General features: G+C 37.1%; 54 protein-coding genes, 1 tRNA gene and 5 pseudogenes (1 of these 60 running past the window's edge). 41 read left to right on the forward strand and 19 right to left on the reverse strand.

Annotation, left to right across the window (positions count from 1 at the left end):
* Positions 1-105: 105 nt before the first annotated feature.
* Positions 106-1645, reverse strand: a pseudogene (locus IPO27_18535) (IS1182 family transposase).
* Positions 1646-1851: 206 nt separating this feature from the next.
* On the opposite strand from IPO27_18535, the gene IPO27_18540 reads away from it, so the two are divergent.
* The 12 genes from IPO27_18540 (at position 1852) to IPO27_18595 (ending at position 13900) form a co-directional block, all read left to right on the forward strand.
* Positions 1852-2106, forward strand: coding sequence for a hypothetical protein (locus IPO27_18540; protein MBK8848425.1), 255 nt, complete (start codon positions 1852-1854; stop codon positions 2104-2106).
* Positions 2064-2528 (forward strand): hypothetical protein, encoded by a 465-nt coding sequence (locus IPO27_18545; protein ID MBK8848426.1) that lies wholly within the window; start codon positions 2064-2066, stop codon positions 2526-2528. The genes IPO27_18540 and IPO27_18545 overlap by 43 nt, the downstream gene beginning before the upstream one ends.
* 495 nt (positions 2529-3023) lie before the next feature.
* Positions 3024-4379: an IS110 family transposase gene (locus IPO27_18550; GenBank protein ID MBK8848427.1), complete on the forward strand. Its 1356-nt coding sequence runs from the start codon at positions 3024-3026 to the stop codon at positions 4377-4379.
* 75 nt (positions 4380-4454) lie between these two features.
* Positions 4455-5123 (forward strand): hypothetical protein, encoded by a 669-nt coding sequence (locus IPO27_18555; protein ID MBK8848428.1) that lies wholly within the window; start codon positions 4455-4457, stop codon positions 5121-5123.
* 619 nt (positions 5124-5742) lie between these two features.
* Positions 5743-6615, forward strand: coding sequence for a DUF808 domain-containing protein (locus tag IPO27_18560; GenBank protein ID MBK8848429.1), 873 nt, complete (start codon positions 5743-5745; stop codon positions 6613-6615).
* A gap of 267 nt (positions 6616-6882) precedes the next feature.
* Positions 6883-8244, forward strand: coding sequence for a cation:proton antiporter (locus IPO27_18565; protein MBK8848430.1), 1362 nt, complete (start codon positions 6883-6885; stop codon positions 8242-8244).
* Between the two features lie 795 nt (positions 8245-9039).
* A complete protein-coding gene (locus tag IPO27_18570; GenBank protein MBK8848431.1) occupies positions 9040-10644 on the forward strand; it encodes a tetratricopeptide repeat protein in 1605 nt (534 codons plus the stop codon).
* 171 nt (positions 10645-10815) lie between these two features.
* On the forward strand, positions 10816-11199 hold the full coding sequence (locus IPO27_18575) for a VOC family protein (protein ID MBK8848432.1): 384 nt from the start codon (positions 10816-10818) through the stop codon (positions 11197-11199).
* Entirely contained in the window at positions 11196-11636 is a 441-nt protein-coding gene (locus IPO27_18580; protein ID MBK8848433.1) for a DUF1801 domain-containing protein, read from the forward strand. The genes IPO27_18575 and IPO27_18580 overlap by 4 nt, the downstream gene beginning before the upstream one ends.
* A gap of 839 nt (positions 11637-12475) precedes the next feature.
* Positions 12476-12967 (forward strand): hypothetical protein, encoded by a 492-nt coding sequence (locus IPO27_18585; protein MBK8848434.1) that lies wholly within the window; start codon positions 12476-12478, stop codon positions 12965-12967.
* 24 nt (positions 12968-12991) lie between these two features.
* Positions 12992-13525 (forward strand): hypothetical protein, encoded by a 534-nt coding sequence (locus IPO27_18590; protein ID MBK8848435.1) that lies wholly within the window; start codon positions 12992-12994, stop codon positions 13523-13525.
* A gap of 15 nt (positions 13526-13540) precedes the next feature.
* Positions 13541-13900 (forward strand): T9SS type A sorting domain-containing protein, encoded by a 360-nt coding sequence (locus tag IPO27_18595; protein MBK8848436.1) that lies wholly within the window; start codon positions 13541-13543, stop codon positions 13898-13900.
* Positions 13901-14272: 372 nt separating this feature from the next.
* On the opposite strand, the gene IPO27_18600 is transcribed toward IPO27_18595, so the two are convergent.
* A complete protein-coding gene (locus IPO27_18600; protein MBK8848437.1) occupies positions 14273-15412 on the reverse strand; it encodes an acyl-CoA dehydrogenase in 1140 nt (379 codons plus the stop codon).
* A gap of 353 nt (positions 15413-15765) precedes the next feature.
* On the opposite strand from IPO27_18600, the gene IPO27_18605 reads away from it, so the two are divergent.
* The 3 genes from IPO27_18605 (at position 15766) to raiA (ending at position 18458) form a co-directional block, all read left to right on the forward strand.
* Positions 15766-16248, forward strand: a complete 483-nt coding sequence (locus tag IPO27_18605) for a DUF2061 domain-containing protein (GenBank protein ID MBK8848438.1) — start codon at positions 15766-15768, stop codon at positions 16246-16248.
* A 911-nt stretch (positions 16249-17159) separates the two neighbouring features.
* On the forward strand, positions 17160-18047 hold the full coding sequence (locus IPO27_18610; protein ID MBK8848439.1) for a tyrosine-type recombinase/integrase: 888 nt from the start codon (positions 17160-17162) through the stop codon (positions 18045-18047).
* 114 nt (positions 18048-18161) lie between these two features.
* Positions 18162-18458 carry a ribosome-associated translation inhibitor RaiA gene (gene raiA / locus IPO27_18615; protein ID MBK8848440.1) on the forward strand — a complete coding sequence of 99 codons (297 nt, stop codon included), beginning with the start codon at positions 18162-18164 and terminating at the stop codon, positions 18456-18458.
* Positions 18459-18517: 59 nt separating this feature from the next.
* On the opposite strand, the pseudogene IPO27_18620 reads toward raiA, so the two are convergent.
* A pseudogene (locus IPO27_18620) lies at positions 18518-19836 on the reverse strand (adenosylhomocysteinase).
* Positions 19837-20047: 211 nt separating this feature from the next.
* Here IPO27_18620 and IPO27_18625 point away from each other — a divergent pair.
* Positions 20048-20740: a phosphodiester glycosidase family protein gene (locus IPO27_18625; GenBank protein ID MBK8848441.1), complete on the forward strand. Its 693-nt coding sequence runs from the start codon at positions 20048-20050 to the stop codon at positions 20738-20740.
* Positions 20741-20994: 254 nt separating this feature from the next.
* Positions 20995-22665 carry a T9SS type A sorting domain-containing protein gene (locus IPO27_18630; GenBank protein MBK8848442.1) on the forward strand — a complete coding sequence of 557 codons (1671 nt, stop codon included), beginning with the start codon at positions 20995-20997 and terminating at the stop codon, positions 22663-22665.
* Positions 22666-22704: 39 nt separating this feature from the next.
* Here the strand turns inward: IPO27_18630 and IPO27_18635 are convergent, their stop codons facing one another.
* From IPO27_18635 to IPO27_18685, 11 genes are all read right to left on the reverse strand, one after another.
* Entirely contained in the window at positions 22705-23481 is a 777-nt protein-coding gene (locus tag IPO27_18635; GenBank protein ID MBK8848443.1) for a sulfite exporter TauE/SafE family protein, read from the reverse strand.
* Positions 23482-23530: 49 nt separating this feature from the next.
* Positions 23531-24637: a T9SS type A sorting domain-containing protein gene (locus IPO27_18640; GenBank protein MBK8848444.1), complete on the reverse strand. Its 1107-nt coding sequence runs from the start codon at positions 24635-24637 to the stop codon at positions 23531-23533.
* A complete protein-coding gene (locus tag IPO27_18645; GenBank protein MBK8848445.1) occupies positions 24598-25824 on the reverse strand; it encodes a CotH kinase family protein in 1227 nt (408 codons plus the stop codon). Before IPO27_18645 ends, IPO27_18640 begins: the two co-directional genes overlap by 40 nt.
* Positions 25825-25940: 116 nt before the next feature.
* On the reverse strand, positions 25941-29324 hold the full coding sequence (locus IPO27_18650) for a PAS domain S-box protein (GenBank protein ID MBK8848446.1): 3384 nt from the start codon (positions 29322-29324) through the stop codon (positions 25941-25943).
* A 173-nt stretch (positions 29325-29497) separates the two neighbouring features.
* A complete protein-coding gene (locus tag IPO27_18655) occupies positions 29498-30361 on the reverse strand; it encodes an EamA family transporter (protein ID MBK8848447.1) in 864 nt (287 codons plus the stop codon).
* 23 nt (positions 30362-30384) lie between these two features.
* Positions 30385-30972: a septum formation protein Maf gene (gene maf / locus IPO27_18660; protein MBK8848448.1), complete on the reverse strand. Its 588-nt coding sequence runs from the start codon at positions 30970-30972 to the stop codon at positions 30385-30387.
* Positions 30973-30978: 6 nt separating this feature from the next.
* A complete protein-coding gene (locus tag IPO27_18665; protein ID MBK8848449.1) occupies positions 30979-31899 on the reverse strand; it encodes a UbiA family prenyltransferase in 921 nt (306 codons plus the stop codon).
* Entirely contained in the window at positions 31899-32405 is a 507-nt protein-coding gene (locus IPO27_18670) for an HAD hydrolase family protein (protein MBK8848450.1), read from the reverse strand. Before IPO27_18670 ends, IPO27_18665 begins: the two co-directional genes overlap by 1 nt.
* Before the next feature lie 85 nt (positions 32406-32490).
* Complete coding sequence (gene fabD, locus IPO27_18675) at positions 32491-33336, reverse strand: ACP S-malonyltransferase (GenBank protein ID MBK8848451.1); 846 nt, start codon at positions 33334-33336, stop codon at positions 32491-32493.
* Positions 33337-33443: 107 nt separating this feature from the next.
* On the reverse strand, positions 33444-33767 hold the full coding sequence (locus IPO27_18680) for a hypothetical protein (GenBank protein ID MBK8848452.1): 324 nt from the start codon (positions 33765-33767) through the stop codon (positions 33444-33446).
* The gene (locus IPO27_18685; protein ID MBK8848453.1) at positions 33755-34138 is read right to left on the reverse strand and encodes a hypothetical protein; all 384 of its coding nucleotides are present in this window, start codon (positions 34136-34138) and stop codon (positions 33755-33757) included. Before IPO27_18685 ends, IPO27_18680 begins: the two co-directional genes overlap by 13 nt.
* A gap of 1030 nt (positions 34139-35168) precedes the next feature.
* On the opposite strand from IPO27_18685, the gene IPO27_18690 reads away from it, so the two are divergent.
* Positions 35169-35411, forward strand: a complete 243-nt coding sequence (locus IPO27_18690) for a transposase (GenBank protein MBK8848454.1) — start codon at positions 35169-35171, stop codon at positions 35409-35411.
* 697 nt (positions 35412-36108) lie between these two features.
* Positions 36109-36887, forward strand: a pseudogene (locus IPO27_18695) (DUF3494 domain-containing protein).
* Between the two features lie 148 nt (positions 36888-37035).
* On the opposite strand, the gene IPO27_18700 reads toward IPO27_18695, so the two are convergent.
* The gene (locus IPO27_18700; protein ID MBK8848455.1) at positions 37036-37314 is read right to left on the reverse strand and encodes a DUF559 domain-containing protein; all 279 of its coding nucleotides are present in this window, start codon (positions 37312-37314) and stop codon (positions 37036-37038) included.
* A 96-nt stretch (positions 37315-37410) separates the two neighbouring features.
* Positions 37411-37608, reverse strand: coding sequence for a hypothetical protein (locus tag IPO27_18705; GenBank protein MBK8848456.1), 198 nt, complete (start codon positions 37606-37608; stop codon positions 37411-37413).
* 343 nt (positions 37609-37951) lie between these two features.
* Here IPO27_18705 and IPO27_18710 point away from each other — a divergent pair, with 343 nt between their 5' ends.
* From IPO27_18710 to IPO27_18765, 12 genes are all read left to right on the forward strand, one after another.
* The gene (locus tag IPO27_18710) at positions 37952-38341 is read left to right on the forward strand and encodes a ChaN family lipoprotein (GenBank protein MBK8848457.1); all 390 of its coding nucleotides are present in this window, start codon (positions 37952-37954) and stop codon (positions 38339-38341) included.
* Between the two features lie 33 nt (positions 38342-38374).
* Complete coding sequence (locus IPO27_18715; GenBank protein ID MBK8848458.1) at positions 38375-38791, forward strand: ChaN family lipoprotein; 417 nt, start codon at positions 38375-38377, stop codon at positions 38789-38791.
* Between the two features lie 429 nt (positions 38792-39220).
* Positions 39221-39667, forward strand: coding sequence for a MarR family transcriptional regulator (locus IPO27_18720; GenBank protein ID MBK8848459.1), 447 nt, complete (start codon positions 39221-39223; stop codon positions 39665-39667).
* Positions 39668-39679: 12 nt separating this feature from the next.
* A complete protein-coding gene (locus IPO27_18725; GenBank protein MBK8848460.1) occupies positions 39680-40093 on the forward strand; it encodes a hypothetical protein in 414 nt (137 codons plus the stop codon).
* On the forward strand, positions 40086-40451 hold the full coding sequence (locus IPO27_18730) for an OsmC family protein (GenBank protein ID MBK8848461.1): 366 nt from the start codon (positions 40086-40088) through the stop codon (positions 40449-40451). The genes IPO27_18725 and IPO27_18730 overlap by 8 nt, the downstream gene beginning before the upstream one ends.
* A 32-nt stretch (positions 40452-40483) precedes the next feature.
* Complete coding sequence (locus tag IPO27_18735; GenBank protein MBK8848462.1) at positions 40484-40918, forward strand: (4Fe-4S)-binding protein; 435 nt, start codon at positions 40484-40486, stop codon at positions 40916-40918.
* 1 nt (position 40919) lies between these two features.
* The gene (locus IPO27_18740; protein ID MBK8848463.1) at positions 40920-41459 is read left to right on the forward strand and encodes a pirin family protein; all 540 of its coding nucleotides are present in this window, start codon (positions 40920-40922) and stop codon (positions 41457-41459) included.
* A gap of 31 nt (positions 41460-41490) precedes the next feature.
* Positions 41491-41628 (forward strand): hypothetical protein, encoded by a 138-nt coding sequence (locus tag IPO27_18745; GenBank protein ID MBK8848464.1) that lies wholly within the window; start codon positions 41491-41493, stop codon positions 41626-41628.
* A gap of 3 nt (positions 41629-41631) precedes the next feature.
* Positions 41632-42051 carry a hypothetical protein gene (locus tag IPO27_18750; GenBank protein MBK8848465.1) on the forward strand — a complete coding sequence of 140 codons (420 nt, stop codon included), beginning with the start codon at positions 41632-41634 and terminating at the stop codon, positions 42049-42051.
* Positions 42052-42135: 84 nt separating this feature from the next.
* Positions 42136-42960 (forward strand): pirin family protein, encoded by an 825-nt coding sequence (locus tag IPO27_18755; GenBank protein ID MBK8848466.1) that lies wholly within the window; start codon positions 42136-42138, stop codon positions 42958-42960.
* A gap of 128 nt (positions 42961-43088) precedes the next feature.
* Positions 43089-43853, forward strand: a complete 765-nt coding sequence (locus tag IPO27_18760; protein MBK8848467.1) for an SDR family oxidoreductase — start codon at positions 43089-43091, stop codon at positions 43851-43853.
* 340 nt (positions 43854-44193) lie between these two features.
* On the forward strand, positions 44194-45057 hold the full coding sequence (locus IPO27_18765) for a hypothetical protein (protein ID MBK8848468.1): 864 nt from the start codon (positions 44194-44196) through the stop codon (positions 45055-45057).
* A 118-nt stretch (positions 45058-45175) separates the two neighbouring features.
* Here IPO27_18765 and rsmH read toward each other — a convergent pair.
* From rsmH to IPO27_18780, 3 genes and pseudogenes are all read right to left on the reverse strand, one after another.
* Positions 45176-46226: pseudogene (rsmH, locus tag IPO27_18770) on the reverse strand (16S rRNA (cytosine(1402)-N(4))-methyltransferase RsmH).
* Between the two features lie 242 nt (positions 46227-46468).
* A complete protein-coding gene (locus IPO27_18775; protein ID MBK8848469.1) occupies positions 46469-46675 on the reverse strand; it encodes a hypothetical protein in 207 nt (68 codons plus the stop codon).
* Positions 46676-47004: 329 nt separating this feature from the next.
* Entirely contained in the window at positions 47005-47919 is a 915-nt protein-coding gene (locus IPO27_18780; GenBank protein MBK8848470.1) for a hypothetical protein, read from the reverse strand.
* Positions 47920-48281: 362 nt separating this feature from the next.
* Between IPO27_18780 and IPO27_18785 the strand changes: the two genes are divergently transcribed.
* From IPO27_18785 to pckA, 10 genes and pseudogenes are all read left to right on the forward strand, one after another.
* Complete coding sequence (locus tag IPO27_18785; protein MBK8848471.1) at positions 48282-48770, forward strand: hypothetical protein; 489 nt, start codon at positions 48282-48284, stop codon at positions 48768-48770.
* Positions 48771-49074: 304 nt separating this feature from the next.
* Positions 49075-50121: a pyruvate dehydrogenase (acetyl-transferring) E1 component subunit alpha gene (pdhA, locus tag IPO27_18790; protein ID MBK8848472.1), complete on the forward strand. Its 1047-nt coding sequence runs from the start codon at positions 49075-49077 to the stop codon at positions 50119-50121.
* A gap of 176 nt (positions 50122-50297) precedes the next feature.
* Positions 50298-51563: a pyruvate dehydrogenase complex dihydrolipoamide acetyltransferase gene (locus IPO27_18795; protein MBK8848473.1), complete on the forward strand. Its 1266-nt coding sequence runs from the start codon at positions 50298-50300 to the stop codon at positions 51561-51563.
* 22 nt (positions 51564-51585) lie between these two features.
* Positions 51586-52149: a gamma-glutamyl-gamma-aminobutyrate hydrolase family protein gene (locus IPO27_18800; GenBank protein MBK8848474.1), complete on the forward strand. Its 564-nt coding sequence runs from the start codon at positions 51586-51588 to the stop codon at positions 52147-52149.
* A gap of 166 nt (positions 52150-52315) precedes the next feature.
* Positions 52316-52389: transfer RNA gene (locus tag IPO27_18805), tRNA-Pro, on the forward strand.
* Between the two features lie 237 nt (positions 52390-52626).
* Positions 52627-53780: pseudogene (locus tag IPO27_18810) on the forward strand (citrate transporter).
* A gap of 221 nt (positions 53781-54001) precedes the next feature.
* Entirely contained in the window at positions 54002-54865 is an 864-nt protein-coding gene (locus tag IPO27_18815; protein MBK8848475.1) for an RNA polymerase sigma factor RpoD/SigA, read from the forward strand.
* 197 nt (positions 54866-55062) lie between these two features.
* The gene (locus IPO27_18820) at positions 55063-56523 is read left to right on the forward strand and encodes a glyceraldehyde-3-phosphate dehydrogenase (protein ID MBK8848476.1); all 1461 of its coding nucleotides are present in this window, start codon (positions 55063-55065) and stop codon (positions 56521-56523) included.
* Positions 56524-56672: 149 nt separating this feature from the next.
* A complete protein-coding gene (locus IPO27_18825; protein ID MBK8848477.1) occupies positions 56673-57134 on the forward strand; it encodes a hypothetical protein in 462 nt (153 codons plus the stop codon).
* A 132-nt stretch (positions 57135-57266) separates the two neighbouring features.
* Positions 57267-57671: the beginning of a phosphoenolpyruvate carboxykinase (ATP) gene (gene pckA / locus IPO27_18830; protein ID MBK8848478.1), read on the forward strand. Its footprint extends 1212 nt past the window's final position; only the first 405 of its 1617 coding nucleotides appear in the window; its start codon is at positions 57267-57269; its stop codon lies off the right edge, out of view.

The following is a 57671-nucleotide window of genomic DNA, read 5'->3' on the forward strand; positions in this document are numbered from 1 at the left end:
AACGTCAGGATGTGAAAAAACACCATTTCAAAAATTATACGAGCCAAAATTCTGCTTTAACCATGACTATATACGATTTAGGGTGATTTTAACCAAGGCAGTTTTTTAGGCCGCTACACTATACTCGTAAAATTGGATGCGTAGAAATTGATGTAATGCAGTCGTTTTTGATTGAAGCCGTGGAATCCTTTTGTAATCTGGTTTCCAATTTTTTAATTTTTGTAACAGTGGCTGTATACCTAGTATGTTGATTGTGCGCTTGAGGTTGTAAACTGTCATGATGAGGCTCCATTCTCCGTTCACTTTTATTAATCCTTTCAGATTTGTGTAGTAATATCCCCATACTCTTTTGATGGTTCCAAATATGTGTTCATTTATTTCTTGTCGCTTTCGGTACAATTCTTTGTTGTTGTGGTAGCGGGCATTGTTGGCTTCTACTTCGGCTGCAAATTCGCTGCGTTCTATTTCGCGGCCTCCTTTGGCGCGCCCTGTGCACAGGTGTTTTGCAGGGCAGGTTTTACATTTTGGTGTACGGTATTTTTAAATTGGTAAGTATCGCGCTCGCGCGATTTGCGATGCCATTGCCTGTGGTTGTTAGTGTTGCGCCTTGTGGACATGTATATGTATCGGTGCTTTCATCGTATACAAACTTAGTTACTACGTAATCGGGGTGGTGCCATGCTCGTTGCTGTTTACTATTTCGGGTGGTGCTACAATGGTGGTTATGCCTGCTTGTGTGGTCTGCTGTATCTGCCTACCGTTGTGATACCCTTTATCTACTATTACTGTATACGTTTCTACCTCCATGTTTTGTTTTTGCTTCTTTGGCAATATCAGTAAGCGCATTTCTATCATTGCGATTTATGGTATGTGTGGCTACTACTAATTTATGTTTTTCATCTACTGCTGCTTGTGTATTGTAACTCACTTCCACAACCTGGCCTTGTATGAGCAAGGCACGTGCATCGGCATCGGTGGTGCTTATTTGTGGCTGACCACTCTGGGCTAACTCTTTTTGCAAGGCTTCGTAGTTAATTTTGCTGGCTTTTAATTTTTCAATTTTATGTGCTATATCATCTATTTTCAATTCCTGTTCGTTGGCATCGCAAGCGTCTAATTGAGCAATATACTCGTTGGTTTTGTTTTCTATATAAGCTAAGTGGCGTTCTATTTTTTTGGGATTGTAATTATTCTTCTTGCTATTGTGTGCTCGAGACTTGGTACCATCAATGGCTATTAATTCTTTACCAAGCAAATCGCAATCTGAAAGAAACTGCACAAACAACTTAAAGGTGTTGCGCAAGGCTTGGGAGTTGTCTTTACGGAAGTCTGCTATACTATGGTAATTGGGAACAAGGTTGCCGCACAACCATTGCATTTCAACATTACGCATGCACTCGCGCTCAAGCTTACGCGATGAGCGTATGCCGTTGATGTAACCGTATATGTATACTTTGAGAAACAACTTTCTATCGAACGATGGACGCCCCTCAGTGTTGATGTTAGTTACCTCAAACTGTAACTGAGGTAAATCGAGCTTATCAACAAATGCATCGATAAAACGAACTGGGTTGTTTGCCGAAATACGACAGTCAAGCGAACTAAAATCTACCTGATGTCTATTGGCTTGCGCTATGTGCTGCATGCAAAAAATATTTTTTCAAAAATAGTAAACACCTGTGATTATGTTTTTTATTTTTACCACATGTTATTAACGTGTGGCTGTTGAGGAAATGGTTTTTTCACAGGCTGACGTTATCTGCAACCCTAACGCGACATTGCTAATATTGAACAGACAAAATGAGACCATTAATTTTTGATATGCTATTTAATGACGACAGAAAGTTCGTTATGGAAATCTCAAGAGTAACTGTAAATTCAGAACCAAAGTGGGCTGTGATTACAAGACGAAATGTTCCAGACTATCCTGTGTTTCGGGTTGACAATTTTGACACAAGAGAAGATGCGTTGAAATATTATTGTGAAATTGTTCCTCAAACCCCATTGGTAAGTTTAGGTGAAAAATCACCTGACCCACCAATCAGTTTAGACCAATATAAAGAGTGGCTCAAATCAAAATCCTTGAAGGACGATTACCTTGGATAATGAAAAAACTGTACTTAGATATTGACGGAGTTTTATTGACTTCAAAACAAACGAAACCAGCAGGAAATGTTGTTCAGTTCATAAATTTCGTGACAAGTAATTTTGATTGTTATTGGTTGACAACACACTGCAAGGGAAGTAAAAAAACGGCACTTAATTATTTGGAAAAACATTTTGACGATAAGACTCTATATAAAATGGAAACAATCAAACCGACAAATTGGACTGCATTGAAAACAGAAGGAATTGATTTTACATCTGACTTTTTTTGGCTTGAAGATTTTCCTTTCCAATCAGAAATAAATATTTTAGAAAATAAGAAACTGAAAGAAAGACTAATAACGGTTGACCTTAATAGACCAGATGAGTTATTAAGAATTATCGCATTTTTGGAAAAATCAATTTCATCTTCAGCAGAATGACAAAAATAGAAGCATATCAAAAGCTTTTTTGCAAATTCCAAACGATTGTGCTTAGGCCAGACAGAAGGGCAGCAGATAACAGCACCTACAAGAAATTGGCGGTTCAGTGGTTACATGAAGCTTCGTGCTTCGCATCAAATTCAGTGGTGGCAGACAGTTTTCGTCTCCGAAATCGCCAACTTCTTGTAGCTGCCAAACGTTAGCGGTCATTCCCCATTTTTCGAAACGAAAATAATTTCTCGTGCTAACGTGTTTACCATACGGAAGCAATATTCACTTTACATTTGACCTGACTCATTGTAAAACCCTTTTAGCAATTGGTGCCTCATAAGCCCGTGCGTCATTCTGGTTGGAATGTAAAAAGTCCCGATGCATAGTCGGGACTTAGTGATAATTTCAGTGGTGGAGCTTTCGCTACCCCGTTCAGAATAATTTCAAGTCAAAAGTACATTCTCTTTGAGTCATTTTAAAATAATTCATTTAAAAAATTTTAAGATGAAAAAACAAAAAATGGAAATGGACATTATCAATCAGCATTGTGCAGGTATTGATATTGGCAGCAAGTCGCACTTTGTTGCCATCGGGCAGGAACTCACCGATGTAAAAGAGTTTGGAGTGTATGCTGATGATTTAACTGCTATCTGTATGCATTTAAAGCAGCATGGAATTACTTCGGTAGCTATGGAATCAACAGGCAACTATTGGCAGAATTTGTTTGTTGAACTTATCAAGCACGGCATGGATGTTACGCTGTGTAATGGAAAATTCACAAAAAATATTAAAGGAAAAAAGACGGATGTCAAAGATGCACGATGGATTCAGAAGCTGCATTCGATCGGACTGCTTACAGGAAGTTTTTTGCCCGATGATGTTACCCAAACTCTTCGCACCTACTGCCGTCAAAGAGCCAATTGGATTGAGTTGAGTGCCCAAGCATCACACAAAATGCAGAAGTATTTAAAGTTGCTCAACTTTCGTTTAGATGTGGTAGTACGTGATATTTGCGGACTCACCGGCCTTGCCATCATAGCCGACATTTGCAAAGGAAATCTCGACCCCGAAAAACTATCAGAACTCCGACATGGCAATTGCAAAAAATCTAAAGAGGAAATTGCAAAGGCTTTAAAAGGAAACAATCGTACTGATTATCTTTTTGGACTGAAGCAAGAATATGAAAGCTATTTGTTCTTTCAGAAAAAAACCGATGCCTGTGATGTGGAGATAACTAAATTTTTAAAAGTACAAATCAACACGCACCCTGAAATGAAGAAATTAAAAACAGATAACAAGCCTCATAAACGCATCAACAAAAATTCAATAAAGGGAATTGATTTAAACCAGGCATCGTATCAATATTTTGGCGGTGTTGACCTGATGAAAATTGAAGGTATTAATCATTCAACCATTATGAGCATCATGAGTGAAGTTGGCCCGGGCGGGTTTGAAATGTTTCCTACGGCAAAACATTTTACTTCATGGCTGCGCCTTGCTCCAAACAACAAAATAAGTGGTGGCAAATTATTAAGTTCAAAAACTCCTAAAGGAAGTAACAGGTTGAAAATTGCTTTTCGTAATGCAGCCAATGCAATTGGCAATTTGAAAGACACCCACCTGTCTGATTTTTTCAAAAGAGTAGCATACAAAAAAGGACGGACAGTTGCTGTAAGCGCCACTGCAAGAAAACTTGCAGTAATTATCTGGACCATAATTACAAAAAAGGTAAGCTATAAACCACCAACGGAATACTTATTCTTAGATCAGAAAAGAAAACTAAAACTTGTAGAACGTATAAAGAAACAAATCACTAAGTTTGACCTCAAACCTGATGACGTTGGCTTTGTAATTGACTAATTTTCAGAGTAAAATAAAACGTTAGTCAGAATTTTGCACTGTCAAAATAAATCTAGCTCAGTAATAAATTTTAAAATGAAAAAAATAATCCGATTAACAGTTCTGACAATCTTTACATGTGCATCTTTGTTTTTAACAAACAACAAAGCGTTTGGGCAAACAGACTCAACTCAATTCAAACCATTCAATGTAGCCGTTTCAAAATTTATAGTAAATGACTATAGTGACTGGAGACGCATTTACAATGAAGATTCAACAATCAGGAAAAGTAATGGAATGAATGCTATTGCAGTTGCAAATTCTATTTTCAATTCAAATACTGTTATCACAGCTTACGTGATTAATGATGTAGAAAAAGTAAAAGCATATGTTGGTAGTAACGAATTTCAAGAAAAGGCAAAAAAAGCAGGCGTTACAAACCATCAAACATTTGACTTTATTCAGGTAATTCGTTTTAACCCACCAAAATCTCATTTAGACTTTTTAGAATATGCCATCAAAGTTAAAGACTTTGACCAATGGCTAAAGGCTTATGATACTGAAGTTGCCTCACAAAGATTAGAATATGGACTTATAGATGAAGTTATAGCCCGTGGAATTGACGATATAAATTTTGTACATCTTGTCTTCTTAATTTCAGACATAGAAAAAGCTAAAAAAATGATGAATTCTAAAAAAATAAAAAAGCGTATGCTTGAACAAGGGGTAACAGTAATGCCAACTTTTGAATATTACACAAGGTGAAATAACTTTTATGGACATATCAAGTTTAAATAAAATTAATATTACCATTTGACAAAAAAGAAAAACGACCGCATAACATTTAGCCGTATAGACGAAAGCCCCCGGGCGAGTCGAATACGAGGGGCTTTTGTCTATTAGGCCTGCCCCGTATTCTCTAACGGGGTGTTCAGCGACACCGGCATGGGGTGTCGTCATAATTGAGTGGCTTTGCTGGGGGGGTGTGCTAAATTGCTTAGGTGTAATAGTAAAGCAATTTTACTTTTTTGGGTGTTTAACTATGTGTGTATACGATTCACTGAGATTTTAATACAATCTTTTTAGACCCCTACTCTACTCTAGAAAACGAGCGGAAAAAAATCTACCAGATGTCTATTGGCTTGTGCTATGTGATGCATGCAAAATATTTTTTTTACAAAAATACTACACGCGCGTTGTTTTGTTTTTTAGTTTTACCACATGTTATTAACCTGCAGCAGTTGAAGGAGGTGGTTTTTTCACAGTCTGACGTTATAGGCAATTGTAAACGACACTACATCGACAAAACATTTATTTTAAACACCATACCCGAATATTTAACAAAAATGTTTTAATTTATAATCAAAACAAATTTAATACCAACATGGCCTCAGGTTTTTTTGCAATTTTAGACGACATCGCTGCATTGATGGATGACGTTGCCATTAACGCCAAGCTTGCTACAAAAAAAACAGCCGGAATACTTGGTGATGATTTGGCTGTTAATGCCGAAAAATCAACAGGCTTTGTATCATCCAGAGAAATTCCTGTTCTATGGGCTATTACAAAAGGTTCATTTATTAACAAGTTAATTATTGTGCCTGTAACTTTATTATTAAATATATTTTTACCGGCTGCCATCATAGTAATACTTATAATAGGAGGTTTTTACCTCGCATTTGAAGGTGTAGAAAAAATTGCAGAATACTTCTTTCATAAAAATCAACCTGCAAAGCAAACTGAAGCAGGAGAAATTAAACAAGATGCTGAATTGGAAAAAGTAAAAATAAAATCAGCTATAACCACCGATTTTATACTCTCTGTTGAAATAGTAATTATTGCTTTAAGTACAGTTTTAAATAAAGACCTAACTGTACAAATCTTAACCATATCAGTTGTTTCCATAATAGCTACTGTAGGTGTTTATGGCATTGTAATGCTGGTTGTTCGTATGGACGATTTTGGATTTATGCTGATTGCGAAATCTGATAAAAAAGGAATTTTAAACGAACTTGGTCAGTTATTGGTTAATGCCTTACCAATTGTTATCAGAATATTTTCGGTGGTAGGAACGATAGCATTATTACTTGTGTCTGGTGGTATATTTACGCACAACATTGAGTATTTGCACCATATTTTACCTAAGTGGCCAACCATTATAAAAGAATTTATTTTTGGCATACTAGGCGGAATAATTGCGTTAGTTTTGATAGCTATTTTCAAAATTTTCTTTCGATATTTTAAAAAACTTATTTAAAAAACTGGCTATAACAGCACCTACCCAAAATTGGCGGTACACTGCTCCGCATCAACATTTGTTTAATCAAACATTAGTTTTCAAATTAGCCAATATTTAATATTGACAATTAAGTGTTATTAAAATAAAGTTGGTTTAGCGATTTATTAAAACACGATTAATTTTAAAAGTTTATCATTACAATATATAGCTTCTATTATTCTACTATCTTTATAGAATAATGATTAATTATTATATTTGCCGCACTTAAACAAAAATAATGATAATATGATTTTACAAATAGCAAGCAATTCGATTGACACTTTGCAAAAAATTCAAGCAACGGTTGAAGATTCGCTTCAAAAAAGTAAAGTTGTTGAAACCGTTTCTAAACTTAAGGGCGAAGAAGTTTTACATTTCTTAGTCATTGTTAGTATCATCTTAATTGCGTCCAGATTTTTAGGAGAAGTGTTCCGTAAACTTAAGCAACCAGTTGTTGTGGGTGAGATTTTAGCAGGCATAATAATTGGCCCTTCCTTGTTAGGCACTTTTTATCCTGACTTTTTTTCTGATACTTTTATTGCTGATAAACGAGCCTTTGGCGCTTTTGATGGTTTAGCAAATATTGGTGTAATACTTTTAATGTTTGTAGCCGGTATGGAGGTCGATTTAAAACAAATCAGGGAACAAGGTAAGCAGGCATCTATTATTAGTCTGGCTGGCATCGCCTTTCCGTTTGCTTTAGGATTTGCCGTTATCTGGTTTTTTCATGATTACATCCTATCCACACCCAGCGAAAATAAATTAGTGGCGGCAATGTTTTTTGGGACAGCACTCTCCATTACAGCACTTGCTGTAATAGTGAAAGTATTGTTTGACTTAAAAATGATTCGCACCAAAGTTGGTGGTTTGGTTTTGACGGCAGCAATGGTTGATGATTTTCTAGGCTGGATTTTATTCTCAATTATTTTACAAATGATGAACTCATCCAGAAGTGAAGGTTCTCCGGGGGCAATTTTTGTTGTGCTTTTGTTTGCGATTTTTATGGTAACTATCGGACGCTGGGTAGTGGATAAAATTTTGGCATTTACTTCAAGATTCTTATCCCCTCCCGGAGGTATCATTACCGTTGGAATTTGCCTGTGCTTGCTAGGTGCGGTTTTTACAGAATATTTAGGTATTCGAGGTGTTTTTGGGGCATTTTTAATTGGTGTGGCTGTTGGTGATTCCAAACATTTTTCAGAAACTACTCAACATGTATTACAACAGTTTATTATCAATATCATCGCTCCATTGTTCTTTGCTTCGGTTGGCTTACGTGTGAACTTTGTAACCAATTTTGATTTGCAAGTTGTACTTATAATTCTAACTATTGCTTGTATTGCAAAAATTGTTGGCGCTGGTGTTGGAAGCCGTTTAAGCGGTCTTGGTAAAAACGAAAGTATGGCCATTGCATTTGGAATGAATGCACGTGGCTCACAAGAAATTGTTTTGGGTTTAATTGCATTACAAGCAGGAATTATTGATGAAAAAGTTTTTGTTGCATTAGTAGTAATGACCATGGTAACAATTTTAATTGCTGGTCCATTAATGAAACATTATATGGAAAAACACTTAAAAGAGGGTAATTTGATACCGCTTGAAAAGTAAGAATTTGAACATTCAAGATAATTCCAATTTTAGTAGAAATCAAATTTTGAATCAACTTACCACAATGTGGAATCAAATTGAGAAATAATAATCTTAATGAGCCTCAACTTTGATGATGGTGTGGTTGGAGCATATATTCTAGCTATTGCGCTTGACAAGGCATACTCATACTCACAGACGAGCCTGGTCGCATTGCGTTAGCATCACAGTATAATCGTTTGCCAGCAATTGATATTGAAAAACAACAAATGAATGGACAAACAAACGAACAGATATGCTTTCAGGCAGCGGGGCGTTTTGAAATATTAAATAGTGAAGCTATTATAAAGTTACCCCGCAGAGGGTATTTTATCAAGTAGATTATATATGCACCTCGCTCAGTTTATTTTTAAAACAACCTTTACCTAAACTATTATTTTGGGCAAGGGAACTTATATTCAAGAATTAAAATAAATGTATTAAAAATCTTATTTCGTTATAGAGAATTGAAGCAAGATGCATCAACTACAATTATAAATTACAATTAATAAACAATAGCAACCATGGAACAAACAAACGACAAAATTTTCAGTATCGATGTTGAAATCTAAACTTGATATTTCTATTTGATGACGGCAGTCCTCAGCTATGTGCTGCATATTTATTATTTTTGCTATGGTAAGGCAATGGTGTCGATGTAATTTTTATTTTTACCACATGTTGTTAACGTGCAGATGTTTAAGGAGCAATTTTTTCGCAGGCTGACTTTATGCGTCATGCTTTGGCGACATCGGAACTTCAAACTGATTGCAAGAAATGAACAGTAATAAATGCGATATTTGCAACATGACCAAAATAAAATTCTGCTTTACTTTTCTTTTTTTCTTTTGTGTGGCACTTACAAATGCACAGCAATCGCATATTGACAGTTTGAAACAGCAACTGATAGTAGCAACAACAGAAAGTGCAAAAATTGAGTTAGCGATTCAAATTAGCAATGCATATTCTAACACCAATGTTGATTCAATGGTGTTGTACTCTAAGAAATCAATCGATTTATTGCGTAATATTTTAGCAACAGAAAATGCAGATAGTGTTAAAGTGCAAATCTTATGGTACATAAGTGACGTGTATCAATATGTGAGCAATGATTCGATGGTATTTTATTCGCAGCAAGCGTTGCTGCTTTGTATTAAAAACAGAAACAGTTTTCCTGCCGGCACTGAAGCACAGGCATTGTCACATCTTGCGGGTTCATTGTGGTGGGCAGGTAATTATCCTGATGCTAAGGAAACCTATTTTAAAGCATTGCAAATAGCCGAACCGCTTGCCGACACCATGCTTATAGGGAATATTTACAACGGTATAGCAATGGTAAACAGAAATGCAGGAAATTACCGCGAGGCCATAAACTATTATACAAAAGCAGAAAATTTAACGAATTCTATTCCCGACAATCAGGTATTAAATGCGCTTTTAGTTGATAAGGGGAAATCCTACGAACAACTTGGAATCCTGGATTCTGCATACACCTATGTTCAGGAAGCTCTTGCTATGAATTTCAGAAAATTTCAAGGCAAAAATGTTTATGGAGGAGGATTACATTCAACAATGGGAATTATATATTCCAAGATGGGTAAAGAACAACTTGCCGTTGAATTTTTCAGGCAATCATTTCAATTAAATTCTGAAGTAAATAACATACGGCTACTTGCCCGTGGTTATTGCGAATTTGCCGAACACTTTGACCGTTTCAATCAACGGGACTCGGCCATTTACTACGCCACAAAAGGTTTAGTGATTGACAGGCAATTCAATCTTTTGGTTCAGCAACTGCAAGCCAGCACTTTATTGACAAAACTTTACAAACAGGAAAATAAAATTGACAGTGCGTTCAAGTATCAACAACTAATGATTGAAACGAGAGATAGTGTTTTCAGTCGTGAAAAAATTAATCGTTTGCAAACACTTGAGTTTAATGAACAATTACGACAACAAGAGTTAACATCAGAAAAAACAAAGTCCGAAGAAGAACGCAAACAAAATATTCAATACGCATTAATCGCAATCGGACTTGTTACCCTTATAATCCTATTCCTTTTTCTTAGCCGAAGTTTTATTTCCAACACTAAACTGATTTCTTTTTTTGGCGTGATTGCTTTGTTACTTGTTTTTGAATTTCTCAATCTATTACTGCATCCATTCTTAGAAAGAATTACTCATCACTCACCCATTTTAATGTTGATTGCGTTAGTTTGTATAGCGGCTTTGCTTGTGCCCCTGCACCACAAATTAGAAAAGTGGACAACAGTGAAGCTGGTGGAGAATAATAAGGCAACAAGATTGGCAAATGCAAAAAAGACTATTGAGAAATTAGAAGATAAGGCAAATAATACGAATGAAACCAGCACGAACGCATAACAGCACCTACAAGAAATTGGCGGTTCTGTGGTTAAATGAAGCTTTGTGCTTCGTATCAAGTTCAGTATTGTCAGACCAGTTTACGTCTCCGAAATCGCCAACTTCTTGTAGTTTCCGCCACGTTTTGCGGCAGCTTAAAGGACGACACATTAACAATTTAAACAAAGAAATATGAGCAACAAACTGACTCATTTTGCCATTCACATTGACGACATGGAACGGGCAAAGAGTTTTTATGACGGAGTTTTTGATTGGGATTTCCAATCTTACGGACAAGAAGATTTTTTACAAATCAAAGCCGACAAGTCCGAAAACAGTGAACTAATCGGAGCATTGCAATCAAGGAAGTATTCCCCAGTTCCTGACAAAATTATTGGTTTGGAATGCTCGATTAGCGTTGAGAATATTGATGATATTATTGAAAAAGTCAATGCTAATGGCGGACAAGTTCTCATGCCAAGAACGGCTATTCCTTATGTTGGTTGGATTGCAAAGTTTTTAGACACAGAAGGCAATTTAATATGTGCAATGCAATATGACAATACAGCGAGATGACAAAGCCGAGACCAATACATCCAGACTTTCAATTCTTGTTAAATTATAAGGACCAGAAAGTCATTGAACTTTTTAGCGATTTACGACTATACATTTTAGACCTGTATCCTGACAGTAATGAGCTAATTTATCATACACACGCCTTGACAGCAGTTTTTTCAATATCAGAAAAGCTATCAGACGCATTTTGCATGCTACCAATCTATACAAATCATCTAAACTTGGGCTTTAATAAAGGAGCGCTATTGAAAGACCCGAATAAACTGTTGACAGGAACAGGAAATTTAATTAGGCACATTGACGTAGAAAAGTCAACTGATTATAGAAACCCAAAAGTAAAAGCTTTGATAAGAGACGCGATTGACTTTGCAATAAAAGATATGGACAAGCCGACAAAATCAGTTGGAGCGACAATTTCAAAAATTAAGAGGAAATAAAAGCCGACCGCGTCACATTTGGCCATCTATACGAAACCCCAATCGAGTAGAGCAAACGAGGGGGTTTTCGTATAGATGTTCCCGACCGCATGCTAACGGGATAAATCCCGACCGCAAGCTAACGGGATAAATGTTCAGCGACACGTGCCGCGATGCGCTTAGTAGGAGCTACAGCCTGTCGGGTGTATAGGTGTATTTGTATCGGAGTTCTGTGGGGAATTTGATGGCTGTAACAGTTGGTGTATACGTTGTTTGGCAGTTATTTTTAAGAAAGGCATATAAGAGCCCTTACCCGCAATGCAGATGTTTTTTTGGAGTGTGTATGTTGTTTGTTTTTTACTTTTTGTTTTCATAGTGGAGGGATTTTGATTGGTTTGGTGAGCCGCGGTTGCTCAATTCTTCTGAATTTATTAATCGCCCATTAAAATATTTGAAAGATGCTAAAAGAACCAATTTGCCTGTTAGGCACTTGGGGCATTGTCGTATATCGCAGCCGGTAAGCGACATGATGGCAATATAAATAGGCACCGTTATATCGGTTTGACAAAATGCGAACTGACGTGCTTCTATGAAACATTTGTGCAAGGTTCAACAGCAGTAATTCTATTGAACTTTTGTGTTAAAAATCCGCCACATCGCCAAGACGAAAACCGATGTTTTATGAAACATTACTAAAGTGTATCTACTTTACTCATCATTTTTAATCAAATGCAGTGTTGCATTAAGGCAACACTTTTTTCGCATAACATGTTTTTATCGAGTGTGTTTTTAGAATTTATTGGGCTTGCATATTTTGAAAAGTCTATTTACCTTGTCGATAACTTTAAAAACACATAAACATGAAAATCATTTTAGTTACCTTATTTACATTAATTGGCACCGCATTAATGGCCTTGCCAAATGAAAAAGAGAAAATTGTTGAAGCAAAGATTTCTCATCAGGCAAATCTAAAGACACACAATGGATGTTGGGATGTCAATCATTTCGTTTTTTGCAAAGGTGATTCGGCTGCAAATGAAAAGCCAAATTTTGGTTATTTGTTTGAGAGTGGCTTGCAATGGGTGTATGTTCCTATTGATACGTTACCTAATTTGGGTTTGCAAGATGTTGCTATAGAATGGCGTGGACAGTACATAGGTGTATATGGCGATAATCGCCATTTTGCAATTGTAAATGGGCCTATGATTTATTCATACACGACAATTCCACTTGCAAACCTGCTTCCCAATTGTCAATTGAAGGATAGCATGCCAACTCCAGTAGACTATGTAAAATCTTTTCTTGTTTACGATTCTCTATATTGCATTGTAACTTTAGCTCAAGGTGGTTAGCAGTATGATTAAAAATTTTATCAATTGCCAAATTTCACTCTATCATCTTCGGTATCTCTGAAATTGAAATATGAAACCTTTTGCAGAACCGATAATTTTAATTTTAAGGAGATTATATTGGTAGGTGATTCGGTTGGAACGCAACGCATGTTGAAATTTAATATTACCGTTGGAATTGTAGTGAATGATATTGTTTTAGCCGATGATTTTAAGAATTCAAAATTTGCAACATATGGTGCAAATAATGCATTCTTGTTTGCAAGCCCCGGAGATACGATTACAAATTTATTGCGGTATAATTTTATTTCATCCGTAGCCACTACCACCAACCTGTTTCCGAATTTGGGAATTGCTTTTGCCAATACCAATGAGTCGATGCCTGTTTATTATCAAGCTATGTTTGATGGTTCGCCAAAGGCAATGCATAAAAAAATTATTTCCTATAGTCGTTTGTCAAACACATTTGACACCATTATTAATAATGTATATTGTAATGCAGCGCATTCGAATACTTACGGATTTAGCTCACCTCCATATATGATGATTATGGCTCCATAGAGCAATAAGAATGAAGTGATTTTTGCAAATGGTGCTTATAACCTTACCGATACTGTTGCTGTGCCATCGTATCCACTTTGGTTTATGGAAGATATGCGATGTTATGTTGGTATGAATGAAATAAATTCGCGGTTGGCCATACATGCCAAGCCAAATCCTGCTACAGAAGAAATTTCGATATCGATAACGGGTTTGCAAAATGAGGTGGCTTACACGTTTGAAATAATAAGTATGTCGGGCGAATTGCTATTTGAATTGCCTGTTTATCCAAAAAAGGAATATCGCATACCATTGGATGAAATGCCTACCGGCACGCTCTTGATGCGAATTAGTGGTAATGGTGTTAGTGTGACCAAGAGGATTATTAAGCTTTGATTATATTGAAGCCTGCTTGTTGCACTAGACACATTTCATGCACAAACACTATGGAACAAAATGCTTCGGTATTTTATACCGATTATGCTTTCAATATAGGCCAATCTTCATTTCATTTGGTTGTACTATTTTCAAGCTATATCGGCATTAACCATTCTGAAATTATAAAATAGTTTGGACTATTTTATAATTAGAATTGGTATTAATTGGAATAAATAATAAATCGAAGGAATAATTAATTATCACTAACCCCGATGGAAGCGTATACCCCGCAGCAAGGTTGGCAGGTGGGTAGAGCGAGGAGTATGAGCGTACAGCGGGACCTTATTGTTACTAAGCAAGTATACGTTCGCTGTTTCGAAAAAAAATTACTTAACGAAGTATCTCGCGGGCGATGACAAGCTTTTGGATTTCGCTGGTGCCTTCGCCTATGGTGCATAGTTTGCTGTCGCGATAAAATTTTTCGACCGGAAAATCTTTGGTATAACCATAGCCGCCAAATATTTGTACGGCTTCGGTAGATGCCTTAACTGCTACCTCGCTGGTGTAGTATTTTGCCATGGCGCTTACCTTGGTAACTTTTTCGCCTCTGTTTTTGAGATCGGCAGCCATAAAGGTGAGTAATTCTGCTGCTTCAATTTCTGTGGCCATATCTGCTAGCTTGAAAGAAATACCTTGAAATTCGGAAATAGGTTTGCCAAACTGTTGGCGCTCTTTGGAATATTTTACCGATGCATCGAGGGCGCCTTTGGCAATGCCAAGGCCAAGGGCTGCAATGGATATGCGGCCACCATCGAGCACTTTCATAGATTGTATAAAGCCTTCGCCTACCTTGCCAAGCAGGTTGTCTCTTGTTACACGACAATTGTCAAAGATGAGTTCGGTGGTTTCGGAGGCACGCATGCCGAGTTTGTTTTCTTTGCGGCCTGCGCTAAAGCCAGGTGTTCCTTTTTCGATGGCAAAGGCGGTCATACCATGACTGTCGCCACGCTCACCGGTTCGCACAATAACAACGGCAATGTTGCTGCTTTTGCCATGCGTTATCCAGCATTTGGTGCCGTTAATTATCCAGCCATCGCCATCAGTTGTGGCTACGCAACTCATGTTGCCGGCATCGCTGCCTGTGCCAGGTTCGGTAAGGCCCCAGGCTCCAATCCACTCTGCAGTAGCAAGTTTAGGAAGCCAGCGCTTTTTTTGATCTTCGGTACCGAATTGCATAATGTGGCCGGTACATAATGAATTGTGCGCTGCAAGACTTAAGCCGATAGAGCCGCAAACGCGTGAAACTTCTACTATGGCTGTAACGTACTCTGTATATGTTAGTCCTGCGCCACCATATTCTGTAGGTACCAAGATGCCCATCAGGCCAAGTTCTCCCATTTTTTTAAATACATGAATTGGGAATTCCTGACTTTCGTCCCATTCCATTACATAGGGTCGTATATTTTTTTCGGTAAAGTCGCGCACGGTTTGCGCTATCATGTTTTGATTATCAGTAGTAGAAAAATTCATACAGTATTTTAAATAGCTTGTTTTTGATTTTTTTTTCGAGCCGCAAATGTAGTATTAAATTGGAATGTTCAATTGGTTATAGCCAAGCAAATTGGGGTATTAACAGGTGTTAATATTTTATCGGAAAAAGGCGGCTTCGGTTTTGGTTAACTTTTACACTCTTTGAAAGATGATTAGTACTTTCGGTTTTGCTTAACCAATAAGGAGAGTAAATTTTTTGAAAAAAAACTTATTAAAAAGTTGAACAAATGAATCTTGATAACTTTTTAGGCGAATTATATTAAATCTACCTTATAGGTAGAATAAAAACGTATAACATTGCAGTCTTAATTTAAATTTTTAAAGCTTATCGTATGAATGAGAAACATACCAGAAGTATTGTAAAGGGAACCACCTGGAGGATTATTGGTACATTGGATACCTTATTCTTATCGTGGTTATTTACAGGCAGTATAGGCGATGCCAGTAAAATTGCCGGAACCGAAGTTATTACAAAAGTAGGTTTGTATTACTTGCATGAACGCGCATGGATGAGGGCACATTGGATGCGCAAATTGAAATTGCTGCCTGATGGTACCCAGAAATGGGTGGACCACCACTCGCGCAGTTTGATAAAAGGAGTAAGCTGGCGAATATTTGGTACAATGGATACCATAATGATTGCCTTGTTTTGGACTGGGGAGATTGATAAGGCACTAAAGATTGGTTTTGCCGAAGTGTTTACCAAAATATTATTGTACTACTTACACGAGCGTTTGTGGTTACGACTTAAGTGGGGAATTACACCATTAGCAGTAACAGAAGTGCCTGCTGATGCACAATTGGAATTAAAATAATAACTGATTTAGTAAATACGCTATCCCCCTTTGGGTTCCCGAAAGGGGGATTTTTTTTTGTTTGTGTGGGTAATGTTGGACTAAGAAAAAGCAAAAAGACAATAAGCGAAATCGTATTCCTGCGTGCCCCTCCGTGTCTCCGTGCGAAAAAAAAATCTAGAGCAAGCAAAAAGGCAATTTGCGAAATCATATTCCTACGTGCCCCTCCGTGTCTCCGTGCGATAAAAGACTACAGCAAGCAATTTGATAAATCTTTATTAGGCTTGTAAAGTATAAAGTTGTTCTATGCTCAAACTTTATTGTTAAGAAATTTACGAGTAGCTGCCTATTCAATAGGTTCGATAGTCATGTAATTGCTGTGGATTGATTTTAATTGGTGGGTTTGCCAATTAACTGGTTGTTGTAACTGAGAGAATACAATTTATGATAGAATCTGTTTTGGTTTTCAAATGACTACTGTTTTTAGTTTTGTGGCAAAAGCAAGTTGCCTAATTGTTAGTTATTCAGTCATTTCGAACTTAATGTGTTTTAATCGCGCCTTTCTTTTATAACCTGAATATTGATATGCCCACAGCATCATTTCGCATAACGATAATAGATTTTTAATCTTCAGTTTCATTTAAAAAAAACAGAGGTTTTCTAAAAAGTTAAAAATATTCGTTTCATTTTTTGGCAGCTATCGGATTCCAATTTCATTTATGCGATTCAAGAAACTGCATATTACTATTGAATAAGCCGCTTTCTGAGAACTTTTATTTGTATTTCAATCCCTATTGACTTGTGATTTCTAGCTGCTTTTATTTATAAACATCCGGTGTGTATATTTAACTTTCAATTATTAGTTACTTAAACTTGCGTAGAGAATATTTTATCATACTTTTACGTTGGCTTTATTTGAAAAAAGAGGTATAATGGATATAAGCGGCTTTTTGAATTACATTACCCATCACAAGAGATATTCTTCGCATACTATTACCGCGTATCATAACGATATAGAGCAGTTTTATATTTATTTACAAGCACAATTTGAAACAACATCGATAGCCGATGTAAACTATCATTATATACGTTCATGGATAGTTAGCTTAATGGATAACGAAATATCGGCACGTACCATAAACCGAAAGATAACGACCTTACGCACGTATTATAAGTACTTGATTAAGCAGGGCGAGTTGAGCGAGAATCCTATGAAGAAAATTCAAGCTCCCAAAATGGCAAAAAAATTGCCTGTGTTTATTGAGAAGAGCAAAATGCAATTATTATTGGATGAGCCTAAAGAAGAAGGTGAAGGAATTTATGACCAACGTGACCAAATAATAATGGAGTTGTTTTACAATTGCGGAATTCGATTAGCAGAACTTGTTGGTTTAAAGCTGGGAGATGTAAATCTGAATAAACAGCAACTTAAAGTGTTAGGTAAAAGAAATAAGGAGCGTGTAGTACCGGTAACTGCCGGATTTTGTGCAAAGGCAAGCGAGTACTTTGATTGGAGAAGCCAGCAGCCAATAGAGACGTCAGAGTTTTTTATCGCCAAAAATGGGCTACCGATAAATAGAAAATATGTGTATCGCCTAGTAAAGCGCAAGTTAGCGCCACACAGCACCAGAGAAAAGAAGAGCCCCCATGTACTGCGTCATACTTTTGCCACACATATGCTTGATAATGGTGCTGATATTAATGCGATTAAAGAAATATTGGGACATGCTTCGTTGGCAGCTACTCAGGTTTATACACATAATACTATTGAAAAATTAAAGAATATTCACCTACTAGCACATCCAAGGGGTGGTGGATAATTTATTAATTTACGCTATATATAAGTTGAATATGAAAGACACTCTATATTTCTTTATAAAGATTTTATACGTGTTAGATTTTATAAGTTAAACGATTTTAAAAAATGATGAATTATGAAATTAAAAGTGCAAAGCATTCATTTTGATGCAGACCAAAAATTAATTGCTTTTATTGAAGAGCGTGTTGACAAACTGATTCGGTTTTACGAAGATATTATTGATGGAGAAGTTTTTATGAAATTAGACAAGTCTCAAAGTCAGGAGAATAAAATTACAGAAATTAAGCTGAATACCAAGGGTAAGTTGCTTTTTGCCAAGGAGCAGAGCAAGAGCTTTGAAGAAAGCACCGATACAGCGGTAGAAGCATTGCGTAAACAGATTATTAAGCATAAGGAAAAAACAAGAGGATAAGCCATAAAATAAAAAGGCGGAAAATTTTTTCCGCCTTTTTATTTTACCATTAAAAAATCTTAATATCGGTAGAAATCAGATTTGTAAGGGCCATTTACATTAACACCAATATAATCTGCCTGAGCTTGTGAAAGAACATCTATCTCAACGCCAATTTTCTTAAGGTGCAAACGTGCTACTTTTTCATCTAGATGCTTTGGCAACGTGTAAACTTTATTCTCATATTTATCATGGTTGGCCCACAATTCAATTTGAGCTATTGTTTGATTACTGAATGAGTTACTCATTACAAATGATGGGTGACCCATGGCGCAACCTAGATTTACAAGACGGCCTTCGGCAAGTACAATAATGTCTTTTCCATCAATTGAATATTTATCAACTTGCGGCTTTATCTCTTCTTTGGTATGGCCATAATTCTTATTCAACCATGCCATATCAATTTCAGTATCAAAGTGACCTATGTTGCAAACGATTGCATTATGTTTCATTGCTCTGAAATGACGCTCAGTAATAATGTTGAAATTGCCGGTAGTGGTTACCACAATATCAGCTTCTTTTATAGCATCATCCATCTTTTTAACTTCATAGCCTTCCATAGCTGCTTGTAATGCGCATATTGGATCTATTTCGGTTACAAGCGTGCGTACTTTAGCATCTCTAAGCGATTCGGCACTGCCTTTTCCTACATCGCCAAATCCTGCAACCACAGCCACTTTGCCAGCCATCATTAGGTCGGTAGCTCTACGTATAGCATCTACCAATGATTCGCGACATCCGTATTTATTATCAAATTTCGATTTGGTAACGCTGTCATTCACATTAATAGCCGGCATGTGTAAGGTGCCATTTTGCATCCGCTCATTTAATCGTAAAACTCCTGTTGTTGTTTCTTCGCTAAGGCCTTTAATACCTGGAATCAACTCTGGATATTTATCAAAAACATATTGGTTAAATCGCCACCATCGTCCAATATCATGTTCAAAGGCTTACGATCTTCGCCAAAAAACAGGGTTTGCTCAATACACCAGTCAAACTCTTCAGCATTCATCCCTTTCCAGGCATATACCGGGATTCCTGCGGCTGCTATAGCAGCCGCGGCATGATCCTGCGTGCTGAAAATATTACATGATGACCAGGTAACTTCTGCACCCAAAGCCTGCAATGTTTCTATTAACACCGCTGTTTGGATGGTCATATGTAAGCATCCTGCAATACGTGCTCCTTTTAATGGATGCGATTGTCCATACTCTTCGCGTAGGGCCATCAAGCCGGGCATTTCTGACTCTGCAAGCTTAATTTCTTTGCGTCCCCATGCAGCCAACGAAATGTCTTTCACTTTGTGAGCTACATACTTTTGTTCTTGTGTTTTTATCATTTTATTTTTTAAAAAATTATTGGTTTTTTATTTAGTGGTGCAAAGGTAATTAATTGAAAATTCAATTCAAAAGACTACCGCTGCCCTATTTATTTTTTATGCTATCTATAACAAATACATGTGCCTAATGTTTGCTAAAAGTTATCATTTTGCACATTCTTTAAGTCAGGGCGTGTCCAATATCAAAAATATTTTCTTTTTTAAGATTGCTATGAGCATTGCATGCGTAATAGCTGTTTGCATGGCGTGCGTATTGCCCGAAACTCCTATTTATTATTATGTGGTTAATCAATCGAAGGAGCGGATAAGCATGCACTGGCAGGATAGTGTAGGGAATTCCATCAATTCATTGGCTTCGCTTTCAGAAATTATCGAACAGAATAGGCAAATCATGGTTTTTGCTATGAATGGGGGTATGTACAAACCCGATACAAGCCCGGTTGGATTATATATAGAAAATGGGAAGGTGTTGCACCCCATAAACAGTGATAGTGGAGCAGGCAATTTTTATATGCATCCAAATGGTGTATTCTATTTAGATAAAAAAGAAAAGGCATTTATATGCACTACTGCTGATTTTATTTTGAATGATGATGTTGAATTTGCCACCCAAAGTGGTCCCATACTTTTGTTGGATAGTCGCATCAATCCAATATTCAATACAACATCTGTCAATAAGCAGGTACGCAATGGAGTTGGAATTGATAGTAAGGGGAATGTCTTCATGGCCATATCCAAAGAAAAAATTACGTTTCATGATTTTGCATCATTTTTTAAAGATAAAGGATGTACCCATGCCTTGTATCTCGATGGTTTTGTTTCCCGATATTTTGTGCAAGGCAATGATAACAATCAGCACAATGCAGAAGCATTTGCAGTTATGATTGCTGTAAGTAAAAAGTAACCATAACTATATACGTTTTACATTTAAGTTTATAAATATTATGCATATCCGATTTATGTTGGCATAAAAATTGACTTGTTATAGTTAGCGAGTACAAGCACCCAAGGCAATACTACAAAGGATTTACAGATTTCACAGTTTACATTTCATGAATAAGAAAAAGATGCAAATTTTATTGCCTGGAGTTCTTATGTCAAATAATAAAACAACAATTATAGTGTACCTAATGTCAAACCAATTAAAACTATTTCGTTATGGATGCTTTAAAATACTCCTATCCTGCACTGCTTGTTATGCATGCTGTTTGTCGCACTTTATATTTCAGTTACGACAAAATTAAATGGATTGCTTTGCTAGCGCTATCTCTGCATTTTTGCTTTCCTGCTTTGCCACAGGCAAATTGCTCCAGCCCTTTTGTAATTGATATTTGTCCCGATTCCATCTACACACAACAAACTAATTTTGGTTTTTTAGACGATGCACCAGTAGCATGTAACAAACCGGGAGAGGATGTATGTTACCGCATTCATGCTCCCAATGGAGCATTAAAGCTTTATATTTCGGTTTATAATGCCACGCAACCTTATAGTGTTTTAGTAGAAACAGCAAACTGTGGAACCGGCCCATGTTTGGGCGGAAGCTTTCTTAGCGGAACAAGTCATATGATGTATATCGTAGCCAATGCTTTTGATTATTATATCTGGATAGATTCGCAAGGGCCAATGGGTTTTGATTTTTCGGTAGGTGCTGACACATCAACAACAATTATTAATGTTCCAAATACAAAAGGTAATTTGGGTTTTGATGCAAGTCTTTGTGCCTTGCCAATCTTTACGGCTGCAAACCCTTTTTTTCAAGTACAGTATAATGGAGTTTTTCAAACCGATCCTATGACGTTAGCACCTTTGTATATGCAAGGCTTTATGTGCGTTACTACTTTTTTTAAGAACACCACAGGTGATGAAGGCATCAAACAATTTATCTTTAAGTTTGCAAAAGGATTTACCAATGTACAATGTGCTCCCGTAACTCTGGGGTTTTATAATAAAGGTCATTGGGCAGGCACCCAAGCTGGTGACTCTTGCACATTTGATTTTGTAGATTCGGCCGGAGTAGGTCGTGGCGATTTTGATGGCAGCCCCAATTCTTGCCTTGCTTATACTTTCTGCTTTTCGCTTACACCTATCACAAACAACAAAGATTCTAGTTCGGTCAATGTATCGATGCAGTCTGATAAGTGGGGCACTCCCTATTCAGCAACGATAATGAATGGATGTTGTCCCTTGAAAAACACATTTTGTGCAGGGCAGAATTTATTAAATGGAGGTGGTGGTGGAGGTGGCTTTGCCGGTAATGCTACTTCTTTTGGGTTTGGATTTAATGATCCCGGAAGTACGTTGCCAATTACGCTTTTAAATTTTAATGTGACATTAGGAAACGAAGAAGCCCTTGTAACCTGGACCACCGCAATGGAAGATCAGAATAATTATTTTTCGATTGAGCGTTCGCGAAATTTAAAAGATTGGCAGCTTTTATCTAACGTAAAAAGCAAAGGAAGTTCATTTCAGGTGCAAACTTATTCTTTTACAGATAAGAAGCCGCTGGTTGGGACATCCTATTACCGATTGAGGCAAACCGATTTTAATGGTCACTTTACACTTAGCGAAGTGGTTAAGCTATCCAATATTAAAAACGACTTTTTTATTTACAACAATGCAACAGGGTATATAAGCATAGTTACTGGCAGCCAAAAAATTTCTTCACTAGTTTTATTCGATATGAGTGGAATGGAAGTCAAAATAGATGTAAAAGCCCTTGCAGCTTCATACGAGTTAAATATATCATCCGTGCCCTCAGGAATTTATACGTTACGCTTAGTACTTGAAGATGGAAGCGTAGAATTTGCCAAACTTATTAATTTGTAATACGATTACTTCTTATATGAACTAATGCATGTTTTATTTCTAAAAGTATGATTTAAAAACATCGTACCCGAAGCGGGCAATAACTAATACGATTACCAAAAAAAGTATTTGCCTGATAAATTTATTTCCACGTAGCACACTCATCTTGCTTCCCCAGTAGGCACCTGCAATATTGCAGGCTGTCATAGGAATTGCTATTTTCCATGTTATTTGATTATGAAATACGAACAGGAGGATGCTTGCAAAATTTGATGATAAGTTTAACGTTTTAGCTGTAGCAGAAGCCTGAAGTAAATCATGGCCACAGCAATAAACGCAAATTAGAATTAGAAAAATTCCTGTTCCCGGACCTATTAAACCATCGTAAAAGCCTACTGCAAAGGTCAATGGCAGATAGATTTTTTGCATTAACGGAGTGACTGATATTTTTTTTAATCCAAATTCTTTTTTAAAGTAAATGGTAATTGCAATTATTATCAGTACCACAAACAGCACGGGTTTAAAGATAGCTGCATTTGCTTTTTGAAGAAAATAAGTACCCAACAAAGCGCCTGTAAAGCAAAGGAGTAAAGCCGCAAGCAAATTCTTCTTATAAATGGTGGTAAGCTTATTATATTGTATTGCAGCAATGATGGTTCCCAAAAAATTTGGAAATTTATTAGTGCCAATAGTAGTTTGTAAGGGCATTTGTGGAAACGTAAAAAACAAGGCTGGTAGTTGTATGAGCCCTCCACCTCCGGCAATGGAATCAACAAAGCCCGCAACAAATGCAGCAATTAGCGGAATAATGAGTATAGCGATATCTGCGTATTCCATGTTAGCTTAATCATATTTTTCAATAATTTTTATTTACAAAAAAGTAGAATTACCTTTTCATCAAAAGCAATTTTTGCTTATATGTGCTTGATTCGATAATAATTCTTACGAAATAAATACCGTTTTCATAGTTGCTTAAATTGATGGAGAGTGAATTATTGAATTGTGTGTTAATCAAATTCTGACCGAGCGAATTTTGAATAATACAAGTAGCAGGTTTTGATGTATTAGTTAGTATGCTAAGTTGTCCCTGCGTGGGGTTCGGAAAAATTACAACCTTTAGCATTGCATTGTTTTTTATAGCTTGGGCTGATAAATTTGAGTAACCCGGAGTATTTATAGGTTGCACCACAACAGGCAACGTGCCATCGGGATAATAGCCAAGACTTTGATTTGCGGGCATGTTGCCAAACGAAACAGAATCAAGTAGGTTATAGGTCTTGCCATTAAATTCGCTTAATATTATTTGTTCGCCTGCAGCATTTAATTTGAATGAAGCATGATTTACTCCTTCTTTTTTTTCATCATCGGCCCAGCATAATAAAAATTTGTTCGATTCAATCAAAGTGTCACCAAGATTCCATTTGTTCAGATTTGAAAAGTCATCGCTCGCATAAATGGTGTGTGTATGTTGCAAAGAACCATTATTAAAAATTTCAAAATAGTCATCATAATCACCGGTGTTGTCTTGAACAACGTTTGTGTTTTCTGCACACCATTCATTTAGATACAAGGCGGGAAGATTGGTAACGATTATCTTATTATAACCGCTACGTGGCTCCCTGCCAGTAGCCATAAGCACGTCAGTGCTTTCTATATAATAGTATATAGTGTCAGTTACATTTTGGGGCGGTAATACCAATCCATAGATGCCATCGCCTGCATTTTCATCCCCATGCTGTCCATCATCGTACATGGGTGCTGGCACAAATAGACCATTCCAGTTTACTTTAAAAAACAAATTTACCTGAAGAGCATTGTCTTCATCCTCTACCCAAGTTCTTATTTCGATGGAGTCGCTGCCATGTGGCGAAAGCGGTAAAATCCGGGTATCACTAAACATGGGTGATATATTATTTAGTTGCAATTGTTGCAACGCAGCGTTGTTTCGGGTATTTATAAAATCATAAATGCCATAGGGTACATGGCCGCCCAAACCTTGTGTATACGAGTTTGTAAAATCGGTAGGTGTAAAACCATAGTCGAGCGGGTAGTAGGGTCATTAGTTACATAAGGTGCAATTCTGTTTTTAGTGCTATCAATAAATGGTTGCAAAATCGTTTGCGCTGTTTGTTGTTGAATGAGCTTGTTCATCAGAAACGAAAACCGATCGCGGTAATCCTGATATGCAAGTAGCTTAGTTACCAATGGGCGATTGTTTGCATCGGTGTGCCAGTTGTAAATATCTCGTACACCCCAATCAATGCCAAACCAATCAATGCCATAAGTATTGTCGGTATCATAAGGCATAAAATCTATTTTACCTGTATGTGGATTTTCATATAGATAGTAGTTGTTGTTATTGCCACCATAGTTGTCCCAGTTGCTGGTCAGAATATCCAGCGCATAACAGCGGAGAAATCCGTTTACATTAAATAATTCTTCGAGCGAATCGCGATGATAAGGCAACAGGTTTGAATTGAGTGTGCTAATAAATTTTGCAAGCCCCTCATAATTGTCCTTTGCAAGATTGTTTTTTAACTCATACACTCTTCGGCCTCCAAATTGAAGTTTATAAGAGTTAGGGTTAATATTAATATAATTGAGGTTTGCAGGGTAAAGACATTTGTAGATGTTGCCATAATTAAAAATATAGCGCGATTGAATAAACTCTTCATCCAGGTGTTCAACATTAAGATATAACCCGCGGTAGTTGCCATTTATATACAGCTCGATGTGATTACTACGTGGTGCCGGAATTCTTGCAGCTGCAGCCGTGTGCCAATATAAGTGCGCGCGTATTATGCTTGGGTCATTATGTTCTCCATTTAAATTTAGTTTTTCTACACCGTCATATTTGCGTCCACTTACAAAGGTATTGAAGGATATTTTGAACGATTTTTTTGCAGCATTTTGCGAAGTGTTCCCACGTAATCGAATTCCAACAAGGGTAATCGAATCATTATATATGCCATCATTAAAAATAAAAGTAGCCGGATATTCATATTCACTAAATGTGTTTGCAAGCATAGCTATTAGCGAGTCATTATCCATTATAATATCGATACGCGGCACTAACTGTTGGTTGTAAAGTTTAGAGAATGGAGGGTAATTAGGCTGCCCCATTATGTCTGACCATAGAAAAGTGCTAGCCAATAAAAGTAAAAACCTATGAGCATTCATACAGCAAAAGTATTTTTTAAAACGTAAAGTAGGTAATTATAATTGTTTTAGCTTAAGGCTTGGGTTATCTTCTTGTTACAATAATTTAGGTGCTGAAAAAAAAGGAGTAGCCTGGCTTAATTAACTTTCGAAAAATCAATCTTAAACGAAGTTCCATTAGCCGATTCTAATTCGATTTTACCTTCAAGTTGTTCGCACAAGGCTTGAATAAGCTGCATACCTAATGATTCACTGGTTTCTATCGAGAAAGAAGGGGGAAGTCCTATTCCATTGTCATTAACTTCGAGGCTATATTTACTTGGACTGATTTGATTAAAACTAATTTGTATTTCGGGGTTGATGCTATTGCTGTTAAAGGCATGGTTAAAACAGTTGGAAAGAACTTCGTTCAATATGAGCCCACATGGCACTGCTGTATCAATATCCAACGCGCTATTATCTCCACTGATGGTTATTTTTGGTTTTGGAGTAAGCGCATTAAATGTGATAGATAAATTATCGGCAAGACGTTGTATATAATCCTTAAAATCAATTTTAGATAAGCCTTCGCTTTGGTAAAACTTTTCATGAATTAGCGCCATCGACTTTATGCGGTGTTGTCCATCCTGCAACACTTTAGATGAGTTTTCATCTTGTACATAGTAGCTTTGCAGGTTGAATAAGCTGATAATAATCTGAAGATTATTTTTTACCCGGTGATGTATTTCGCGCAATAAAAGATCCCTTTCTTTTATATTTTCTTTTAAGCGGTCTTCCATTGTTTTGCGCTCGGTTATATCTGTATCAATTACTACTACCTTTTGTAACTCGGTATGTGTATTGTGGTCGAAGATTGGTGTAAGCGTAGTGCTGGCCCAAACCATTCTTCCTTCTTTATGCCTGATGCGCGATTCATAAACCACCGATTTTTGGCCATCTATAGCTTCTCTTAAAATGGACTCAATATTCTCATTATAGGTAAGTTGTTTAATGTTAGCACCACGTAATTGTATGATTTCTTCAGGCAAAAATCCGGTGAGATGTGTAAATCCTTGATTGGCATATTCAAGGTTAAGGTCTTCGTCAAATATTAAAACGGCATTTTCAGTTTCCTTAGCCACAAGGCTAAGTTTTTCAAGTTCTGCATTTGATTTTTTCAATTCACGAGTTCGGTCTTGAACTACTCGGGCAAGCTGCCTTTTGGCATTTAGCAAACTTCGTGTTCGCCACCAGTAAAGCATGTACACCAGGCCGCCAATAATGCCAGCATAAATCGCATATGCCCAAGCTGCTTGCCACCATGGGTGCACAATGCAAAAGGCCACCGTTTGTGGCTCGGTAAAGGTACGGCCATTGGTGGTAGCGCGCACCATAAATACATAGTCGCCCGGAGGTAGGTTAGGATAATATGCCAGATTAATTCTTGTTAGCGGAAGCCAGTCTTTATCAAGTCCTTGCAGTTGATACTGATACTGTATATCGTCAGGAGAGGTAAAGTACACTGCTTTAAATGTAAAACTTACATGATTTTGATCGTATTTTAGGTTTGGATTTTTCGGAATTTCTGATTGTTCGTTCAAGGCAAAACCATTTGCTTCCCAATCAAAATCCATTAGGAAAAGATCCATTTTTTCAATATATAAAATAGGCTCGTGCACAGGTGTTGCGGTCATTCCTTTGCGATAGAGCATAATACCATTGTCGGTTGCAAACCATATTTTGCCATTGTTGGTTTCGCATGCGTAGTTACTCTCAAAGCCTTCGTAACCTGTGCTCCGGTTAAATGATTCTATTCTATATTCTGTATCCGAAGCTTTTTTTGATAATTTGTCAATGCCCATGTTGGTGCACAACCAGATATTGTTTTCGTTGTCGCCCATAGCAAAATTGATATGATTGCTGCTAAGACCATCAAGATTTCTAAGGTGCTGTATTGGCGTGGACGAGTTGGTTAAATCATAAATGTATAAGCCAAAATCAAAAGTTGATATAAGCAATTTGCCATCTTTTGTTTCATTTATACCTGAGATGGGACCTGTATTCAGATTCAGTTTCTTATTAAAGTTTATGGCTTGTCGGTTTTCAAGAAAATAAAGTCCCCGCATGGTACCAATCCAAATAGTGCCCTTGCTGTCGCAAAATAATTTTCGGGTTTTATTTTCGTTTAACCCTGATTTAAAATTTATATTTTTTAATGTGTCTTTTTGTTGTATAAATACTCCTTTATCTGTAGCAAAGTACAAATCGTTATCATGGTCTTTTGCTATAGCATGTACCACATTTCTCGAAATGCCTGCAAATGGAAAATCAATTTGGCCGGTGTTCAAATCAAACCTGGATACTCCATTGGTAGCTCCAATGTATATGTATTTGCTGCTGTCGGCCATGGCACACCATGGCGAGCTTTTAATACTGTTTTCGGCAAGTAGCACTTTTGTTGCGTTGTCGCTTACCTCCATAATTCCACCGCTGTAGCTGATAGCATAGATGCTTGTATCGGTAGCTTTATAGGTTGCCAAAATCTTGTTTGATGTAAGCCCTTGTGTGGTGGTGATGATGTTGAAGATGTTATGGCGCAGTTTTGCAAGTCCGTTCTGTGTAGCCACCCATATATTTCCTTCACGATCATTACACATGGATAGAGCATAATTGCTGGGCAAGCCATTTGCAGTGGAATAATTTTTTCGCATGCCTGCCTGAAACCGTATTAATCCATAACCATTAAATGTAGCCCAAAGGGCTCCATCATTTCCTCTTATTATGCTGCTTGCCGGTTTGCGTTCTATATCGGATTGCTCCGTTTCTTCATTGTAAATAATTTCGAATCTGTTGCCATCCATTCTGTAAATTCTGCCGTTGCTGCCAAAGGTTATTTTATCTTTTTCGGCTAAAAAGGAAGTAATTGCAACAGTATCTAATAGCTCCTGATTCAACTTTTTGATAATTCCTGATTCCAGATAAACCAAGCCATTGGAAGTGCCTATTAGAAGACGATTCTTTAATGTATCGTAGCACAGCGATAAAATGTTATTAGATGGTAATCCATTGGTTTGAGTAAATGTTGAAAATTTATTGCCATCGAATTTATTTAATCCTTCATCGCAACCAATCCAGATATGCCCATTCTTGTCAGTTGCCAGGCTAGTGATATTATCACTGCTAAGGCCATTGTCAGTATTAAATACAGAAATCTTATTTCCGGTTAACCTGCATAAACCCTGACGGGTGGTGCCAAACCAAAGGTTTTGGTTCCTGTCTTCTATTATTGCTGCTACCGGATTGTTAGATAGTAGCGCATGTTGCCGGTACATGTGAAAACCGTTGCCATCATTATAGGCCAGTCCATTCATAGTGCCTAGCCACAGCCTACCATGTGAATCTTGAAATACCTTAAGTATATGATTGCTTGGCAACCCACTACTTATACCATAGGTGGATGTGGCCATATTTTGGCCACTCGCTTGCTCTGTAACAAGTGTACATGCTAGTGCGCATGCACATGCAAATAAAAACTTATTCAATAATTTATATACAGCAATTAAACTCACAAATTGGTCTGAAAGAATAGGGTAAGACCATTGCAAGTATAATAATATTCTAAGTGCCCTTCGCAAATTTATTGCCAAAGCAATAAATATTAAAGCCAATGCACCGAAAGCTCATTTGGAGGTTAATGAAAATGAAACAATATACCCTATTTCGCATATTTTCTTGCTCGATACTGGTAGATGCTATAGACAAAGACAGTAACAAGTATTAAGGCAGCCCCAAGATAAAATTCTGCATTTAACTCCTTGTTTTCTTTCAATATAAAAATAGCAAGTATGATGGTATATACCGGTTCCAGATTTAAACTCAGATTTATAATGTAAACGCTTAAATGCTGAAGTGCATACATAGATAGTGTAAACGCAATGGTCGTGCAGAAAATGGCAAGTAAGAAGAGGTAAAAAATATCCATACTTTCAGGTATTTGAAGCACAAAGTTGCCCGCAAATAAGTAAAATGGCAGGAGCACGCATAGGAACAAAAAGCCTCCGCTTAGCTCGTAAAAGGTGGCAGTTTCAGGATGAATATGGGGGATGATTTTTTTATTAAGCACGCTGAAAAGCGCAGCAAGAAAAGTGCTTATAAGTGCCACTATGATTCCTGTCAAAAACATTTCCTGGGCCTTGGTGATGAGCCATATTCCAAAAATAATAATGGCCCCTAGTATGATTTCAACCAAAGAGAATTTTTTTTCAGTCATAAGAGGCTCAAGCAGTGCTGTAAACAAACTTAAGCTTGCAAACACGCTTAACGTTACAGATGCATTCGAAAATTTTATGGCGGCATAAAACAAAACCCAGTGCAAGGCTATAATGCTGCCAATGCCGCTTAGTTTTAGAAAGTCTTTTTTTGATACCGAAAAACTTTTCTTCGTAAACCAGATATAGGCGGCTATCCCCATGCTGCTTAGCAGCATGCGATACCACACCAATTGTCCATAATCAAGCGTTATGAGTTTACCGAATATACCTGTAAAACCCCAAAGGAAAATTGCAATGTGAATGTACAAGTAAGATCTTTTTACTTCAGGGGTCATACAGTAATTTGCTTAAGCGCATCATACACCCTGCACGAAGGTAGCCCCATTATGTTATGATAACTGCCAATAATTTTTTCTATAGCTACACTGCCAATCCAATCTTGTACACCATATGCACCGGCTTTATCAAAAGGTTTACAGGTATCGATATAAAAATTAATTTCGCTTTCGGTCAATGGTTTAAAGTAAACACTACTGATATCTGTAAACGAAATTTCGTGGTTGCCACAGCGTATACAAACTCCGGTATAAACAAGATGCATGTTGCCTGAAAGGCTTTTCAATATTTCTAATGCATGAGGTTTACCATTGGGTTTACCAATAAGGGTATTGTTAAGACAAACTACCGTATCAGCTGTTATTATGACGTGATCGGGTAAGAATAAATCAGTAAAGGCGGCCATTTTTTTACGTGCAATAACTTCGGCTGCTTCGTTTGCAGGAATGTTATCATCAATCGTTTCATCAATTTCCCTTACCAATACCGAAAAGGGAATATGCATGGATGCTAGTATTTCCTTTCTGCGGGGCGATTGTGAGCCCAGGATTATTTTGTAATTCTTTAATTTTTCAATCAACATGATGAATTATTTTCCTGTAAAATAAAAAACAACAATTGCCCCTAATCCTGCAAGCATAATGTACTTAAGCCATACAGCAGGAAATTTATAATGGCTTGCCGAAACCGCTTTTATTAGTTTTATACAAACTAACAGGATTGGAATTATTAAAAACAAAATTTCATAACCAACATTAATAAAGTCTGATTTAGTGTTGATGCCCAATTTTATTTGTAAGTATATGATATACACAATAAGTCCCAATACACAGAGTAATAAAACCAAAGACAGCCAGCGCACAGCAACTAATCCATAAGCAACTGCAATGGTGTTTATTTTTGCTGCATTATCACCCTCATAGTCTTCGCAACATTTTACGATTTCTCGGACTAGTGTAATCAGAAATGCAAATAAGGTAAATATACCTATGGTAGTCATCAGGTCGCTTATCAACAAGGTATTCAGATTATAAAGCATTGGTATAAAAATGCTAAGAGCAATAACCGATGAAACAACTAAATTGCCTAGCAATGGAATTCCTTTTAATCGGTATGAATACGCGTATAACAACAAAGCAATAATTAATAACATAATCATGATGCCATAATACCTGTATACCACAGCCGGTATGCTTCCAATAATGATTGCGGTAGCTGTTAGGGTAAGATAAAAATTAAAAGCACGGTCTTCAGATATGTGTTTGTTAATGATAACTTTAGATGGATGATTAATGTTGTCGCACGCTACATCTGTTATATCGTTTATTACATTGGCTGCTGCACCCATGCATGCACAAGAGAGCACATAGCAAATCACTATCCATGTGGCAGTAGCGGGTAATTGATGTGCGCTTAAGAATGGATTAATAAGAAAATATTGCACCAGCAATTGTGCTATGCCGGCCATTAATACATTCTTGTAGCGTATAAGCCTGAGAAAGTAGATCATTATTCCCAGTTATTATGAAGGCGGAGGGTTTGTTCAATCACATCGCGCACGCAGCCCATACCTCCTGCAAGTTGCGATTGATAAATACATAATTCAGTTACCTGCGCCACCGCATCGGCCGGGCATGCAGCAATGCCGCACCATTCCATCATACCTATATCGGGCATGTCATCGCCCATACATAAAATTTGGTGCGATTCTATTTGTAACGGTGTTACTATGCTTTGTAAAGTTTTTAATTTATTTTGTACTCCGAAAAATAGTTTTGTGATACCTAAATTTTTTAATCGTAATGGAACACCGGGTGCATTTGCGCCCGAAATAATAATTACCTCATAGCCTTTTTTTATAGCAAGTTGAAGTGCATAGCCATCTTTGATGTTCATGCTGCGAAGCAGCATGCCCTCTTCTGTTACAAGCAGTTGCCCATTGGTAAGTACTCCATCAACATCAAATACGAATGTTGTAATGTTGGATAAAAGTGATTTAAAATTTTTCATAGTCAACCATCATAGTGGGTAATAAGTTTGTGATTAATATAAAAATTATATTCAGCCAAACATGATCAATTTCATTTTAGCAAAAGCCATTTTATACGATTGCCGCATTTTTATCAATTTTTTTAATCAAACCTTGCAATACTTTGCCCGGGCCTGTTTCGGTAAAGGAAGTAGCACCATCAGCAATCATTTGCTGAACACTTTGTGTCCATCTAACCGGTGCGGTAAGTTGTGCCACTAGGTTTGCTTTTATTTCAGTCGCATCTGTATGCGGCTTTCCATTTACATTTTGATATACGGGGCATACAGGGGTAGAAAATTCAGTAGCATCAATTGCAGCTGCAAGGCGTGCACGTGCAGGTTCCATCAAAGGTGAATGAAAGGCGCCACCCACTACAAGTTTTAAGGCACGTTTGGCACCGGCAGCACTCATGCGTGTGCATGCTTCGTCTATAGCTGTAATGCTTCCCGATATTACCAACTGCCCCGGGCAGTTGTAGTTTGCACACACTACGATGCCATCTATTTCTTGGCAAATGGACTCGACCACTGCATCGTCAAGACCAAGAATTGCTGCCATTGTGCCGGGTATTTGTTCGCATGCAGCCTGCATAGCAAGCGCGCGTTCAAGCACCAGTTTGGTGCCGCTTTCAAAACTTAATGCCTTGTTTGCTACAAGTGCCGAAAATTCTCCCAGCGAATGCCCCGCAACCATATCCGGATTGAAGTCGCTACCTAATACGCGAGCAGCAATTACCGAGTGTAAAAATATGGATGGCTGTGTAACTTTAGTTTGTCGTAGTTCTTCATCGCTGCCGGTAAACATAATATCAGTAATTCTGAATCCTAACAGTTCATTACCTTGCTCAAACATTTCTTTTGCTAGTGCATTGCTTTCATATAATTCTTTGCCCATGCCTGCAAACTGAGATCCCATGTCCGGGAAATACAAATGCCTTCACAAATACTTATTTTTGATTTTGTTGCGCAATAGTAAATAATATTGAGTAATGTTTTAAAAACTTGCTATTTATTCATGGGGCATTACTCCATGGGTTTTATCTCATGGCAGTCCCTATAGTGCACGCTGCCAAAGTCTTCAACTGTGCCATTGCGATACCATTGGTAATCGTTGGTGCCTTGGGGATTAGTTACCGAAATGTTGAAGTTACTGCCACCGCAAATAGTAATAGTACCGGATTGTGATAGCGTAACAGGTGAAGGTATTGCATTTACTGTAACAGTAGTTGGTGCCGAAAAGGCCGTGCAATTGCTATTACTAATTTCAACAGTGTAGTTGCCTGACGCAGTTGCACTATCACTTGGGTTATTAGAATTTGGAATTACGATCCCATCTATTTTACACATTTATGTATTTCCATTGCCTGGATTGGTTTGCAAAATAGCAGTTTGACCCTGACATATTGTTTTTTAGCCGCGGTGATAACTGTATTGATAGGGCAATCAAATGAAGATCCACTGTTTAAAATCTCTAGTGTAGATGATTTTTCTACATGTGCTATCTCTTCAATTTGTGAAGCTTCCCAGGCATTGTTAAGGGTATAAGTAAAATTAAAGGAACTGTAAGCACCTGCAGCAGGTAATGTAATTATCTGTCTTGTATAATTATTATTTAAAGGAAATTGTGCACGTAACACATCATGGAAAACTTTTTCTCCATTGGAGCCAGGTGCTGTGCTGTAGGTTATTTCACGTTCAATTACAGCTAGTTGTAACACATGACCCGAACCTAAACTGGCAGTGCTGGCATTTTCTTAAAGTACAAATTTAATTCTTAAATTAGAATCTCCTATTACCGAAATCCAAGTCGAGAATAGGCAAGTCCCCCTGTGGGCAGGGCTGTTTCATTCTAAATTATACACAATGAAGTATTGATAAAAAAGCTTGACAGGCTGATGTTTCAAACAAAAGCGGCAGTAAGATTAAAGTCAAATTCAAGGCAATGAAAAAGACACATTCTCTTACTGCGCTGCTTTCAAAAGTCAAAGAAAAGGGAGAAAGCAAGGTACACGACACTCGTTTGAAAATATTTATGTTATCGTTATTCTTTCAACTATGAATGGGTACATAGGTTATCGAGGATGGAGGATTTTATGATTCGATTTAAAACGGAATTGGAATCCGTTTTAAAATCGCCAACACATGGATTACCATCTTATTCTTCCATTAGACGAGTTATGCAACACACTCATTTTAACATTGTTTCGAGCATATTCAACCGATGGATAAGGTCACAAGTTAAATTAAAAAAAGGGAGGGGGCGCATGCGGATGGTAAGGGTATTAAGGGTACTGTTACAAACTGCGATAACAAGTATCAAAAATTTGTTTCAATAGTAAGCCTTTGGGTAAGTCGCATTGGAATAACAATCGCAGAGGAAACAATTAATAACAAAAAACAAAGTGAAATACAGACCTTTCAAAAGTTGATACAAGAAATTGCTATAAGTGGTCTAATCATTACGGCTGATGCCATTCATTGTCAAAAAAACTGCAAGCCAAATCATCAAATCTAAAAATGACTATGTATTAAAAATAAAAAGAATCAGTCAAAATTATTAGAACAAGCGCAGCATATTAGACGCCATCATAAAGCTCAAAGTACATTTAGCAAATCAGAAAAGAACAGAGGCAGAAAGGAAACAAGAATCATAAAAACATATCTTGTGAATGATAACCTAAAGCAAAGTTGGGAAGGAGCCAAAATGATTATATACGTTTTGCAAGACGAAGGAAACGAAAGGGAAAAATGTCCACTAACGAATCATTGTATCTGGGCAGCATAATTTTACACGCTAAACAATATGCGCTTGGCATAAGAGCCCACTGGGGAATCGAAAACTCGCTTCATTATTTAAAAGATGTTACCTTCAAAGAAGATGGATCAAAAATTAATAGCGGCAATGCACCAGAGATCATGTCATTAGTTACAAATTTAGTCATCAACGTTTTTCGCATAAATTTTGAAACCACAATAAAGAAGGCAACCTGACAAAACGCTGGTAAAATCAAGCAACAAGCACAGTTGATTTTAGAATGAAACAGCCCTGCCCCTGTCTGGGGGACAGTTGCTGACGCGAGAGTATGTTAATGACACGAGAAATATTTTTATGTTATTGGAAGGTTACTGTTGCATAAGCTGTCCGCCTGCATGGGGGACGTAAATTTGAAAAATTTTCAGAGGCTGTATTTAAAGTAATTTTTAATTTCCGCTTAAACACGAACTGCTTTTTCGAATGCATATACTAAATTAGACAAATGTTTGAAATTCATGTTTTGAATTTATTCTAAACAAATTTTTTATTTAATAAAGTGTATTTTGAAGACAATAACATAAGCACCATGATGAAAAATAGCCACATTTATAAACGTAAATTTGCAGGAAGCAAACAATTAGATTAAATTTAAAAAGGTTCGTAATCATTCATGTTGGTTGACTTTGTTTTGTTAATGATATTTGAAGTGCCAGAGTCAGCACACATCAAATATTTTCTATGCCATAATAATTATCAGTAAGATAAGTCATGCACACAATCAGGCATTAGTAATTGTCGTCTGTTATTAGTACATTATCGCACACAAAACGTGTGAATTACATAACTCTTTTAATTAGATGTATAACGCTTTCGGGAATTATTGCTCACATCTTTGCAACGTAATAATGTAGTTACAAATAAAGGTCAAATAAAATGAGAATTAAAAACGTGTTACCTATTGCAGCAATGCTGATGGTTGTATTAATGGGAGGTTGCAAAAAGGATGAAGCTATTGTAGTGAGTGGAATGGCTTCAACAGAATTGTCCGATGCCCTTAGGGTAGGTCCTGTGAGAGTATATCTTGGGGTTGCGGGAAATTTTGCCATTCTTTCTAAAACAGGGATTACGGATGTGTATCCGTCTGCAGTTACCGGAAACATAGGTGCAAGCCCTATTACCGGTGCCGCTATTCATTTAACGTGCACCGAGGTGACGGGAAAAATTTTTTCTGTCGATGCGGCAGGTCCTCTCCCATGCAGGTTGACTGCCCCAGCAAATTGACCACAGCCGTAAGTGATATGCAAACTGCATATACCGATGCAGCCGCGCGTTCTAATCCTGACTTTCTCAATCTGGGCGCAGGCAATATTGGAGGATTAACACTCAACCCCGGCCTTTATAAATGGACGACTGCATTAAATATACCTACGAACATCACCATTTCGGGCGGTCCTAAAGATGTTTGGATTTTCCAGGTATCGGGAACACTCAAGATGAGTTCAGCGGTGAATATAACCCTGACCGGAGGGGCCACTGCAAAAAATATCTTCTGGCAGACTACCGGTGCCGTTACATTGGGCACAGGCAGTCATTTTGAAGGAAACATACTTAGTAAAACCGGTATTAATATGAAGACAGGCGCATCCATAAATGGACGACTATTAGCACAAACAGCGGTTACGCTTCAAATGAATACGGTTGTAAAACCATAAATAAATTACAGATGCATAACCTTAAGAAAGGCTGTCTGCAAAATGCAGATGGCCTTTTTTATTAATCTAAAAACGATAAAAGGGTGTGACAATTGTAAATGGAATTTTTCATTTCATACTTTTTTGTTTTAGGTGTGAAAAAACATTTTCATTTTAAAAGCCACCCGGTGCATTGAGTCGCTTTGTTTCCAAATCTCAAAACAGTAATCCCGGGTTGAGTGAGTTTTGAGTCTCTTTTTTCATCATTCAACACTCCTTGCATATCACAATGAGATTGGCCATTAAGCTTAATTGCAATTTTTACTGAAGCACAGAAAAAGCAAAGTATAAAATGGTCATTGGAAAATTGTTTTCTGAATTCACCGCCCTCCAGTATTTTATTTTTCAAATAGTTCCACAGAAAGGCTTCGGCACTTTTGCCATTGATTCGGAGATTTGCAAAAGGCCTTTAAATAATTTTTGTTATAATCGGAATTCATAGCTGGAAAAATATAGCTGGAAAATACCCCCTAAAATATTTTTCTCAATCTTCGTTTTCTTGTGTCCCCGGTTCGCGTTCCCGCGAACTATGAATAAAATTTTTTCTTGATGTGTTTTCAATGCAAGGATATTGATATAGGACGCAGGATGTTTTGCGAGGACACGAACCATGGACAAAAGCATCAATAAAGCGCACAACATTTTCTGCTACAATATTGCAATCTATACTTGCTAACTCCATTTTACTAACACAGCCTGCATGTTATGCATATTTTTTTTCTTTTTGCTAACCTATGTCATTGGTTTCGTTGCAATTTATATTTTTACCACATATTATTAAAGCGTAGCTTTAGGCAATGTGGCTTTTTCACAACTCGTCAACCCCAAAGAAGTGAGGCTGGCGTTAACGGAAACTCTAAACAATGGCATAAAGCAATATGAATCAATTAAGAAAACATATGACACTTAAACAAATCAAATCAAAAGCAATGAATTATTTTAAATCTCTTTTAATCTGTTACTTTTCTATTAGCAGTTTTCAATCTTTCGGACAAATTACGGAAAAGCACTATCGTATTTATTCTGTGAAACTTAACAAAGAAGTTACACTTAATGACATTGCCGAGGAAATGAAAAATTACAATGTTCTTTTCTTTGGCGAAGAACACAATGACTCCGTTGCTCATTATCTTGAAAACAAAATGCTTGACATGCTCCATCAGAAATTTTCCAATCAGACTACACTTTCGATGGAAATGTTTGACAGAGATGTGCAGACAGTAATGAATGAATATCTTAACGGAAGCATTCGAGAGAAAAATTTTACAAAAGATGCAAGAGCATGGAGCAATTATAAAGATTATAGACCTATGGTTGAGTTTGCCAGGAACAATAAATTAGATATAGTTTGTGCTAATTCACCAAGCCGTTATACTAATCTTGCCGGCAGGAAAGGACAATCAGCATTGAGGTAATTATCTGACGATGCGAAAAAATATTTTGCCCCATTGCCTTATGACACAGCATCGGGAAAATATTACGAAAAGCTTATGACGCTAACTTCGCATGATGCAACTCCAAGTACCGACACATCGGTAAAAAAAATGCCACCAATAATGCCTATGGGAGGATTTAATTTGATAATGGGACAATCGCTTTGGGATGAAACTATGGCGTATTCCATATCACAATACCTGAAAAAGAATAAAGAAAAAAAAGTGCTGCATGTTAACGGTCGCTTTCACAGTGATGAAGGATTTGCAATTGTAACACAACTAAAAAAATACAGTCCAAAAGTAACATCACTCATCATTTCAACAGGGACAGATGAGTCATTTCCAAACATTGACTGGAACAAGCATAAACACCTTGGCGACTACATTATCATCACAGACCCTGCTGTTCCAAAGACTTACAAAGAATAGAAAGCAACATTGATTACACATAACAAGATTGTTTTGCCTGTTAAAGAAGAGCATCTGGTAACATTTAGCGACATAGACGAAAGCACCTCAGTAACTTTGCAAACGTGGGGCTTATGTCTAACAGGCCTACCCCCTACTACCTCAAAAAGGTGTTCAGCGTCACCGGCTTAGTTTGCCATTATATTGTGTCCCCGGTTCGCGGCCTCGCGAACTATGAAGAAAATATTTTCTTGCTGTGTTGTTGCAATGCAAGGTTGCTGATATACAAAGCAGGATGTTTCGCGAGAACGCGAACCATGGACAAATCCGGAAAATTAGTTTTATATTATTGCTGCACACAACGAAATAACTCTTCAAAAAAATATTTTTAAATAAATATCGTCTACTAAATAATTATTTCTATTTTTGTTGCGTATTTAACAATTGCACATGAATAAGGTAAAAATTGATAAGTCGTACGGACGAACATTGGGAGTAGCATATACATATGTGTTCAGGCAATTGGCTAAACATATGAAAGAGAAAAATCTTCCTATTACACCAGACCAATTCCGTGTGCTTACACATTTGTGGCAGCATGACGGATGTTCGCAACAAGTATTAGCAGCAGGTAGCCATCGTGATAGGGCCAATATTACACGCATTATCGACATTCTTGAAAGAGAGGGTATAGTAGAAAGAACAGACCATGAAAGCGACCGCAGAATATTTAAAATTCATTTGACAAAAAAAGGAAAAGCCATTGAAAACGATGCCATGGCATGTGGTCAGGCAGCTATTGATGACTCATTAAAAGGCATCAGCAAAAGCGACTTAGAAGTTTGTATGAAGGTGCTTAATAAAACCATTGAAAATTTAAAAACAAATCAAAAATAAAGACAAATCAGCATGACAAACAAACTAAACATTAAACAAGTAATGATGGCTGCTGTAACAGCTGCTGCAGTTTCTGCAATTATCAATTCTATTCTGTTTTATATTTTTAAAGCGATAGGATGGATAACGGATGATATTTTTGTTCAACCGAATCAACCACTTACTGTGGTACCAGTTCTTATTTCAAGTATTGCTCCTACTCTGGTTGCTGCACTTGTGCTTTTTTTACTTGAGAAATACACGCAAAATGGATTCAGAATTTTCAGTATTCTTTCTATTGTACTGATGCTTTTGTCTTTAGCAAGTCCGTTTATGTCCATCCCAAATGTAACTACTAAGTTTGCACTGGCTCTTGATTCAATGCATTTTGTAGTGCCACTTGTGCTATTGTATTTTATTAACAGAAGTAAAAAAAGTAATGCTTAACATGGCAAAGGTTATAGCTAAAAATAGTGGGGTACATTATAAAACTGTTATACGTTCATCATCAAATGAATTGTTTGCTGATGAGCCTGAAAATAATGGCGGCCATGATGAAGGCTTTTCTCCCGAAGAATTATTAGCATCTGCCCTTGCCTCCTGCACTTGTATCACTTTGCGAATGTATGCGGATAGAAAAAAATGGAAGCTTGAAGATGTTGAAGCAGAAGTCGACTTTTCATTTAATAATGAATTAAATAAATCAACCATTCAGAGAAAAATAAAACTTACCGGAGATTTATCAGAAGCAGAAAAGAAGCGGTTATATATTATAGCAGAAAAATGTTTTGTACATAAAGTGTAAAGTAATCCAATCACAATAAATACATAGATAGAATGAGAGAAATAACAAAAAAATATACCAATGGAGAGGTAACCATTGTGTGGCAACCAAACGTATGCATTCACTCAGCTATTTGTTGGCGGGGCGAAAATGCATTACCTCAGGTTTTTAATCCTGGAGAGAAACCATGGATAAAACCCGAAGGCGCAGCAACGAATAGAATTATTGAACAAATTAAACAATGCCCGAGTGGCGCTTTATCTTATTATATGAATAACGAAGAACAAAAAAATACCGAAATCACAGCGGAGAGCATAGTTGAAATTGCTCCCAATGGCCCCTTATTAGTTTACGGTAATATTACTGTGAAAGATGCAGAAGGCAATACAACACAGAAAAACAAAGTGACCGCATTTTGTAGATGTGGGGCATCAACTAACAAACCTTATTGTGACGGTGCACACAGAAAAATAGATTTTGTAGGATAAAATGCATTATTTATTTAGAGGCAATTTAGACCGCCTTCACAAGCAGGATGCATGGAAAAAAAGCGCCTATGCTTTTGTTCCCTATCAAACCAACTTTGGTGAGTTATGTGGCTTTGCTGATGATGTGGTTGAAGCCGGACAAGGCTTTGGTATGCATCCACATCAAAACATGGAGGTAAGTACTATCTTAATTTCTGGTTCACAAGCACATAAAGACAATACGGGTAGCGAAGGTATAATCATTGAAAATTGTGTTCAAACGATGAGTGCCGGAACGGGCATTATGCATAGTGAATTTAATGCATCCAAAACAGAATCATTTCACAGCTTTCAAATTTGGGTTTATCCAAAAATTGAAAACGTAAAACCGCAACATGGAAAATTTAGTTATCAAACTGATGACAAACTAAACAAAGTTCTTCTTGCACTTTCACCTGATGGTAGAAATGAAACAGGACTCATAAATCAGGATGCATTCTTTAGTGTTTCAAGATTGGAGAAAGAAAAATCGGTTAATTATCAAATGAATTTAAAAAGGTAATGGAGTTTATGTTCATTGTGCAACAGGTTCAATTGAAATTGATGGTACGAAACTTTCTTCCGGTGATGCCATTGGAATTTATGATACAGATAATTTTTCAATCCAATCTCTTGAAGATGCCGAGTTAATATTTGCAGAAGCCCCAATGCAGCGAGGAATAAAAATATAAGCTATGAGAACAGCCTTAATAATTTTTTTAATTTCAATCAGCATGAACTCCATTGCGCAAAACAAAAGCAATATGACACTTATTAAAGAATATAAAGCACCGCAAGAAAATGCACCCGTAATGGTTTTGTTTGGCGGTAGTCCCGACAGAATGAATGAAGTTGTTTCTATGATTAGAGACAGCCTTAAAACAGTAACGGCTATTGGCAACTTTAGTGAAGAACAAGGATTACAAGAGTTGAGCACGTTAAAAAAAGTTGATTTGGTTTTAATTGGCGGCAGATATTCTGAAGAACAAAGAATCAGAATCAGAACATACTTAAAGAAACATTTTCCAGGGGTTGCAACTACCGAACCCGGTTATCAATATCCTTATGATAATGCTGAGGTGCTAAAAGATATTAAAAAGAAATTAGGAATCTAATACCCTAATAAATTCAAGGCTAGCACCTGAGCCTCTCAAAAAAAACCAAATGCCCAAATTATGTAACATTTAAAAAATAAACCATTGCAAAAACAAATAAAAAAAATAATCAACCTGACTTTAAAACCAAACCAAATGGGTTTTACTTCGGTAGATATGTTTCATAATGAATTTGCCTTTGAACCGTTTTTGGTTTTTACAGAGTTTCATATGGACAAAGCAATTTTTGGGCCTCACCCTCACGCAGGTGTATCTGTAATGACTTATATGATGCCCGATAGCAAAGGTTCATTTCTTAATCGAGACAGTCGTGGTGATAAAAGTATTATTGAGCCGGGTGGAATACATGTAACACAAGCAGGTAGTGGTGTAAAGCACGATGAAGTGCCAGCTATTGATGGAATTGATTGTCATGGTTTTCAAATTTGGATAAACCATTCTGACAAAAACAGGTTGGTAGAACCAAAAGCATTTCATGCTTTTTCTAAAGATGTTCCTGAATACAATTCGGACAATATAAAATTGAGAGTCTTACAAGGCACTTATGAAAACTTAACTTCTTCAATAGATTTGGTAACGAAGACCATATTATTTGACATTACGTTACAACCAAATTCAAGTATTGAACTCAACACCAAAGAAATGGCGTTTATTCATTTATTAGCAGGAGAAATTACAATTTCCGAAAGAGCGATTAGTAGTTCGTCAATGATAACATTTGAGAAAACAGGCGACAAAATAAAAGTTAATTCGGGTAGCCAAACTTCAAATTTTCTATTTGCATCAGGCACACCACACAACGAACCCATTGTTCACGGAGGACCTTTTGTAATGACAACTCACGAGCAAATGACAGCAACTCAACAAAGACTGCAACGTGGAGAAATGGGAACTTTACTTCCACTTTAATGATTGAAAAGAAAAGCACATGTTAAATAAAACGTCCAACATTCTTATACCATAAACGCTTATGCTTTATTTTGAAAACCGACAAAAAATAAAATAGTAACAAATAGAATAATGAAAAAACAGCATTAATTACAGGAGCATCCAACGGAATTGGATTAGAATTAGCAAAAGTTCACGCATCAAAAGGTGGTGATTTAGTTTTGGTAGCTAGAAACAAATCTAAACTAGATGAACTTAAAACAGAATTAGAAAAGCAGTACAAAATTTCTGTATACACTATTGGAAAAGACCTTTCTGCAAATAATTCTGCACAGGAAGTATATGACGAAACAACTAAAGCAAATATTCAAATTGACTATTTGATAAACAATGCAGGTTTTGGTGATTATGGAATGTTTGTAGAAACAGACTGGAACAAAGAATTACAAATGATAAATTTGAACATTACTACCTTAACGCAGTTTACCAAGTTGTATTTACAAGATATGGTTAAGCGCAAGAGTGGAAAAATAATGAATGTTGCTTCCACTGCAGCATTTCAATCCGGACCGATCATGGCAGTTTATTTTGCTACTAAAGCTTACGTTTTAAGTTTTTCGGAAGCAGTTGATAATGAAGTGAGCGATAAAGGAGTAACGGTTACAACACTTTGTCCGGGTGCTACTGAAAGTGGTTTCCAGGCAGCCGCAGCAATGGATGAAAGTAATTTAGTGAAAGGTAAAAAACTTCCAACATCGAAAGAAGTTGCAGAATATGGTTACAAAGCAATGATTAAAGGTAAAACTGTTGCTATTCATGGAATGATGAATTGGATTTTAGCAAATTCTGTACGTTTTACACCAAGAGCATTGGTTGTGAAAATCACTCGCAAAATTCAAGATAAGTCTATTTAAGCATGGAACAAATAATGTAATACTTTTATCCAGAGAAATAAGAAAGTATAGTCTTTATTATGTTTGGTATTGTTGCTATTACGTTTACCAATTATTTTTTTAAAGTGAAACTGGCTTTTTATGATGAAATGATTTATCCATTTATTTCTGGTTCACTTCTTCCGTTACCACGACCAGCGTCCGCTGCTGGTTTTTAGTAAATGCGTTTCCTTCGTTAGGATTTGCTTCCATCTAACCTTTCTAACTTTAAGTCAACCTTGCACAAACTTTATGTTACTGGTTATAGACACCGACAACAAGAGATAAAATATTAAAAGTAACACAAACAGGTATATTCGATATGAGCACCTGCAAAGCGTTTGAAGTGTTACAATCATTAAGCGTAACGAGTGCACAGTTAAACGATCATTTAAAGGCAATACAAAAGTTTCTTGGATTTACGGGTAAAGATGTAGATGGAATTTATGGTGTTGCAACCATCACGCGCCTTGAACGAATTTTTGACACGACCATACCTACCCTACCTGCAAATACATCCATGATACTTTCTAACAAAGGCATCGAAAATATTATGCAATGGGAGATTGGCGGAAAGGCTGCTTATATTTCAAAATATAAAAACCCTATGTGGCCCGAATGGCATAGTGGAGTAACAATTGGCATTGGCTATGATTTAGGATATTGCAATGCCGCTAAATTTATCGAAGACTTTAAAGCCCTGCAGCAAACTGATAAAAATAAATTGAGCTGTGTAGTTGGATTAAAAGGTGAGGATGCTGAGAATGCCTTAACCCAGGATATAAAATCATTGAATGTGCCCTGGGAAATTGCTAGCGAAGTTTATTATTCCACTTCGATACCGGAGCATGCTAAGATGACAAAAAAAATATATCCTGAAATAGCGCAACTTCCGCCTAATGCTCAGGCTGCTATACTCTCTTTAGTTTATAACAGAGGCACAAAACTTACAGGTGACTCAAGGACAGAAATGTTCAATCTTGTTCAACTTATCAGGGATAAAAAATTAAACGCCATAGCGGCAGAGTTTAGAAGTATGAAACGTTTGTGGGAACCTAAAAAAGATAAAGACGGAAAGGTTATTAAAAAAGGTTTACACGGACTTATTATTCGCAGAGAAGCTGAAGCGGTGATGATTGAAAATGCAACATGGGTAATGGCTCCTACGGAATATATTTTTGCCTAAATCAATTTCGTTTTATAAATAAATATTATTCATTGTTGTGCTTTGATAGAGCGGTTAAAACCTTTCTTTCATTTTTAATCATATTATTCAGATGCAACTATAATGAAGTATAAACCAGTTAGGCCATCACAGCCCATCGCAATTTTGCCGACCGTGCGCGTGGATTGCTGCTAATTTCTTCTACCGATGGCCGTATAGGTTCGGGAGCGATATCGCTGTATGTGCCTGCACGGGAAATGATTTTGGAACGATTTTTTTACACGCCTGTCTTCGCCCGAATGAAAAGTAAGAATAGCAACGCGTGCATGCGGTGCCAATACGAACGGAAGTTTTTCGAGAAATTTTTCGAGCACACCAAACTCATCGTTCACATATATTCGCAATGCTTGAAAACAAAGCCGGCAACTTTTTTTAATCTTTTCGTTACGCTCATCTTGTGGCATAAATTCAAGAGTCTGTTGTATTATTTCCTTCAAATGCTTGGTGGTTTTTATTGCCTTCCCCTTATTTATATGTGATACAATTGCTTCTGCAATAATCTGCGCAAATGGCTCATCGGCATTTTCCAAAAAAATGTCCTCGAGTTCATGTTGCGAAATATTCTTTAAAATTTCCGCTGCCGATTTCCCACTTTTGGGATTGAGGCGCAAATCAAGTGGGCCATCTACTTTTAATGAAAAACCCCTTTCGGGATTATCAATTTGCATGGAGGAAACGCCAAGGTCGGCAAGTACAAAATTTAGTGGCCCTGCCTCGGCTGCAATTTGTTCTATATCCGAAAAGTTCATTTTTCTTATTTTCAATACATCTTCGCCATAGCCTAATGCAGCTAATCGTTCACGTGTACGAGGCAACTCAATCGGATCAACATCGGTAGCATATAATATTCCACCCGGCAATAAGCGTTTTAAAATCTCTAATGAGTGACCACCATAACCAAGTGTGGCATCAAGCCCAATTTGATTTGGCGCTATATTTAAAAAATCCATAATTTCACTCACACATATGGAACGATGCATGCCCACAGGAGTGTAACCCTTCTGCATTATTTTTTTTACATCATCGGCATACAAGTCAGGTTGCAGTTCTTTGTATTTCTCTTTAAAAGATTTTGGATGTGTGCCCTTGTATCTTTCTCTGCGTGGTGGTTTCGATTCCTGATTATTCATGGTGTAAAATTAAATATATTGACATCATATAGTAATCGAATTTTTTAATAATTGAAAACAAAACATTCGCAAACCAAATCGTGCTAAACAAAATACCTAATGATGCTCAGTGTAATATTAAAAAATGCCCCGGAAATAAAAATATCGGGAAAACGATTTTTTACCTGAATTTAAAATAACGAATAGCTATTTTACCTTTTATAAAATACATAGCTATATTTTGTTGTTACCCCATACTTGCGTCAACGCTCAGGAACTCTTATCGATGATGATGAAAAATTAAGATACATATACAACACTCCATCGTTATCGAGATCGTTCACTACAAATTGCATAGCGGAATTTTTATCAGGGCGATTCAATAATTTTTGGTCACACAAATATGGCATATCGAGTTCGATAAAAGGAAAATCATTCATACTGCCATCGGATGATAAAACTATTTGCAAATAATAAAAAACATGTGCACAGTCACTGCCTATGAAATAAATAGAGTCGTTTTTTTTATCACCATCTATATCCCAAAGGTTGAGTAGTTGTAAGAAGGGTTTATTGACTTAGTTTCTGCATTGAAAATATTTTGCAAGTATTAATTTGCTAGCCAATCAATTTTTAAATCAGATTGAGCATCTATACAACAAACTTTTGCACCAAAAAAAAGAAGAATTGATTTTAAAGTAAATCTTGTTTTAAGAATCCAGCTTAATGATTCAAGTTTTTTCAGAAAGGTTTTATAGTAAAATGTAAAATGAATAGAAACATAAACCGCAGTTTAACATTATTTAATCTTCGAATAAATAGTATTGTTTACTAAACAGTTGTAGAGGAAAAGTGTGCTGCCTACCAGAATCCCATTTATCCAATAAAAACCCGTTTCTCCATCTGGCAAAATGTCGTAGGTGCTATTATCTGTATAAACTGATACATATTTATTTATAATTAAACTGCCATCATATAAATCGCCAATTTCAAAATCGCCTATGCTTGAATCCTTATCAACAGAAGGATGGGCTGCTGTAACTTTTATATTTCTGCCATCTGCCAAATCAATACAAATCATTTCGTGGCGATTATCTACTGCAACTTTATTTGTAATTAATATTGGCACAGCAATTTTTTCTCCATCTATACTTATGGTCCAAACGGTATCGCCCGTAATCAAGTCGGCAATATTTACTTCGCCTTGCGGACAAGAAACTTTGGCAAACCAAGGGAGGCATTTGCATGTATTTTGAGTGCCTCTAAATTGTCTTTCTCCAATCTGATAATGAAATGTACCATCATTTAAATCTGTGATAACAGGCATCACTTTGTACATTGGAATACAAACTCTTTCTATAGGCCACGAATAATAATCGTTGTATACAAAATTGGCCGAATCGTATCCTGTGTGTTTAATTCTAATCTTACTTTTTTTTGCCAAACATTTATTTAGATAACACCGCTTATCGATTCCGGTTACAGGTTTGAAATTATTATTACATTCTTCTTTTTGCTTACAATTCAGTTCATCATTAAATTTCAATCTATAAAGACCGTCTTCTATTTTTTGAATCGCCTTGTCGCTAGTCGTCAAATTCTTTTGAATAAATACATTCATTTGAACATCAGAATATGCATAAGAATGATTCTGCCATAAGGCGAGAAGTGAATTTAAAATAAGAGCCGAAATAAAAAATTGTGATCGATTCATTTTAAGAATATATTATACGTGATGCTAACATTTAAAAATCGCATAAATTAACATACAAAATTTTTATAAGAGCCTAATATTAAAAATTAAACAACATAATGATTCAATAGTATTTTGTCAAAAAATCAGAAAGTAATACCGCTCCTGCTCTATTTTATAAAAGCTAGCACTACGGTCGCTAATGTAATTACTACTGCCGTTCCCTATCGAAAAAATTTTTTCATTTTAATAAATCGAGTATAATCACTTTTCAAAGAATGTGTTTTTCTTGCCATTTTAAATATTGATTTTTTTGAATATGAATACAATTCTATTTGACTTTATCAGTTATGCATGGTATAATATTTGACAAAGGCGTTGCAATGAAACAAATTCTAAGGACAACTGTATGTATTGTAATTCTGTTAGGCACTGGACTTTGCAAAGCACAATCATATTTGACCACGTTTGGTATTCGGGCAGGCAGTGACTATGGTATTACACTTCAACAGCGGATATTTAAATCCAAACTTACATTAGAAGGAATACTTCAAACGAGCAAATACAAGTACTCGGCTACTGTAATGTTGCAACAACATCGCAGAATGATTGGCAAGCGAATAAATTTCTATTATGGTATTGGAGGTCATACAGGCAACGATAAGGCCTTTGGAAAGTTTTATGGAATTTCGCCTATCGTAGGTGCTGAATTAACATTAGCCCGTTTAAATTTTTCTATTGACTATAAACCTGCCATCAATATAGTTGGTCACGATTGGGCACATCATGACTCGGCTTTCAGTATTCGCTATGTACTTATAAAACAACCGAAAAAAGAATGGCGCAAGAAGCTTTTCAACAGAAAGAAGTAAACGTTACCGAAAGGCAAGCTATAACCATAATATTCAACTAGAAAATTTACGATTCCTAAACTGTTATCTCAAATGTGTATCTCATTTTGTTGAGGTATAAATAATTTCATATTTCCAAATCCTACTAGATCCACCCTAATTATTCGATAATGAAGAAGTCGCATTTTATTGCTCATTTCGCTTATTCACATTTCTGAAGTTTAAACAAAACTCAAATTCGCTGCATAAAGTGCATCCTGCCGTTTTTTTCTTATTTAAAAAATATACTTTTGTTGCCCAATAGAAATTCCTCAACAAAAAAATTATGAGCGAAATAAAGGCAAAGACAGCAAAACAGAATACATCAACTAAAAAAGGTGACGATACCATTTTCACCAAAGAGCAATACTTGCAATGGTATGAAGACATGTTGCTAATGCGCAGGTTTGAAGAACGTGCCGGACAACTGTATGGCATGCAAAAAATAAAAGGATTTTGTCATTTATACATAGGGCAGGAAGCAGTAGTAGCAGGCGCTATGAGTGCCTGTAAGCACAGCGACCCTTGGATTACCGCCTACCGCGATCACACGCATGCGTTAGGTAAAGGAACAAGTGCACGTGCTGTTATGGCCGAGTTGTATGCCAAAGCTACCGGATGTAGTAAAGGCAAAGGTGGTAGTATGCATATGTTTGATGCAGCCAATTATTTTTATGGAGGGCATGGTATAGTTGGCGGTCAAATTCCGCTAGGTGCAGGCATTGCTTTCGGAGAAAAATATCGGGGTACTGATAATGTATGTTTATGCAGCATGGGCGATGGAGCTACCCGTCAGGGTGCCTTGCACGAAGCCTTTAACATGGCCATGACCTGGAAATTACCGGTAATATTTATTATTGAGAATAACATGTATGCCATGGGAACTTCAGTATCGCGAACCAGCAATGTAACCGATTTGCAAAAATTGGGATTAAGCTACGATATGCCTAGTGCAAGTGTTGATGGGATGACAGTAGAAGCAGTACATACAGCATTGGCAACTGCCTTAGCGCATTGCCGTGCTGGTCATAGCCCCTACTTGCTTGAAATGGAAACATATCGTTACAAGGGACACAGCATGAGCGACCCGGCAAAGTATCGTACAAAAGAAGAAGTAGAATCCTTTAAATCGCAAGATCCGATAGAAAAGGTTTTGCAAACCATCGTGTCGCAAAAATATGCTACGCAGGAACAACTTGATGGCATACTAAGAAAAGTAAATGAAGTGGTAGAAGACAGTGTGAATTTTGCCGAAGAATCGCCCTATCCTACTCCAGATGAATTATACAAGGACGTTTATGTTCAGCATGACTATCCTTATATAATGGTATAAAATTTAGTTTTAAAAAAAAGATTCGGATTGCAGGAATTATGAAGTGACACATTTGAATTTGCTTTGGCCAATAATGTTAAAAGCTCAGCATATCATATGACTAACTAAAATTCAAACATCCTTTAAAAACCTGTTCAACTTAAAATATCTAACAAGAATAAAAACAAAAAACTGATATGGCTGAATTAGTGCGTATGCCAAAAATGAGCGACACCATGACTGAAGGTGTTGTAGCGAAATGGCACAAAAAAATTGGCGACACCATAAAGTCAGGTGAACTTGTTGCTGAAATAGAAACAGACAAAGCCACAATGGAATTTGAATCTTACCAATCGGGCACGCTTTTGTATATGGGTGTGCAGGAAGGTAAATCAATTCCGGTAAATGCTGTACTTGCTATATTAGGAGCACCAGGCGAAGACTATAAAGCATTGCTTGATGCCGAAGCAACCGCTGCACCGGCAGCACCAAAGGAAGAACCCAAAAAAGAAGCTATAAAAACCGAAGCGCCCAAACCTACACCTGTTGCGCAACCCGCACCAGCAAACATTGTTGCAAAAGTTGCAGAGCCGGTTAGCACAAGCAATGGGGATAATCGCATTAAGGCATCGCCATTAGCGAAACGATTGGCCAACGAAAAAGGAATAAGCATAGATAAACTAAAGGGCACTGGAGATGGTGGCCGTGTGGTTAAACGTGATATAGACTGGTACAAGCCATTGCAGGTGGTTTCTACATCATATACAGGCACGGTAACAAAAGAAAGTTACGAGGAAGTTACAGTAAGTCAAATGCGCAAAACTATTGCCAGAAGGCTTAGTGATAGCAAATTTACTTCTCCTCACTTTTATCTTACCATGGATATTGTAATGGATGAAGCCATAAAAACACGCACTACCTTACTTGACATTATGGGCCAAAAAGTGTCATTTAACGATATGATTATACGGGCCTGTGCTTTAGCGTTAAGACAACATCCCAAAGTAAATAGTTCATGGCTTGGCGACACTATACGCATCAATCATCATATACACATTGGGGTTGCGGTTGCGGTTGATGAGGGCTTGCTAGTGCCGGTAGTTCGTTTTGCCGATAGCAAAACATTACCTCAGATAAATGCTGAAGTAAAAGATTTTGCACAACGTGCAAAAGACAAGAAACTTCAACCTGCAGATTGGGAGGGCAACACGTTTACAATTTCCAACCTTGGCATGTTTGATATTGAAGAATTTACAGCTATAATTAATCCGCCTGATGCATGCATACTAGCAATAGGTGCCATAAAGCAGCAACCAATTGTAAAAGAAAATACAGTTGTTGCCGGCAATGTGATGCGTGTAACATTAAGTTGCGACCATCGTGCTGTAGATGGTGTTGTGGGGAGTAAGTTCCTTCAAACGTTAAAAGGCATACTAGAAAATCCGGTATTACTTTTTATGTAATTAACCAGTTCGCCTTTTCGCTATGATTCACATTATTGATTTTGGAAGTAAAAAAACTCCTCAAATAAAAGAATGTGTAGAGCAAACCGAAATCTGTACCGTATTTCATGCACATGAATATTCCGAAACGAACGTTTCGGATGCAGACGCACTTATACTTAGTGGCTCACCTATTCTGCTTACAGAATATAACTACTGGCCCTTACTCTCCCAATTCAATTTTATTAAGGACCTCAATATTCCCGTGCTTGGTATTTGTTTTGGCCATCAATTGCTTGGACTGCTTTACGGAGCAACTATTTATAGAGGTGCAGCCATCCGTAAACCTGTATCAATTACACTTTTAGGAAACTCTGCACTTTTTACAGGCTTCGAAAAACAATTTACAATGAGCGAAGACCATACGGAAGGAATTACGCTGCCTCAAGATTTTACTCACACCGCCTTATCTGAGCATTATCAAATTGAAGGAATGCAAAATAATTTTAAACAAATGTTTGGAGTACAGTTTCATCCGGAGGTATCGGGCATACAAGGACAAAAATTGATTGATAATTTTATTTCAATTGTAAATGAAAAAAAATAAAGCAATTGATTTTTTTTAAAATTAAATACATTTGCAAGGCAATACAGGAGTGTAATGCAGACCTCACATGCAATAGGCATCCGGGAATTTTAAATTGACAAGCACAAAACTCCGGCTCAGGCTTTAATTTGAATACCATAGTATTCATTATCCTTAAAATCTGACTCGGGGTGTAGCGCAGTCCGGTAGCGCGTTTGCATGGGGTGCAAGAGGTCGCTGGTTCGAATCCAGTCACTCCGACATTGTTGTAATCCTTCGCTTTGCTGCGAAGGATTTTTTATTAAAACCCATTTACAAGTGTGCTTTAAATATTACTTATAATTGCATCCGCAAAATTAAATGAAGCCTTCTATGCATAAATATATTAAGTATGCCCTACTCTTTCCTATGTTGTTTGTTCCTTTCTTGCTTTTTGGACAAACTCATGCCGCCCTGAATGTGGCAGGCATACCTATCGAGTTTATCATTTTTGCATTGATGCTTTTAGGCATTGCTCTTTTTCATCAGTATACACTGCAAGTTGCACTTGCGGGTTTAATAGTATTACTGATATATAAGGTAGGATACCAACACTTTCCCATTATACAACATATAACAGGGTCGCACGATCCGGAAATTATTAAGCAATTACATGGCCATGCAGATGGAGAATGGAAAATACTGGTTAACCTTTTAGGCCTTCTTGTTGGCTTTGAACTTTTGGCAAGTCATTTTAAACATAGTGGAATTCCTGAAAGACTCCCTCATTTTTTGCCTGATGATTGGCGTGGTGGATTTTACTTGCTGATACTGGTGGCTATACTTTCATCTTTTCTTGACAATATAGCTGCTGCCATGATTGGCGGCACAATAGCCAACTATGTATTTAAGCATAAGTTACACATAGGTTATATTGCTGCATTGGTTGCAGCATCCAATGCAGGTGGAGCGGGCAGTGTAGTTGGAGATACTACCACTACCATGATGTGGATTGCAGGGGTGGATGCTCTGCATGTGCTAGAGGCATCTATTGCTTCGGCAGTGGCAGTTTTAGTTAGTGGCTATTTCGCATCGAAACAGCAATTCAAATTTCAACCTATTAAAAAGAAGGGCCTTCGACTGTAAAAATTCATGTATTGAGTCTTTTTGCTGTATTCCTAATTTTGCTTGGAGCCATTTTTACAAATATTTACCTTGACTTTCCGGCACTTGGGGTATGGGTTGCTATCATCATCTCCTCATTTTTTACAAAAACCGCATGGAAAGAAATTCCTACAGCACTAAAAGGGTCTTTGTTTTTGCTTTCGCTTGTTTTATGCGCCTCCCTGATGCCGGTCGAAAATCTTCCCTCACCATCGATTTACAGTACCTTCGGGATAGGAATTCTATCATCTGTATTTGACAATATTCCACTTACTAAACTTGCTATTGATCAGGGGGGGTACGACTGGGGCATACTTGCATTTGCAGTGGGTTATGGAGGAAGTATGGTCTGGTTTGGCTCATCGGCAGGTGTTGCTATAACTAATTTATTCCCACAGGGAAGATCAGTATTTGAATGGATAAAAAATGGATGGCATGTTGCCCTTGGTTATGTACTTGGTTTTATTACCTTATACTTAATTATGGGCTGGCATCCACAACCACTATAGCATTCTAACCTTTTTTGTTAACCATATTTTTTTCAAACAGTGTTAGGTTTACAACTTACCAAAAAAATAACTGCCACTACCACAACCTAGTATGGTTTTTGTTGAATGCAAAGCGGTTGAAAAACAATCTATAATACTTTGCGTTACGCAATAAAGTATATTATCTTCGCGCTCCGAAAATCGGCTGGCCGTCAAAGAAAATTTTAAGTGATAAAAACAGAATGAGACAACTAAAAATAACTAAATCCATTACCAATCGCGAAAGCCAATCTCTTGAAAAATATCTTCAGGAAATTGGGCGTGAGGAACTTATTACAGCAGAAGAAGAAGTTCGCCTGGCAAGAAGAATACGCGAGGGAGATCAGGTAGCCCTCGACAGGCTTACTAAAGCCAATCTCCGTTTCGTAGTATCCGTAGCTAAGCAGTATCAAAATCAGGGATTAAGTCTTCCAGATTTGATAAACGAAGGAAACCTTGGTTTGATAAAGGCCGCAAAGCGTTTTGATGAAACCCGTGGATTTAAATTTATCTCCTATGCTGTATGGTGGATTCGTCAGTCTATTCTTCAAGCATTGGCCGAGCAATCGCGTATTGTTCGCTTACCGCTTAATCAGGTTGGATCATTAAATAAAATTTCGAAAGCATATTCACGTCTTGAGCAGGAATTTGAACGTGAACCATCAGCCGATGAATTAGCCAAAGTATTAGAGTTGCCAATCGAAAAGATTGCTGATACCATGAAGGTTTCAGGAAAGCACGTATCAATGGATGCCCCTTTTGTGCAAGGTGAAGACAATAGTTTGATAGATGTTTTGGAAAATGTTGATAGCCCTCGTGCCGATAATTTCCTGATGAACGAATCGCTTCAAAAAGAAATTGATCGCTCCTTAAGCACCCTTACCGAGCGTGAGCGCGAGGTAATTAAGTTATTTTTTGGCATCGGCATGAATCATGGATTGACACTAGAAGAAATAGGTGCTAAATTTGATCTTACCCGCGAACGTGTTCGTCAGATAAAGGAAAAGGCAATTCGCAGACTGCGTCATAAATCGCGTAGCAAACTCTTAAAAGCCTATTTAGGATAAATAATCAGCCCGTTATATTGCGGGCTTCTTTTTTTGCTTTTGCATTTTGCAAAAGCGCAAAGCTTCAACTCGTCAGACCGTAAATCTTACGATAAAATCAGGCAAATACAGCATCACCCTAATTACTTGAAGCTATATTTGCAATCACTTTAATTTATTTTAAAACCAGAACAAAATTAAATAACAAAATGAGTGAAATGTTAGCCGATAACTCTGCAGCAGGATACGAAAATGAGCTGCATCAATGGATTAAAATTGAAAAAGCTACAGCAGAATTAATTTTACACAGCTCAAACCTTTGGTATGATAAAAGTGTTGAACTTATCATATTCCGCAATCAGATGGTTGATCGCAGTGTAAGCGAAATCATTGCATTACATCAATATGCCAAGGATTTTGTAAAAAAGCCTATTTCAGTATACGATACGCTTGAAGTAACTAAGGCTTTGACAGAACTTGATTTGGCTCCTTCTAGAATAGATATCGGGAAATTATGTAGCGAGTGGCTCAATGAAAAAAGCGAGCATAAGTCTGCAACAGATTTTGTAGGGACAAAACTTAAAGATTTTATTGGAAAAGATAAGCGCGCCTTAGTGCCAAAGGATGTTGTATTGTATGGCTTTGGCCGGATTGGACGATTAGTGGCACGCGAACTTGTAGTGCAGGCAGGCAAAGGTGAGCAGTTGCGATTAAGAGCCATAGTAACACGAGACAAAACCGATGAAGATATTATTAAACGTGCCGATTTGCTCCGTAGCGATTCAGTGCATGGTCCATTTCCCGGTACCGTGATTGTTGATTTAGAGAACAAAGCCTTAATAATTAATGGGCATCGCGTACATATGATTAGTGCTAAGAGTCCGGAAGAAATTGATTATTCAACATATGGAATTAACAATTCGCTACTAATAGATAATACCGGAATTGCACGCGACCGCGAAGGATTATCAAAGCATCTCAAGGCTAAAGGTGTTTCGCAAGTATTATTAACAGCTCCAGCCAAGGGCGACATTCCAAATGTAGTATATGGTGTAAATCAGGAAATGTGTGCAAAAGACGAAACCATTTTCTCAGCGGCTTCTTGTACCACTAATGCTATAGTTCCTGTATTGGCAGTTATTGACAAAGAAATTGGAATAGAAAAAGGTCATATTGAGACAATCCATTCCTACACAAACGATCAGAATTTATTAGATAACTATCATAGCAAATATCGCAGAGGCCGCAGTGCCCCACTTAATATGGTTATTACCGAAACAGGTGCAGATAAAGCCGTTTCTAAGGCCTTGCCGCAGCTTGCAGGAAAAATAACAGGTAACGCAGTGCGAGTGCCAACTCCCAATGTGTCATTGGCTATATTAAACCTTTCTCTTAATAAGGTGATGACCAAAGATGACATTAATGCCATATTACTTAAAGGCGCGTTAGAAGGCAATTTAGTAGAGCAAATTCAATACTCTCAGTCAAATGAGCTTGTATCGAGCGATTTGGTTGGTTGCCCTGCATCTAGCATCGTTGACAGCCCCGCTACAATCGTTAGCAAAGATGGCAAAAGCTGCTCGTTGTATGTTTGGTATGATAACGAGTATGGTTACAGCCGTCAGTGTTTGCGATTTAGCAAATACATAAGCAATGTAATCAGACTTACTTATTATTAAAAAGCAAAGCAATAGCTGATTTTAAAAATAATGGGTAGCAGCCTAATAGCCAATCTCTTCTTTATTATTAAAAAAGGATGGTCATTCAAAATACATTAAGGTATCTATCAAATAAATTAATTTCTTATCTTGTAAAAAAAAAAAAGCAAATGCTAAAAAATCAAATTCAAATCCTGTTCATTGCCATATTAAGTATTTCAATTTTATATGCATGTAATGGCAAGAAGAAAACAGTTGAAACTTCAACTGCTGTTAAACAAGAAGTTACTGAAACAAAACCTGCAAAAATAATGAACGATACTGCCGCTGCTAACGCAGATGAGATTTACCCTTTAATTGTTTCTTTTATCAGCATAGGTGAAGGTACTGATGCTAATGCGGTTATGACCATGGAAAACATGTTAACCAAATACCGCAGCCAACTGGGAAAATCAATTCCGTACATAGCTGTTCCATGGGGACGCGAAGGCGAAGTAGATTACCTCTTCCGTTTATCCGAAATGACTAAGGAAGAACAAAGTTCAATGGCTGCTATGATGAAGGATTCCTTTGCCGGAAATAAACTGGTTCAGATTTCTGAAAATGCAAAGTGTCTTCACATCCGGAGGTAACCAAAAAAGAACATAATGCGCTATTTTTAAAGGTGAATTTGTTGAATAGTAGTAAAAAATCGCTGTTCCCCTTTATTAATTGAACCGTTATATTTGCGCCCAAAATAAAACAACTTAACAGAACGAAAAATCATGTCAGAATTTGGAATTAAACCAAGTGGTGCAAGCCTTGCCAATCTTGGATTAAAAGGTGTTTCGGCAGCATATTGGAATTTGTCGCCTGCTGAACTTGTAGAAGAGACCATTCTTAGTGGTGAAGGAGTATTGACCGATACCGGTGCCTTAGCTGTAGATACAGGAGAATTTACCGGCCGCTCTCCCAAAGATAAATTTATTGTTTGTGATGCCGAAACTGAAAACAGTGTTTGGTGGGGTGATATCAATATCAAATTTGACCCAGCCAAATTTGACCATTTGCTTACACGCATTACAGCCTATTTACAAGGAAAGGATGTTTATGTGCGCGATGCTTATGCATGCGCTGACCCCGGCTTTAAGCTCAATGTGCGTGTAGTTACCGAATTACCCTGGCATAAT

The sequence above is a fragment of the Bacteroidota bacterium genome (assembly GCA_016714535.1).
GTDB lineage: Bacteria > Bacteroidota > Bacteroidia > AKYH767-A > OLB10 > JADKFV01.

Coding starts and splice junctions, on each gene's coding strand:
- IPO27_18735 (MBK8848462.1), top strand. CDS start 40,484: ATGAGAGAAATAACAAAAAAATATACCAATGGAGAGGTAACCATTGTG.
- IPO27_18625 (MBK8848441.1), top strand. CDS start 20,048: ATGAGCATTGCATGCGTAATAGCTGTTTGCATGGCGTGCGTATTGCCC.
- IPO27_18730 (MBK8848461.1), top strand. CDS start 40,086: ATGCTTAACATGGCAAAGGTTATAGCTAAAAATAGTGGGGTACATTAT.
- IPO27_18540 (MBK8848425.1), top strand. CDS start 1,852: ATGGAAATCTCAAGAGTAACTGTAAATTCAGAACCAAAGTGGGCTGTG.
- IPO27_18605 (MBK8848438.1), top strand. CDS start 15,766: ATGAATGAGAAACATACCAGAAGTATTGTAAAGGGAACCACCTGGAGG.
- IPO27_18665 (MBK8848449.1), bottom strand. CDS start 31,899: ATGATCTACTTTCTCAGGCTTATACGCTACAAGAATGTATTAATGGCC.
- IPO27_18580 (MBK8848433.1), top strand. CDS start 11,196: ATGACAAAGCCGAGACCAATACATCCAGACTTTCAATTCTTGTTAAAT.
- IPO27_18705 (MBK8848456.1), bottom strand. CDS start 37,608: ATGGAGTTAGCAAGTATAGATTGCAATATTGTAGCAGAAAATGTTGTG.
- IPO27_18720 (MBK8848459.1), top strand. CDS start 39,221: ATGAATAAGGTAAAAATTGATAAGTCGTACGGACGAACATTGGGAGTA.
- IPO27_18765 (MBK8848468.1), top strand. CDS start 44,194: ATGAGCACCTGCAAAGCGTTTGAAGTGTTACAATCATTAAGCGTAACG.
- raiA (MBK8848440.1), top strand. CDS start 18,162: ATGAAATTAAAAGTGCAAAGCATTCATTTTGATGCAGACCAAAAATTA.
- IPO27_18795 (MBK8848473.1), top strand. CDS start 50,298: ATGGCTGAATTAGTGCGTATGCCAAAAATGAGCGACACCATGACTGAA.
- IPO27_18780 (MBK8848470.1), bottom strand. CDS start 47,919: ATGAATCGATCACAATTTTTTATTTCGGCTCTTATTTTAAATTCACTT.
- IPO27_18815 (MBK8848475.1), top strand. CDS start 54,002: ATGAGACAACTAAAAATAACTAAATCCATTACCAATCGCGAAAGCCAA.
- IPO27_18800 (MBK8848474.1), top strand. CDS start 51,586: ATGATTCACATTATTGATTTTGGAAGTAAAAAAACTCCTCAAATAAAA.
- IPO27_18750 (MBK8848465.1), top strand. CDS start 41,632: ATGAGAACAGCCTTAATAATTTTTTTAATTTCAATCAGCATGAACTCC.
- IPO27_18725 (MBK8848460.1), top strand. CDS start 39,680: ATGACAAACAAACTAAACATTAAACAAGTAATGATGGCTGCTGTAACA.
- IPO27_18560 (MBK8848429.1), top strand. CDS start 5,743: ATGGCCTCAGGTTTTTTTGCAATTTTAGACGACATCGCTGCATTGATG.
- IPO27_18635 (MBK8848443.1), bottom strand. CDS start 23,481: ATGGAATACGCAGATATCGCTATACTCATTATTCCGCTAATTGCTGCA.
- fabD (MBK8848451.1), bottom strand. CDS start 33,336: ATGGGATCTCAGTTTGCAGGCATGGGCAAAGAATTATATGAAAGCAAT.
- IPO27_18690 (MBK8848454.1), top strand. CDS start 35,169: ATGTCCACTAACGAATCATTGTATCTGGGCAGCATAATTTTACACGCT.
- IPO27_18785 (MBK8848471.1), top strand. CDS start 48,282: ATGAAACAAATTCTAAGGACAACTGTATGTATTGTAATTCTGTTAGGC.
- IPO27_18555 (MBK8848428.1), top strand. CDS start 4,455: ATGAAAAAAATAATCCGATTAACAGTTCTGACAATCTTTACATGTGCA.
- IPO27_18565 (MBK8848430.1), top strand. CDS start 6,883: ATGATTTTACAAATAGCAAGCAATTCGATTGACACTTTGCAAAAAATT.
- IPO27_18550 (MBK8848427.1), top strand. CDS start 3,024: ATGAAAAAACAAAAAATGGAAATGGACATTATCAATCAGCATTGTGCA.
- pdhA (MBK8848472.1), top strand. CDS start 49,075: ATGAGCGAAATAAAGGCAAAGACAGCAAAACAGAATACATCAACTAAA.
- IPO27_18570 (MBK8848431.1), top strand. CDS start 9,040: ATGAACAGTAATAAATGCGATATTTGCAACATGACCAAAATAAAATTC.
- IPO27_18575 (MBK8848432.1), top strand. CDS start 10,816: ATGAGCAACAAACTGACTCATTTTGCCATTCACATTGACGACATGGAA.
- IPO27_18820 (MBK8848476.1), top strand. CDS start 55,063: ATGTTAGCCGATAACTCTGCAGCAGGATACGAAAATGAGCTGCATCAA.
- IPO27_18680 (MBK8848452.1), bottom strand. CDS start 33,767: ATGTGTAAAATAGATGGGATCGTAATTCCAAATTCTAATAACCCAAGT.
- IPO27_18600 (MBK8848437.1), bottom strand. CDS start 15,412: ATGAATTTTTCTACTACTGATAATCAAAACATGATAGCGCAAACCGTG.
- maf (MBK8848448.1), bottom strand. CDS start 30,972: ATGTTGATTGAAAAATTAAAGAATTACAAAATAATCCTGGGCTCACAA.
- IPO27_18645 (MBK8848445.1), bottom strand. CDS start 25,824: ATGAATGCTCATAGGTTTTTACTTTTATTGGCTAGCACTTTTCTATGG.
- IPO27_18740 (MBK8848463.1), top strand. CDS start 40,920: ATGCATTATTTATTTAGAGGCAATTTAGACCGCCTTCACAAGCAGGAT.
- IPO27_18585 (MBK8848434.1), top strand. CDS start 12,476: ATGAAAATCATTTTAGTTACCTTATTTACATTAATTGGCACCGCATTA.
- IPO27_18610 (MBK8848439.1), top strand. CDS start 17,160: ATGGATATAAGCGGCTTTTTGAATTACATTACCCATCACAAGAGATAT.
- IPO27_18630 (MBK8848442.1), top strand. CDS start 20,995: ATGGATGCTTTAAAATACTCCTATCCTGCACTGCTTGTTATGCATGCT.
- IPO27_18825 (MBK8848477.1), top strand. CDS start 56,673: ATGCTAAAAAATCAAATTCAAATCCTGTTCATTGCCATATTAAGTATT.